Source organism: Desulfovibrio piger ATCC 29098, from assembly GCF_000156375.1.
In the GTDB taxonomy this organism is placed as follows: Bacteria; Desulfobacterota; Desulfovibrionia; order Desulfovibrionales; family Desulfovibrionaceae; genus Desulfovibrio; species Desulfovibrio piger.
The window spans coordinates 51,557-97,229 of sequence record NZ_DS996356.1 but is presented as its reverse complement, the minus strand read 5'-3'; the positions used below and the strand labels follow the sequence as shown (position 1 = coordinate 97,229).

General features: G+C 64.4%; 40 protein-coding genes, 1 tRNA gene and 2 pseudogenes. 26 read left to right on the top strand and 17 right to left on the bottom strand.

The features are described 5' to 3' along the window. Together DESPIG_RS06020 and DESPIG_RS06015 are read left to right on the top strand one after the other, a co-directional pair. Positions 1-260: pseudogene (locus DESPIG_RS06020) on the top strand (pyridoxal 5'-phosphate synthase glutaminase subunit PdxT); the annotation flags it as partial. A gap of 348 nt (positions 261-608) precedes the next feature. Beyond that, the gene (locus DESPIG_RS06015; protein WP_006006258.1) at positions 609-1,574 is read left to right on the top strand and encodes a P1 family peptidase; all 966 of its coding nucleotides are present in this window, start codon (positions 609-611) and stop codon (positions 1,572-1,574) included. Positions 1,575-1,813: 239 nt separating this feature from the next. Here DESPIG_RS06015 and DESPIG_RS06010 read toward each other — a convergent pair whose 3' ends face one another. The 3 genes from DESPIG_RS06010 to hydG all read right to left on the bottom strand — a co-directional run bounded on the left by DESPIG_RS06010 (position 1,814) and on the right by hydG (position 7,719). Next, positions 1,814-3,013 carry an iron-containing alcohol dehydrogenase gene (locus tag DESPIG_RS06010; protein WP_006006251.1) on the bottom strand — a complete coding sequence of 400 codons (1,200 nt, stop codon included), beginning with the start codon at positions 3,011-3,013 and terminating at the stop codon, positions 1,814-1,816. A 134-nt stretch (positions 3,014-3,147) separates the two neighbouring features. Beyond that, entirely contained in the window at positions 3,148-6,177 is a 3,030-nt protein-coding gene (locus DESPIG_RS06005; protein ID WP_040369502.1) for a hypothetical protein, read from the bottom strand. 147 nt (positions 6,178-6,324) lie between these two features. Further along, positions 6,325-7,719 (bottom strand): [FeFe] hydrogenase H-cluster radical SAM maturase HydG, encoded by a 1,395-nt coding sequence (gene hydG / locus DESPIG_RS06000; protein ID WP_006006247.1) that lies wholly within the window; start codon positions 7,717-7,719, stop codon positions 6,325-6,327. 345 nt (positions 7,720-8,064) lie between these two features. Here hydG and DESPIG_RS05995 point away from each other — a divergent pair, with 345 nt between their 5' ends. Further along, positions 8,065-9,150, top strand: coding sequence for a BMP family lipoprotein (locus DESPIG_RS05995; protein ID WP_006006244.1), 1,086 nt, complete (start codon positions 8,065-8,067; stop codon positions 9,148-9,150). Between the two features lie 108 nt (positions 9,151-9,258). On the opposite strand, the gene DESPIG_RS05990 is transcribed toward DESPIG_RS05995, so the two are convergent. The 3 genes from DESPIG_RS05990 to DESPIG_RS05980 all read right to left on the bottom strand — a co-directional run bounded on the left by DESPIG_RS05990 (position 9,259) and on the right by DESPIG_RS05980 (position 11,781). Further along, positions 9,259-9,666: a hypothetical protein gene (locus tag DESPIG_RS05990; protein WP_006006242.1), complete on the bottom strand. Its 408-nt coding sequence runs from the start codon at positions 9,664-9,666 to the stop codon at positions 9,259-9,261. A gap of 90 nt (positions 9,667-9,756) precedes the next feature. After that, on the bottom strand, positions 9,757-11,304 hold the full coding sequence (locus DESPIG_RS05985; RefSeq protein WP_006006239.1) for a hypothetical protein: 1,548 nt from the start codon (positions 11,302-11,304) through the stop codon (positions 9,757-9,759). Between the two features lie 15 nt (positions 11,305-11,319). Then, positions 11,320-11,781 (bottom strand): type III secretion system chaperone, encoded by a 462-nt coding sequence (locus DESPIG_RS05980; protein ID WP_006006237.1) that lies wholly within the window; start codon positions 11,779-11,781, stop codon positions 11,320-11,322. A 252-nt stretch (positions 11,782-12,033) separates the two neighbouring features. On the opposite strand from DESPIG_RS05980, the gene DESPIG_RS05975 reads away from it, so the two are divergent. Beyond that, positions 12,034-13,236 carry an MFS transporter gene (locus DESPIG_RS05975; protein WP_006006234.1) on the top strand — a complete coding sequence of 401 codons (1,203 nt, stop codon included), beginning with the start codon at positions 12,034-12,036 and terminating at the stop codon, positions 13,234-13,236. Positions 13,237-13,519: 283 nt separating this feature from the next. Here the strand turns inward: DESPIG_RS05975 and DESPIG_RS05970 are convergent, their stop codons facing one another. From DESPIG_RS05970 to DESPIG_RS05960, 4 genes are all read right to left on the bottom strand, one after another. After that, positions 13,520-14,605 carry a bifunctional methionine sulfoxide reductase B/A protein gene (locus DESPIG_RS05970; RefSeq protein WP_006006232.1) on the bottom strand — a complete coding sequence of 362 codons (1,086 nt, stop codon included), beginning with the start codon at positions 14,603-14,605 and terminating at the stop codon, positions 13,520-13,522. Positions 14,606-14,816: 211 nt separating this feature from the next. Continuing rightward, positions 14,817-15,110: a hypothetical protein gene (locus tag DESPIG_RS14590; protein ID WP_006006231.1), complete on the bottom strand. Its 294-nt coding sequence runs from the start codon at positions 15,108-15,110 to the stop codon at positions 14,817-14,819. After that, complete coding sequence (gene galE, locus DESPIG_RS05965; protein ID WP_006006230.1) at positions 15,076-15,810, bottom strand: UDP-glucose 4-epimerase GalE; 735 nt, start codon at positions 15,808-15,810, stop codon at positions 15,076-15,078. Before galE ends, DESPIG_RS14590 begins: the two co-directional genes overlap by 35 nt. A 178-nt stretch (positions 15,811-15,988) precedes the next feature. Beyond that, positions 15,989-16,435, bottom strand: a complete 447-nt coding sequence (locus DESPIG_RS05960) for a flavodoxin (protein ID WP_006006229.1) — start codon at positions 16,433-16,435, stop codon at positions 15,989-15,991. On the opposite strand from DESPIG_RS05960, the gene DESPIG_RS13730 reads away from it, so the two are divergent. Next, positions 16,434-16,664, top strand: coding sequence for a hypothetical protein (locus tag DESPIG_RS13730; protein ID WP_147589051.1), 231 nt, complete (start codon positions 16,434-16,436; stop codon positions 16,662-16,664). The two genes, DESPIG_RS05960 and DESPIG_RS13730, sit on opposite strands and share 2 nt — an antisense overlap. A 332-nt stretch (positions 16,665-16,996) precedes the next feature. On the opposite strand, the gene DESPIG_RS05955 is transcribed toward DESPIG_RS13730, so the two are convergent. Next, positions 16,997-18,388, bottom strand: a complete 1,392-nt coding sequence (locus DESPIG_RS05955) for a radical SAM family protein (protein ID WP_040369501.1) — start codon at positions 18,386-18,388, stop codon at positions 16,997-16,999. A 113-nt stretch (positions 18,389-18,501) separates the two neighbouring features. Here DESPIG_RS05955 and DESPIG_RS05950 point away from each other — a divergent pair, with 113 nt between their 5' ends. The 7 genes from DESPIG_RS05950 to DESPIG_RS05920 all read left to right on the top strand — a co-directional run bounded on the left by DESPIG_RS05950 (position 18,502) and on the right by DESPIG_RS05920 (position 26,277). After that, positions 18,502-18,828 carry a hypothetical protein gene (locus tag DESPIG_RS05950; RefSeq protein ID WP_006006225.1) on the top strand — a complete coding sequence of 109 codons (327 nt, stop codon included), beginning with the start codon at positions 18,502-18,504 and terminating at the stop codon, positions 18,826-18,828. A 133-nt stretch (positions 18,829-18,961) separates the two neighbouring features. Continuing rightward, entirely contained in the window at positions 18,962-22,393 is a 3,432-nt protein-coding gene (locus DESPIG_RS05945) for an AsmA family protein (RefSeq protein ID WP_006006224.1), read from the top strand. A gap of 172 nt (positions 22,394-22,565) precedes the next feature. Next, positions 22,566-23,237 carry an adenylate kinase gene (locus tag DESPIG_RS05940; RefSeq protein ID WP_006006223.1) on the top strand — a complete coding sequence of 224 codons (672 nt, stop codon included), beginning with the start codon at positions 22,566-22,568 and terminating at the stop codon, positions 23,235-23,237. Between the two features lie 229 nt (positions 23,238-23,466). Then, positions 23,467-23,790: a hypothetical protein gene (locus DESPIG_RS05935; RefSeq protein WP_006006222.1), complete on the top strand. Its 324-nt coding sequence runs from the start codon at positions 23,467-23,469 to the stop codon at positions 23,788-23,790. A 55-nt stretch (positions 23,791-23,845) separates the two neighbouring features. Next, positions 23,846-24,640, top strand: a complete 795-nt coding sequence (locus DESPIG_RS05930; protein ID WP_006006220.1) for an ABC transporter ATP-binding protein — start codon at positions 23,846-23,848, stop codon at positions 24,638-24,640. Further along, positions 24,637-25,800: a SufB/SufD family protein gene (locus DESPIG_RS05925; RefSeq protein WP_006006218.1), complete on the top strand. Its 1,164-nt coding sequence runs from the start codon at positions 24,637-24,639 to the stop codon at positions 25,798-25,800. Before DESPIG_RS05930 ends, DESPIG_RS05925 begins: the two co-directional genes overlap by 4 nt. Before the next feature lie 401 nt (positions 25,801-26,201). Beyond that, a tRNA-Ile gene (locus DESPIG_RS05920) sits at positions 26,202-26,277 on the top strand. A gap of 88 nt (positions 26,278-26,365) precedes the next feature. On the opposite strand, the gene eutC is transcribed toward DESPIG_RS05920, so the two are convergent. The 6 genes from eutC to DESPIG_RS05890 form a co-directional block, all read right to left on the bottom strand. Next, complete coding sequence (eutC, locus tag DESPIG_RS05915; RefSeq protein WP_006006216.1) at positions 26,366-27,190, bottom strand: ethanolamine ammonia-lyase subunit EutC; 825 nt, start codon at positions 27,188-27,190, stop codon at positions 26,366-26,368. Continuing rightward, positions 27,180-28,550 carry an ethanolamine ammonia-lyase subunit EutB gene (locus DESPIG_RS05910; protein WP_246118358.1) on the bottom strand — a complete coding sequence of 457 codons (1,371 nt, stop codon included), beginning with the start codon at positions 28,548-28,550 and terminating at the stop codon, positions 27,180-27,182. Before DESPIG_RS05910 ends, eutC begins: the two co-directional genes overlap by 11 nt. Before the next feature lie 469 nt (positions 28,551-29,019). Beyond that, a complete protein-coding gene (locus DESPIG_RS05905) occupies positions 29,020-29,319 on the bottom strand; it encodes a hypothetical protein (RefSeq protein ID WP_040369500.1) in 300 nt (99 codons plus the stop codon). Between the two features lie 330 nt (positions 29,320-29,649). Next, positions 29,650-31,143: a fused MFS/spermidine synthase gene (locus tag DESPIG_RS05900; protein ID WP_006006210.1), complete on the bottom strand. Its 1,494-nt coding sequence runs from the start codon at positions 31,141-31,143 to the stop codon at positions 29,650-29,652. Positions 31,144-31,182: 39 nt separating this feature from the next. Beyond that, entirely contained in the window at positions 31,183-31,656 is a 474-nt protein-coding gene (gene tadA, locus DESPIG_RS05895) for a tRNA adenosine(34) deaminase TadA (protein WP_370684896.1), read from the bottom strand. A gap of 35 nt (positions 31,657-31,691) precedes the next feature. Further along, positions 31,692-32,357, bottom strand: a complete 666-nt coding sequence (locus tag DESPIG_RS05890; RefSeq protein ID WP_006006206.1) for an LOG family protein — start codon at positions 32,355-32,357, stop codon at positions 31,692-31,694. Positions 32,358-32,529: 172 nt separating this feature from the next. On the opposite strand from DESPIG_RS05890, the gene DESPIG_RS05885 reads away from it, so the two are divergent. The 14 genes and pseudogenes from DESPIG_RS05885 to DESPIG_RS14060 all read left to right on the top strand — a co-directional run. Beyond that, positions 32,530-34,140, top strand: a complete 1,611-nt coding sequence (locus DESPIG_RS05885; RefSeq protein WP_006006204.1) for an MBL fold metallo-hydrolase RNA specificity domain-containing protein — start codon at positions 32,530-32,532, stop codon at positions 34,138-34,140. Between the two features lie 173 nt (positions 34,141-34,313). Next, positions 34,314-34,865: a 16S rRNA (guanine(966)-N(2))-methyltransferase RsmD gene (rsmD, locus tag DESPIG_RS05880; protein WP_006006202.1), complete on the top strand. Its 552-nt coding sequence runs from the start codon at positions 34,314-34,316 to the stop codon at positions 34,863-34,865. Next, a complete protein-coding gene (coaD, locus tag DESPIG_RS05875) occupies positions 34,850-35,404 on the top strand; it encodes a pantetheine-phosphate adenylyltransferase (RefSeq protein ID WP_006006201.1) in 555 nt (184 codons plus the stop codon). Before rsmD ends, coaD begins: the two co-directional genes overlap by 16 nt. A gap of 1 nt (position 35,405) precedes the next feature. Further along, the gene (gene miaA, locus DESPIG_RS05870; protein WP_006006199.1) at positions 35,406-36,320 is read left to right on the top strand and encodes a tRNA (adenosine(37)-N6)-dimethylallyltransferase MiaA; all 915 of its coding nucleotides are present in this window, start codon (positions 35,406-35,408) and stop codon (positions 36,318-36,320) included. 486 nt (positions 36,321-36,806) lie between these two features. Then, entirely contained in the window at positions 36,807-37,793 is a 987-nt protein-coding gene (locus DESPIG_RS05865; protein ID WP_040369498.1) for a nine-heme cytochrome c, read from the top strand. Between the two features lie 15 nt (positions 37,794-37,808). Further along, positions 37,809-38,930: a sulfate respiration complex iron-sulfur protein HmcB gene (gene hmcB, locus DESPIG_RS05860; RefSeq protein WP_006006192.1), complete on the top strand. Its 1,122-nt coding sequence runs from the start codon at positions 37,809-37,811 to the stop codon at positions 38,928-38,930. Further along, positions 38,931-40,145, top strand: a complete 1,215-nt coding sequence (gene hmcC, locus DESPIG_RS05855) for a sulfate respiration complex protein HmcC (protein WP_006006190.1) — start codon at positions 38,931-38,933, stop codon at positions 40,143-40,145. Between the two features lie 15 nt (positions 40,146-40,160). Continuing rightward, positions 40,161-40,316: a hypothetical protein gene (locus DESPIG_RS14065; protein WP_006006188.1), complete on the top strand. Its 156-nt coding sequence runs from the start codon at positions 40,161-40,163 to the stop codon at positions 40,314-40,316. A gap of 279 nt (positions 40,317-40,595) precedes the next feature. Then, positions 40,596-41,093, top strand: a complete 498-nt coding sequence (hysD, locus tag DESPIG_RS05850; RefSeq protein WP_006006186.1) for a NiFeSe hydrogenase maturation protease — start codon at positions 40,596-40,598, stop codon at positions 41,091-41,093. Positions 41,094-41,109: 16 nt separating this feature from the next. Beyond that, positions 41,110-41,361, top strand: a complete 252-nt coding sequence (locus tag DESPIG_RS05845; protein WP_006006184.1) for a HypC/HybG/HupF family hydrogenase formation chaperone — start codon at positions 41,110-41,112, stop codon at positions 41,359-41,361. A gap of 323 nt (positions 41,362-41,684) precedes the next feature. Continuing rightward, on the top strand, positions 41,685-44,504 hold the full coding sequence (gene ileS, locus DESPIG_RS05840) for an isoleucine--tRNA ligase (RefSeq protein WP_006006180.1): 2,820 nt from the start codon (positions 41,685-41,687) through the stop codon (positions 44,502-44,504). Further along, on the top strand, positions 44,504-45,004 hold the full coding sequence (lspA, locus tag DESPIG_RS05835) for a signal peptidase II (RefSeq protein WP_006006178.1): 501 nt from the start codon (positions 44,504-44,506) through the stop codon (positions 45,002-45,004). The genes ileS and lspA overlap by 1 nt, the downstream gene beginning before the upstream one ends. After that, positions 45,001-45,201 (top strand): PLDc N-terminal domain-containing protein, encoded by a 201-nt coding sequence (locus DESPIG_RS05830; RefSeq protein ID WP_006006176.1) that lies wholly within the window; start codon positions 45,001-45,003, stop codon positions 45,199-45,201. The genes lspA and DESPIG_RS05830 overlap by 4 nt, the downstream gene beginning before the upstream one ends. 19 nt (positions 45,202-45,220) lie before the next feature. Further along, a pseudogene (locus DESPIG_RS14060) lies at positions 45,221-45,673 on the top strand (tol-pal system protein YbgF); the annotation flags it as partial.

Genomic DNA, 45,673 nt, shown 5'->3' with positions numbered 1-45,673 from the left:
CCTTCGGCCGTCAGGTAGACAGCTTCGAGACCGATCTGCACATCGACGGCCTGGCTGGCGAGCCCCTGCGGGCCGTGTTCATCCGCGCGCCGCTCATCAGCCGCGTGGGCGAGGGCGTGCAGGTGCTGGCCCGTCTGGATGCCGACCGCGGTGAACGCATCGTGGCCGTGCGTCAGGGCAATATGCTGGCCACCTCCTTCCACCCCGAACTGACCCCGGATCTGCGCCTGCACCAGTACTTCCTGGACATGCTGGCCTGATCCGCGCCATCTGCTAAAAACAAAGAGCCCCGCGCCGAACTTCCCGTTCGCGCGGGGCTCTGTCTTTGCACGACATCGTGCTGCGGCAACGGCTGTGCCGCGACCTCTTCTCACACGCCCCGCTACCTGCAAGGCTCCCTCCCTGTCCGGCATCCGGGATCGCCCTGTCCATATGCTTCTTTTTCCCCTCTCCCTCTTCCCGTCACAGGACGGACGGGGCCTGTATGCCCCGCAAGAGAGGGCTTTCCTTTTCCCTCCGAACATGGAAGATTCGTCTCACGGTCCCCCTCCTGATCGCGGCCGCATGGCCCACGGGGACAGCCGCCAACCTCCGCCACAGGAGCTCCCATGACCAATACCACTCTGACCGCCATCCCCGGCCTGCTGGCAGGCCACGCCACGGACGACCGCAACCATACCGGCTGCACCGCCATCCTTTGCCCGCAGGGCTTCACGCCGGGCATCGCCGTGCCGGGCTTCGCTCCCGGCTGCCGCGAGACCGAGCTCATGCGGCCCGAATCCCAGGTGGATACCGTGCACGGCCTGTTGCTGGCCGGAGGAAGCGCCTTTGGTCTGGCCGCTGCCGACGGTGTCATGCGATTCTTACGCGAACAGAGGCACGGTTTCGCCATGCCGCACGGCGTCATCCCCATCGTCCCGGGAGCCGTCATCTACGATCTGGACATGAACGCCAGGCCCGGCGTTCTTCCCGATGCGGCCATGGGCTATGCCGCGGCCCGGGCGGCCTCTGCGGCACCGCTGGCCGAAGGCGCTGTGGGGGCCGCCTGCGGGGCCCGTTGCGGCCGTTTGTTCTGTCTTTGCCAGGATGACGCGGGCAAGCCGTTGGATCTTTCGGACAAAAGCGGTCTGGGCAGCCTGTGTCTGGAACGGGAAGGCATACAGGTAGCGGCCCTGGTGGTCCTCAATGCATTGGGCAACGTCTATGATGGCCAGGGGCGTTTCCTGGCCGGCGGGCGCTTCCCCGACGGTACGCCTGTGCCCCATGCGCAGGCCCTGGAAGCCCTGGCCGGAAAGGTCCCCACCGGCAATACCGTGCTCACCGTCGTGGCCACCAATGTCCCCTTGGACAAGACCCAGTGCAGCCGTCTGGCCCGCATGGCCGCCACCGGTCTGGCCCGGCATATCGTCCCCGCGCACATGCTTTTCGACGGCGATATCGTCTTCACGCTGGCCAGCAAGCAGCCCCTGCCGGAAGGGTACGGCCCCTGGAACGAGCTCCTTCTGGGGGCCCTGGCCGCTGATGCCGTGGCCGGGGCCGTTTGCCGCGCCGCCCGGCCGGGGATGTTCGCCTGATGCCGAGGTGATACCGCCGACGCCCCTTCTCCCTGACAAACAGGGACTACCTTCCCTGCCCTCCGCTTTGCGGTACGTCGTGCAGAAAAAAGCTGCAAAGCACAGGGGTCCTGCCAGCGAGACATGACGTTCCGCCCTGTCCGCACGGCTGCCGGCAGGCTGACAACGATCCTGACCAGGAAATACAAAAAGGCCCCCGGTTTCCCGGGGGCCTCCATTATGCAGCTATGCAGCGAGGACTACAGGGCGGCCTTGTAGATGGCGGCCACAGCGGCGTCGCTCATGATGCGCGGGTTGGTCAGACCGCAGGCGTCCTTCTGGGCGTTGGCGGTCATGGTGGGGATGTCCTCTTCCTTCACTTCCTTGCCGTACTTCTTGCCCAGGGCGATCAGGCCTTCCGGGATGCCCACGTCCTTGGACAGGATGCGGATGGCCTTGATGGCTGCCTGCGAAGCGTCGGTCGGGCTCAGGCCGTCCACGCGTTCGCCCAGCAGTTTGGCGATGCGGCCAAAGCGGCGGCGGCTGGAGATCAGGTTGTACTCGCACACATGGGGCAGCAGGATGGCGTTGCATTCGCCGTGCGGCAGGTCATAGAAGCCGCCCAGCTGGTGAGCCATGGCGTGCACGTGACCCAGGCTGGCGTTGTTGAAGGCCATACCGGCCAGGTACTGGGCGTAGCACATACCTTCGCGGGCTTCCATATCCTTGCCGTTGGCAACGGCGCGGCGCAGGTAGCGGTTGATGTATTCCATGGCCTTTTCAGCACAGGCGTCGGTCATGGGAGTGGCGGCGGTGGAAACATAGGCTTCCACGGCGTGGGTCAGGGCGTCCATACCAGTAGCGGCGGTCAGGGACGGAGGCATGCCCATCATCAGGACCGGGTCGTCGATGGCGACGCTGGGGGTGCAGCGCCAGTCAACGATGGCCATCTTCACCTTGCGGGAGGTGTCGGTGATGATGCAGAAACGGGTCATTTCAGAGGCGGTACCAGCGGTGGTGTTCACGGCCACATAGGGCGGGAAGGGCTTGCTGGATTTGTCCACGCCTTCGTAGTCGTGGATCTTGCCGCCGTTGCCGACCACAAAGCCGACGCCCTTGCCGCAGTCATGCGAAGAACCGCCGCCCAGGGTGATCAGGCTGTCGCAACCGTTGCTCTTGTAAGCTTCGGTGGCTTCCTCAACGTTTTTGTCCGTGGGGTTGGGCACGGTCTTGTCGTACACGGCATACTGCATGCCGGCGGCGTCAAGGATATCGGTGATCTGCTTCAGAATGCCCACGGCCACGATGCCCTGGTCGGTGACGATCAACGGCTTCTTGCCGCCGAGGCTCTTCAGGCGATCGGGGATCTGGGTGGAGCAGTTCTGGCCGACCAGAGTCACGGTGGGGATGAAGAAGGACGTGATCTGGCCCATATGCATGCTCTTGACATCCGTGCTCATTGTGCAACTCCTTGGTTTGGGCATCTGAACGGTCTGGATCCCCGTCCGAGCCCGGTTTGGAAACGTTTATGGATGTACTGGAATCAACATACGCGACCAGCCCCGCCATGGCAATAAGATTTTATAAAATAGATTCAACTTTTTTTGTCTTCCCCGAAAAGAACCGGGCAGGCCGGAGCTTCGCGGGGCTTTGAAAGGATGCAGATGCGCGCCATGAGGCGCAGGTACTCCTTGCGCCTGTCAAGGAAGAAAGCCAATGGTTTCGAGAAGTTGCGCCCAAGCAGGCCGTCCACCAGGAACTGGCTCACCTCCCGCTCGCGCATCAGCACCAGCTGGGCGCTGAGCAGCACGGCCCTGTCCGCCTCGGCCATGGAGCGGACCTTGTGCCGGAAGGCCTCCTGGGCGCGCGGCTGGTAGAACCAGAAATACATCAGGTCCAGGGCGCAGATGATGAGGATGCGCTCCAGCCGCTGGGCCTCTTCGCCGCCGCGTCCGCGCAGGCCGCCGGGGCGGGCCAGGCAGATCAGGGCGTCCTCGCGGGGGAAGAGCAGCTCCAGCTGGGTGTAGCAGTCGAAGATGCGCTTGATGGTGCTTTCATAATCCCACCGGCGCATGCGCAGGTTCACCTGGCTGTCGGCGTAACCTTCGATGATGGCGGCTACCGTATCCGAGGCCATCTTGGAGATGACGGCCGCACTGGGCACCAGATACAGATGGGGATCGGCGATGCCCCAGAGCAGCAGCAGGTGGAAGAGGATGAAGTCGTACAAGGACGAGACCGGGATGGCCAGGGCGCTGCGGAACAGGTTGCCGATGGCCGCCTCGCGGGGGAAGCCCCGGTAGACATTGTGCGCGAAGATATAGAAACCATTGACGATGTTCAGCACGGTAAAGACCACCACAGGCTGCTCCGCCACGGTCACGCCAAAGCAGTCCTCCAGCAGCCAGACGCGGATCATCACCTCCAGCAGCAGCACCGAGATGCCCGTGTACATAAGCGAGTCACAGATGCGTTTGACGCTGACGTGTTCCCGCCAGTGGGTCAGGGTGCTGCGCTTGGCACCGCGGGCGGCCATGACCATCTGGACCACGTTGCGCACGCCGGTGATGCCGAACCAGATGAAGGTACCGAACCAGGCCAGGAACCACCAGTCCTGCGTATAGATGAAGGAGACGAAGGCCGGGATGAAGCCCAGCAGCACCTTGAGGCAGTTGCTCAGGGTGCTGTTGAGATACTGGCCGTCGGGCCTGGCTTCCTCCCCCTGCGGCGCATCGGTCAGGCCATTGCCGCGGAACGGGCTCAGGCCGCCAAGATTGACCATGTTGCCCCGGTTGCTGACGCGGCAATCCTCACTGGCCGCCCGCCATACGCGGCGCCGCTCCATGCCCAGATGGTCGCAACCCGGCAAAAAGCGGAAATGGGCCAGCAGGCGCTGCCCGGGCGAGGGGTTCTCCGGCTCGTTATAGCGGATCTGCTCCTCCACCGGCGAGTAGATGGGGATGGCGGACTGCTGGCTGCCCGACTTCTTCATGGACAGCAGGGCCCGGCGCGGCAGCGTCTCCCGGATGGCCAGGCCCATGCCGTACGAACGGGAACGGCTGGCCGAATTGCTGCCCAGGCGCGACTTGAGGGGCTCGTGGCGGTAGGCGGCCCAGAGCTTGGGGATGTCCCGCAGGATGGCATGGAACTTTTCCAGACGCTCGTCGTCACCCGTCATCTCCATCTGGCGGATCATCTGGCGCACCATCTGCTTCATGCGCGGGGCAAGGCCCTGATTGAGCACACGCTGCAACTCGTTGATGGCCGCGATATTGTTGAGGTGCCCTTCCACCCAGCTCTTCATGTTGAAGAGTTCCAGATGGGTGATGCGCCCCTCGCAGTCCCAGAGCAGCTCCACCACGTCCTCCACGCTCAGGCCCTCGGTGCCCAGGATCAGACGGTTGCCCGTGGCAAGGCCGTTGAGATAGGCGGAAAGCTTCTGGGCACTCATGCACATCAGTTCCGGCAGGTTGTCACACGCGCCCGGCTGCTCCGTATTGGGGATGCGCGGGTTGTGGCTCGGGTTCAGCCACAGGGCCTGCACGTCGTCGGGCCCCAGATTGTCCAGACGCTGCAATTCCTCCATGGCCTCGGGATCGTCATGCCGGGCACGCAGGATCTCGGCCCGGGCCCGCAGGCTGGGCTGGATGTGCTTGTGCAGGTATTCGGCCAGGCGCAGCAGGGAGGCATGGCCGCGCCCCACGAAGTCGAGGAATTCCTCCAGGCCCATGGGCGCCACGGAGACGCCCCAGAGCTGTTCCAGACGGGGACGCTCGTCCTCGTTCCAGACTTCCAGGGTGTGCAGGGCCACTTCACGCCGCCAGTGCAGCACTTCGCGCCCCTTTTCCAGCATCTCCCGCATCTGCGGGCTGCGCAAAAAGTCCAGGAAGCCCTTGCCGGAGCTGAAACCGCGCGGCATCCAGACCAGGCTCACGAAGCGGTCGTAGAAAGGCACGCTGAACTCCAGGCCGATGCGCACGGAGATGCCCACGATGCCCGAGGCATGGATGACCTCGGTGGCGGCCTCCAGATCCACGCTGTTGTCGTAGACCACCGTGATGGAACGCAGGCCCTTGATCCAGGCGTCCATGATGAGGTGCGTGGGCGTTTTGCGGCCCTTGGTGTTCACGTCATAGACATGGTCGTCGAAGGCCAGCTGGTTCCAGGCTTCGGGCATCTCGGGCAGATGATAGCGCGCCAGCATGCGGCGCACCACGCGCGGCGTGCCCAGGGCGGTGCTGCGGAAGTCATGGGCCAGCATGAGCTGGCGGGTCTCGTCGCCATGGGCGCGCACCATGTCCTTCATGATCTGCATGAGCGCACGGGCGGTATTGCGGCGCAGGGCCGAATGGGCGCTGGTCAGCACCTCGTCATACAGGGTCTGCAGGGCCAGCAGGCGGTCGCGCGAGCCGCCGACCTCCAGGTTGCGCAGCAGGTTGATGACGGCATAGGCCATGCGGGAAGCCGGAGAGGTGACCAGCTCCTTGATGCCGTGGGGATGCAGTTCGGGATTGAAGAGATTGTCCCGCGAGGGCACGTTGGGCGCTTCAAGGATGCGGTTGACCAGGACGAGGATGTCCCTGTCCTGCCTGTCAAAAAAAATACGGTCGATGAGTCTTGCCACGGCGTCTCCCTTTTCTTTCTGCCTGCTGCCCGGGGCAGGCAAAGCAGGCTAACGGACTATGCCAACAAAAATAAAAAACCGCCACCATCTGCCAGAAGGCAGACGGTGGCGGCGGTTTCGCTGAAGAACGGCCCTGGCCGCTGCCTGTTAGATGAATTCGTCCATACGTCCCGACTTGACCTTCTGCAACAGACGTTCTGCCGCGCCGCGCTCCACGTCGCTCATCTGCGGGAGCTTGCGGGCGATCAGGCGTTCGCCCACCTCACGGGTATAGGGCGTCGCGTAATTGAGCAGGAACTCTTCGAAGGAAGCGATGGAGTTGGGGCTGCACTGGCTGCGCATGCCGCACTCGTGCACCATGCCCATGAAGTCCGCACCGCTGCGGCCCAAGCGGGGACAGGCGGTACAGAACGAAGGCAGGTGTTCGGCTTCTTCCATGAGGAAGCGCACCACTTCGTCCAGATGGGTGTCTTCGCCCAGCGGGAAGGGGATGCCGTCGGGACCGGGCTTGTCGCTCCAGGTCTCGTAAGCGCTGCCCACGCTGCCCGTGAACACCTGGGAGACACCGCTGCTACAGGCGTCACGCCACAGGCCGGAAGGTTCGCGCGTGGTGACGACGATGCCCGCATGGGGCACGGCCAGGCGCATGATGGCCACGCAGCGCAGGAACTCGTCGTCCGAAAGCGGATGCGGGGGCACGAACAGGCTGCCCGGCGCGGGACGCAGACGGAACATGCTGACGGTGTGGCCGCCGGCGCCGAACAGGCGGTTGAGATGGGCCACATGCAGCATGGTGGCCAGCACATCGAACTGCCAGGGCGCAAGGCCCAGCAGCAGGCCGAGGCCCACATCGCGCACACCGGCACCCAACGCCACCTCAGGCGCGTTGAGGCGCTTCTCGTAATGGCTCTTGGGCCCGGCCACATGGGCGGCCTTGTAGTAATCGGGGTGGTAGGTATCCTGATAGATCAGGACGTTGCCCACATCCGCATCCAGCAGCACGCTGTACTGGTCGGCGTTCAGCGGCCCCACGTTGACGTTGACGCGGCGGACTTCGCCGTGACCGTCGAACACGGTGTACATGATGCTGATGGCTTCGGCCAGGTACTCCACATCGGCATTGGGCAGCTGGCCGGAGACCAGCACGATGCGCTTGTGCCCCTGACGGATCAGCTTGCCGGCGGCCTCGCGCATCTCGGGCGAGGTCATGTACTTGCGCTGGATGAGCGTATTGCTCTTGCGGTTGGCGCAGTAGAGGCATTCACTGCCGCAATGGTTCGAGATATGCAGCGGAGCGGTCAGCACGATACGGTCACCATAGGCCTTCTGCTTGACCGCATCCGCCGTTTTCATCATCAGGGCGATGTCTTCGGGATCCGTCACCCGCATGAGAGCCGTCGCTTCCTGAATGGTCAGTGACTTCAGAGCCAGAGATTTGTCCAGAATATCCCGGAGCTCCGCCTTGTCCGGTGCAGCCGTACGACTGAGCGCGTTTTCGATGAACCGGGTGTCAAGCCATGCAGGCAGCTCGTATGCAGACATAACGTATCCTTCCAAGCAATGTCCCAAGGAGTTGCATCCCGCCCCGGCGCAACCCATACGCAGGGACGAAACACGAGTACACGTTTCCTGAGCAGGAGACTTAGCACAAGTTTCACAGCTTGCCTAGTGCTTTTTTTCACAGAAAAATGCTGCACGGGGAGAAAAATGGAATAAAAATAGCAGAAAATCTTTCATATTATTATTTTTATCTTTTAAAAACAACATATTACTAAATACAATTTTTTTACTATGCAAATTGTTCGATTGCTCAATTTTTCTCCGTCAGACTTCCCGGGCGCTTGTGGCCTCTCCAGCCCCCTGCTAGTATGCCGCCGGGAGTCCGACATGAAAAAATGCTTTGATATCACCCGCCTGCTGTGCCTGTCCGTCCTGTTGTCCGTTTTTTGCGTTTCCGCCGCCCTGGCCGCGTCGCCCGGCGATGCCCCGGGCCTGCGCGTGGCCCTGCTGCTGGAAGATGCGGCCCCCGACCGGGGCTGGAACGATCTTTTGCGCCAGGGTCTGGAACAGGCCCAAAAGGAACTGGGCGTGCGCACCGCCGTGGTGGTGGCCCCGCCCCAGGGCAGCAACGGCCTGACGCAGGAGGGCATCTTCCAGGCCGCCGCCCGGCAGGCCGACCTCGTCCTGCTTTCCGGGGCCCGGCTGCACGAGATCCTGCGCAACAATGCCGCCAACTTCCGGCAGACGAAGTTCGGCTGCATCGATACGGGCATCCGTACCGCCAACATCATGTGCGTGACCTTTGCCGACGAACAGGCCGCCTTCCTGGCCGGGGCCCTGCTCTCCCAGCTGCACAAGCACGGCCTGCTGCCCGCCCCCGGGACGCGCGCCAAGGCTGATGAACTGACCCTTGGCTGGCTGGCCGGAGAAGACGACCCGCAGCTGAAATCCATGCTCAACGGTTTCGTGGAAGGCGTCCGGCTGGAAAGCCCGGGCGCGCGCGTCATCAACGGCGTGGCAGGCAGCTACAGCTCTCCCGACAAGGGCCGGGCCAAGGCCGAGGAACTGCTGGGGCTGGACATCAATGCTCTGGCCGTGCTGGCCGGGCGTTCGGGACTGGGCGCCGTGGAAGCGGCCATAGCCCAAGGGCGGCCCCTGGTGGGCGTGGACAAGGACCAGCAATTCCTGGCGCCCAAGCTCATGCTGACCAGCATCGTCAAACGGGCCGACCGTGCCGTGTTCGAGATCGTCAAAGCCACGGCCCAGGAAGCTTTTGCCGGTAACGAGATCATCACCTACGACCTGGCCAACGGCGGCGTGGACATCGTCCCGCCGCAGGTCTGGGCCCGTCATGCCGGCGTACGCCTGCCCGCCGCCATCGAACGCCGCCTTGCCGAGCTGCGTCTGGAACTGACGCGCGGCGGCATCCGCCTGCCCTCCCTGCGCGACAGGACGCTGTGCAACTGCCGCTAGCGGGACGACGCCTCCGTCAAAAAAAGGCAGCCCTCCGGTCACCGGAAAGGCTGCCTTTTTTTGCGGCGCGTAATCACTGTACCGCCCTGCCCGCCATGGCGGCCCGGATCAGAAGCGCAGCGTGAAACGGGGATCGTCCCCCCGCACCTCCACCTTGATGAAATCAGCCTGCTGGCCACGCGCCGGACGGGCATCCCCTTCCAGCTCGAAGACATCCCGAACCACCCAGAAACGGTGCTTCTCGCCCGGCAGCTCCACGGACGCGCCGCCGCCCACTTCCACATGCAGGTAGAACACGGGCTCCCAGGTCTCCAGCGTCACGGTCTGCTTGCTGTGCGGGCCAAAGTTCACCCAGCCTTTCGTGACCCACACACCGTCGGTGCGCAGATAACGCAGGGCCAGGCTGCCGCCCAGGGCCTGGCTGTTGTCGATGTGGATATCCAGGGCCGCGGCCGGTAAGGCCCCGCCCAGCAGCAGGAGCAGGGCCAGCAATCCGCTTGTCAGTATCTTGTGCATCTTCTTCTCCTCAGGCGCCGTGCGCCTTTCTCATGCCGGACATATGCCGTACGGGACCATGTCCGGGATCAGTTCCCCGGCATCCAGCCTCTATGCGGAGGCAGGCGCCGGGGCCGCCAGGGCAAGCTCCATATCCGTATACCGGCACTGCCCGTTGCGATCCACCGTGACGGTCACACTGAACCGGCCCACATGTTCAAGGATCTGCGGATCGTCATCGGGGGTCCTGATGTTGACCTGGACATCCCCATTGGACAAGCGCTGGATGTTCCGCCGGGTGACGCAGTGTTCACCACCAATAAAGGTCCTGCACTGTGCCCCGTTCGAGCCGACGAACATGCCGATGCCGTTGAGTCCGAAGAACTGGCGCATGACGCTTTGCGAGCAAAGGTGGAGCACGGCATCCGCCTGCTGCGTATTCCCGGCACACTCCGCAAGGACCTGCCCGGCGATGCTGTCCACATGCTTTCCGATGTCCGACTTGCCCACCTTCATGCCGGTCCGGACAGGCTCGTTCGTCCCGACCTGCACGCTAGGCTCGATCTTGTAGGAAGTCCGTCCCACATGGGCCGGGAAAGGAACGGAGACAAACTCCCGGGCGGCATCCTTGCGAAAGGCATCGAGACCGGAAAGAGAGGGATAGGGCTCGAAGGAGACCCGGGGAAGATTCAGGAAGTCGGTGAGGCCAAGACAGGAAAGCGTGCCGTCGAACATCCCGATGATCTTGTCGGGCGCCATGCACCCCGTCAACGATTCCGCAAGCCCCAGTGTGTCCGGGCGTTCCTGCAGCCCGAGCGCCTGCACGATCTCCCGGGAAAAAGCCGCCTCCAGCGTCCCGTCCCAGGGCTTCAGGCCCTCGGGCATGGGGCGGCCGAAACAGCCCTGCCAGATGGTCTCCAGGGAAAGCGGGCCTTCCTGGAAGCGGGAGCGGATCGAAGGCAGCCGATGCAAAACAAGGCCCGGCTCCAGGAGCCGTCCCTGACCATAACACTCCCGCACGACAGCTATCTTGTCCTCCACGGAACCGGGCAGGCCCAAAAGGCCGCTGGAGGCGCAGGCCAGCAATTTTTTCAGCACGGTCCGCTCCACCAGGTCGGAAGCCATTTTTTCCGGCGTGCAGTCACGGATCTCCAGTTTTTGATAACAGCTGAAAAAATCTCTGAGGACCTCGTTGCACAGCTCGCCCTTCAGCGGGGCGGGGATGGGGGCCCCCAGTGCCTGTTCGAGAGTGGCGCAATGGCGCTCGAACTCGGCGGGGAAACCGCTGCCGCTATCGAACCGCCCTGTGGCCGTATTGATGCCATGCAGGAAGCAGTCCAGCGACAGCTGCTTGTGGATATTCCTCTCCAACAGGCTTTTGACGTTGCGGACGTTGCCTGCGGTCAGCGGACTGGAAGTAGTGATGGCATTCCGGAGCTCCCGGGTAGCGATATCGGCCACGCCCTGCCCGAATTCATAGGCTATGGAGCGCAGGAAGGTCTGCATGGCCCGCTGGTTCGTGGACTGGAAGGTGATGTGGGAGACGACCTTGGGACTGTTCCCATCCATCGTGACCCGTGCGTTGTCCGGTATGCTCGCATCGTCGGCGATGCGCAGGAAGGAATAGACGGAAGGAGTGTTGCTGACGGTCTTCGGCATGATGGCTCCTGTAGGCTAGACGCGCAGGCCGCTGGTGAGCAGGTCCAAAGGCACTTCGGCGGACGGGGACGCCGCCCCCTCGCCCAGCCGGCGGCATGTCTCTGCCCAGTAGGCCGCGACATGTACGAAATTTTCCAGGATGGTGGCAAAGTCATCCATCAGTTTCGCATCAGCATCCACACAAAGCTGGAGCACGACGAACCTTGCCTCCGTATCCACAGCCAGGGTCATGCCCGATGTTTTGTGGAAAAAATACTGCCCCTGCAACAGGGCGAGGCAAAGCTGTTCCCTGCCGTTCTCGGGGAGAGGGGCGATACCCGTGGCCATGAGGAGTTTTTCCGATACCTCGAAATGATGAAGAAGGATGAGGCGCTCATCCACGGCCAGGCTGATCTGGTCTTCCCCCTCGGCCTGGACGGCATCCGGGCCGAAGCGCTCGTTGAGGTACAGAAAAATGGGAGTCATATGCTTATTCATATCATATCCTTATCCAGAGGGATGATGCCCCGCATCATGCGGACATTTTCCCGATCTGTCCATGCCCTGCCGCGCCTCCGGCCATACAGGCCGGTCTCGCACGCTCCGTAGGGGCCTCTGCCCCGGTCCGGCAGCAAAAAATTTTTTCAGCCCCCCGCCAGCCTCTTTCCAAGGCAGGGCAAAGAGTCTACACGGTGTCTGTGCGCTCAAACAGTCTTGGAGGGCGCCATCCGCTTTCATCGAGGATACGTCATGGAACTGACCATCTCCACTCCCCGCCTGGCCGCGGCCCGCATCCTGCCGCGCACGCCCCGGGCTTTTTATCGTACTGCCATCAATGCCTTTTTCTTCGTCATGGGCATGGTCTTCGCCTCCTGGGCCGTCCGCATCCCGGACATCAAGGCCGCCCTGCAGATGAGCGACGCGGCCCTGGGCAGCGTCCTGCTGGCCGCCCCGCTGGGCGAGATGCTCTCCATCGCCCCCACGGCCTGGCTCATCGGCCGTTTCCGCAGCCGCCGCGTCATCATGCTGGGGCTCATGCTCATGCCCTGTGCCCTGCTCTCCCTGGCCCTGGCCGGCAGCCCGCACTGGCTGGCCGCTGCCCTGCTGGGCTTCGGTTTTGCCAACAACATGCTCAACATCTCCCTCAATGCCCAGGCCGTGGGCGTGGAGACGCTCTACGGCCGCAGCATCATGGCTACCTTCCACGGCATGTGGAGCCTGGGCGGCGTGGCGGGCTGCATCATCGGCTCCATCGTGGCGCCGCTGGGCGTGGCGCCCCTGCCCCACTTTGCCGCCATCCTCGTCATCACGCTGGCGACGCTGGGCTGCCTGCGCACCTGGACCATGCCCCGGGAAGTGCGCATCGGTGCCGCAGCGCCCGAAAGCGGGAAGCGTTCCTTCCGTCCCGACCTCTATCTGACCCTGCTCGGCTGCATCGCCCTGGGCAGCATGGCCACGGAAGGCGCCATGTATGACTGGAGCTCCGTCTATTTCGCCCAGGTGGTCCAGCCGGGCGAGAGCCTCATCCGCGCCGGCTACCTGGCCTGCATGTGCGCCATGGTCACGGGGCGCCTGCTGGCCGACGGTCTGGTGAACCGCTTCGGGGTCACGCCCGTGCTCCAGTTGAGCGGTCTCTGCATCGCCGCCGGTCTGAGCCTGGCCCTGCTCTGGCCCGACCTGCTGCCCGCCACGGCGGGTCTGGCCCTGGTGGGCTTCGGCATGGCCTCCGTGGTGCCGCTCTGCTACAGCCTGACAGGCAAATCCACGCGCGTGCCACCCAGCGTGGCCATCTCGCTGGTCTCGTCCCTCAGTTTCCTGGGCTTTTTGGGCTGCCCGCCCATGGTGGGCTTCCTTTCCCACCAGTTCGACCTGCGCTGGGCCCTGTCGCCCATCGTGGTGGTGGGCGTGGCCATCTTTTGTCTGGCGCCGCTGGTTCGGCGCATCAAGGCCTGAGACAAGGAAAGGACGTTTCCCGGGCAAGGCTCCCTGGGGTTGCGCTACCCGCAGCTTGCACCATGCCAGCGGACACGGGCGCGGCAGGCCAAGGTCTCCGATCCCCGGCAGAGAGGGAGCCGTCCCTGCAAGTCCCCTTTCCCCAACCCCTGAAAAGAGCTCCGGCATCCTTTCAGGAAAAAGACACGAGCCGGTCTCCCGCATCTCCTTGCAAGCATGAAAAAGGCAGGCACACCATCACCGACGTGCCTGCCTTTTGTTTTATGGATACGCGGACATTTCCCTAGCGCGGGCTGCCGTCAGCGCGGCGCTCGAAACGGGGCACGGCCAGATGGCAGCCGCCCCGGCCCGTACGGCGGGCAAAATCCTGATGATAGGCCTCGGCCTCGTAGAAGGCCCCGGCCTTTTCCAGACGGGTCACCACGTCATAGCCCAGACCGCGCAGCTCATCCATGAGCTTTTGGGCCATCCGCTTCTGGGACTCGTCCAGCCAGAAGATGGCGGAACGGTACTGGCTGCCCACGTCCGGCCCCTGCCTGTCCAGCTGGGTGGGATCGTGGATCTCGAAGAAGCGGCGCACGATGGCCTCATAGCTGATCTTTTTGGGATCGAAGCGCACCAGCACGGCCTCGGCATGACTGGTATCGCCCCGGCAGACGTCCTCATAGGAAGGCCTGTCGGTATGGCCGCCCGTATATCCGGAGCGCACGTCCACCACGCCGGGGAGCCTGCTCAGGGCGTCTTCCACGCCCCAGAAACAACCACCCGCCAGCACAGCCACCTGGGTATTGCGCACCAGCTCGTACAGGGCCAGGCCCAGCTTTTCCTTTTCGCTGCCCGCAGGCGCGAAACGCATGGACAGGGAATTGACGCAGTGGCGGGTGTTCTTGGCCGTTAGGCCTTCACCCTCAAAAACATGCCCCAGATGGGCGCCGCAGTGCTCGCAGACGATCTCTACCCGGTGGCCGTCGGCATCGGGCTGGCGACGCACCATGCCCGGCAGGGCATCGTCGAAGGCAGGCCAGCCGCACCCGGAATCGAACTTGTCCGACGAACGGTACAGGGCCACACCGCACTGGCGACACAAATAGGTCCCGGCGGCCGTATTCTTTTCGTATTCACCGGACCACGGGGCTTCCGTGGCCTTGCGGAGGATGATGTCCGCCTCGCGGGGCGTCAGGGGCGGCACCGCGGCATCGCCGCGGGCAATGATCCGGAAACCGCTGTCATTCATGGGGGCTTTCTCCCGTAAGGGGTCAAAGGTCGGGCGGGAAAGTTCCGCAGCCACAGCACCGGTCCCGGCAACGGCCAGGGCCAGCGTCAGGATGAAAAAGGAAAAGGCGCGTCGCGCGCAGGAATAGCCGTACATGGCACCTCCTTATCAATATAAGTTATCAATCTTAAGATAGCGGTGCCTTCGAAGAAAAGCAAGCCCGGATACGGCATAAAAAAAGGGAGGCCCACACCTCCCTTGCACAAAACGATATCTTTTCCCGATAGATCAGCCTGCGCCTTCCGCCCTTCGCTGCGGATCCTCCGCAGCAGGAACGAACATGGCCGACGTCCCCGACAACACGGCCTTACTGCCGCTCGCCGTAGCCGTGGGGGTGTTCCCGATGCCAGCGCCAGGCCGATTCGATGATGGCTTCCACGCCCAGTCGGGGCTGCCAGCCCAGCACCTGCTGCGCCTTGCGGGCCGAAGCCACCAGACGGGCCGGATCGCCCGCGCGCCGCTGTCCCATGACCACGGGGATATCGCGACCGGTCACCTTGCGGGCGCAGTCCACGATCTGGCGCACGGAAAAGCCCTGCCCGTTGCCCAGGTTGCAGATAAGGTCATCACCACCGCGCTGCAGATGGTCCAGGGCCTTCACATGGGGCGTCCACCAGGTCGGTGACGGCGATGTAGTCACGGATGCAGGTCCCGTCGGGCGTGGCGTAATCGTCACCGAAGATGGTGATATGCGGTCGCTGGCCCAGCGGCACTTGCAGCACCAGGGGGATGAGATGGCTCTCGGGGCTGTGGTCCTCACCGATGCTGCCGTCGGCCAGGGCCCCGGCCACATTGAAATAGCGCAAGGAAACGTAGCGGATGCCATGGGCCGCCGAGACCCAGCGCATCATGGCTTCCATCATCAGTTTGCTGTGCCCGTAGGGATTGGTGGGCCGGGTGGGGGCATCCTCGCTGATGGGCACACTGTCGGGCTCGCCGTAGACAGCGGCCGAGGACGAAAAGACGATGCGGCCCACGCCATGGCGGACCATGGCTTCCAGCAGGCTCTGCATGCCGCCCACGTTATTGTTGAAATACTTGAGAGGGTTGACCATGCTCTCGCCCACCTGGGAATCGGCGGCGAAGTGCATGACACCGTCGATGCGGAAGCGGCGGAAGATATCGTCCAGACAGGCGGCATCGCGGATGTCGCCCTGCACGAAGGCAGCCTTGCCCGCCACGGCGGCGGCATGGCCCGTCTGGAGATTGTCCACCACCACGACTTCCTGACCTGCCGCTGCCAGGGCATGGACCGCGTGGGAACCGATATAGCCCGCACCGCCGCAAACAAGGATCGCCATACAGACCTCCACAACAAAGATGATGATGGCGGCACGCTACAATGTTTGTCCGCGGCTGGCAAGGCCCGGGATACGAAACCACAGAAGACGGGAGCGGATAAAAAAAGCGCGGAGTCCATGGCCAGACTCCGCGCAAGGCACAGGACGCACCCCGGCGAAGGCCGGGGTCCCTTTGCGGCTACAATGCTGCCAGAACAGCGGCCGCAAATTCCTGCACGGCGTCAGGGGCATCGCTGACCGTACCGTCCACTTTCAGCCCTTCAGCCACGATCTGCGCACCCAGGTCTTTGCCCCTGGCCTCGATGGCGTCCACCGCACCGCAAAAATGCGTGTAGGAACTGTCGCCGGAAGCAAAGGCCGCCAGTTTGACGCCCGAAAGGCCCATGGCTTCCATGTTTTCATAAAGAGGGATGAAATCGTCCTGCAGCTCCAGATCGTCATCGCCCCAGGCGGAGCAGCCCAGCAGCACGGCATCATAGCCTTCGGCCAGACCGACGGCGTCCACGTCGGCGGCGTTCTTCAGCGTGACGTCATGGCCTGCGGCGGCGATGATCTCTTCCAGTTTCTGGGCGATGCCCTCGGTATTGCCGGTGCTGGAACCAAAAACGATCAGGACTTTGCTCATGACAACTCCCTGGCGGCATGGCCACCGTTGGATGTTAGAAAAAGAAATTCAATTTCAAAAAGAAGATATAAAAGAACAGGACGCGCGTCAAGCACAAGACATGCCTTTGTTGAAAAATATCCGCATCCAGCTAAAAACATTCCTTTTCCTCAAAAGATCCCGCCCGGGACAAATACGTCGGCCTACCGGTGACGGCTTGTTCCCAGTATGGACATCCCCGCCTATCTGACCGCGTGCCCTTCCCCTCCCGGATGCACCTTCCTTCTGAAGGGAGCATCGGCCGCCATGCCGACCGCCTGTTTATGTAGCCTGCCGTGGCCCGGCAGCGGTCGTGCCGCCACGGTTCCGTGGCCATCCGCCCCTCTTGCCGACCCGGAAAGCGCTGGGCGGCCCCCCCTTTCCCGGTCATGGGACAAAAACTCTTCCCGCAAGCCGAAGGCGGAGACCTGCCGTCCACTCCGGAAAAAAGTTTTACGGGGAGAGGGGGCCCGGGGGAGGGGGACGCTTTTTCAAAAGCGCCCTCCTCCCCCGGAAAACCACCCAAGCTCCCCTTTCAAAAAACTAGGCTTCCTCTCCTGCATCCCCGGCGCCATCTTCCTGGGCGGGCCCGGCCAGGGGCGCATCGGCCACGGGGAGGTCAGGCATCTGCCACTGCCCGGGCAGGGGCGCCGTGAGCTCGGCCTTCTCGCCCACATAGGGGTTGAAGTAGCCGAAACGCAGCCAGGGACAGAGCTTTTTCAGGCGCTTCATGAACAGGCTGAGGCCCATGATGGGCCCGTGGTCGATGCCGCGCATGAGGCCCAGATACCATTCGGGGTCGATGTTGAGGTTACGCCACTGAATCATGCTCACGCCGTTCTCGCCCACCAGGCGGGCCAGGGCTTCCAGTTCGCCTTCACTGTCGGTGACACCGGGGAAGAAGAGCAGGTTCAGCGAGACCCAAAGGCCGTTCTGCCGGGCCACGGCGATGGAGCGGCGCACATCGTCGAAGCTGTAGCCGTGGGGCCGGTAATAGCGCTCGTAGACTTCGGGCCGGGCGCTGTTGAGGCTGACGCGGATGCTGGAAAGGCCCGCTTTGGCCAGACGCTCCACGGCCTCGGTGCGGGAGGCGTTGGTATTGCAGTTGACCGTACCCACACCGCCCTGACTACGGAACAGGCGCACGCTCTCCACCAGCAGGTCGGGATTCATGAGGGGGTCGCCCTCACAGCCCTGCCCGAAGGAATAGATGGGCGTCTTCGTCTCGCGGCCGGCATGGAAGCTCATGACCTCCACCAGTTCTTCGGGAGTGGGCGTGAAGGTCAGGCGGCACTGGGGCGTCACGTTGATGGGCGAATCCTTGTCCTGCTCGGAGATGCAGCCCACACAGCGGGCATTACAGGTACGCGAGCTGGGCAGGGGCGCCTCGAAGCGGCCCAGGGCGAAGTTGCGGGCCGCCGGACAGTCGTACTTCATGACGCAGTCTTCGAGGATGTGGCCCACCAGCCGGTTTTTGGGGAACTGGCGCAGCAGGGCGCGCACGTTCTTTTCGATGCGGGAACGCGGAATGTGGCGGAACTCCTGACGCTGGTCGGCATCCACCTTGCGGGCGCAGATGTAGAAGCGCCCCTTGGCAAAGCCCACGGCGCCATAGGCGAACAGGGGCAGCAGGGGGGCGTCGGCATCGCTGGTGTAGGCCGGATGGGCGGAGAGCGTGTGGGCCGGAGCGGCAAAGGCGGCCACGGCCAGATCTTCGGTGCACTCTATCTCGCCGGTCTCGGGGTTCAGGCCCACGGCCCGGCGTCCGGGCAGGAGGAAGAGCTCGCTCTCCTCGGGCAGGGGCATGAGTTCGTCAGGACGGGGCGTGCCCCATTCCTCGCCGCGCCGGCAGACCATGAGCAGGTCGGGATCATCATAGATGTTGCCCTGGGCATCGGCCATGACCATATGCGGTTCGATTTTTGCTGTTGCCATTTTCCTTCCTTGCGGCATCTTGCCCTGCCGCGTCCGAATGTATATAAGCGGAGCTGCGGCCAGCCCCGGAAACATGGGCACGACGGCCGCCAGAATATCCGCGAGGCCGCCCCATGTTTTCCCTGATGCTCTTTATTTTTCTTTGTTTTCTCGGCATGCTTGCCGTACAGTTCTACATGCTGCGCAGCCAGGAACGCCTGAACCGCGCCCTGCGCGACGAGCACGCCCAGATGCGCGTGCTGCTGCGCGCCATGGAAGCCCGCCTGGATGCCCTGGGCTGCCCTGCCCCCAAACTGGCCGAAACGGCCGCGCAGGCCACGCCTGCGGCACAGGATCCCCTGCTGCATCTGAGTTTCGATGCGCCTGCGGCCAAAAAGGCCGCGCCCCGCACGCCGGTGGTCGATCCGGGCCTTGACCTGCACATGGATAGCGGCCGTTAGGCCTGTCGCCCTTTTTTGCCCGGAAGCGGGCGTTCCCCTCCGGCGGGGCTTTTGCCGTGCCTTCAGCGCACGCCGCAACAGCGCCTCGTCAACCTAGCCTTGCCCCTTTTCATCGTCAAGCAGCCTTCCTCCCATGCCCGAACCATCCCGCCGCCTGCGTCTTTTCCTCCGCTGTCTGGCAGCCCTGCTGCTGGGCATCCTTGTGCTGGCCGGCGCGGCCATGGTCTATGTGCAACACAATTCCGTCGCCATCACCCATGCCCTGCTGGAGGACTTTACCGAACGCACGGGGCTCGACCTGCATGTCAGATCCATCGGGCTCTCCTGGCTGCCTCCGGCCGTCCAGGCCGACGACGTGCGCATCCGCAGCAAGGAGCTGGACATCGCCGTGCGCACGGCCCGCCTGCGTCCCCGTCTGACGGCCCTGCTGCAGGGACGGCTGGAGCTGGAATACGTGGCCCTGCAAAATCCCGTGCTCTCCGGAACCCTGCCGCTGCCCACGCTGGACCTGCGGCAGCTGACCTCCGCCCCCGGGGGCGGCGGCAGCGATGCGGGGGGCCTGGCCCGGCTGGAAAGCCTGCTGCCCGGCACCCTCCAGATAGAGATAGACCAGGGCAATTTCTCCTTCCAGGCCCGGGACGCCTCTTCCCTGCGCGCGGGCAACCTTTCCTGCGTGCTGCATCTGCGCGGCCTCCAGGACGTGCGCGGCAAGCTGCAGGCGGGCCTGATCCGCAACCTTGCCGCCGGGGACGAGACGCCCGTGCTCGACCTGGAGAACCTGCTTCTGGAAGGCCGCAGCCGTCCGCTCCATTTTTTGAGCGATACGCCCCGCCTGCGCCTGCGTGCCCTGCTGCACCTGCCGCCCCATCTGCCCCGCATACGCACGAACCTCGATTTCACGGCCACGGCCGCGGGCTGGCAGCTAGACCATGATATCCAGGGCGACCTGATGCAGGACGACGAGCCCATCCCCTTTGCCGTGGCCGGTCGCCTGCTGCAGGACAGGAACGCGCCCCAGGCCTCGGTGCGGCGCATGCTGCGCGAGGTCTTCCTGCCCGATCCGCAGGAGCTGGCCGCCACCGGGAAGGAACGCCCGGCAACGCCTCCCGCCCCGGCCGATCCCAAAGTCCCGGCCGTCGATGCCGCCGCAAACGACGCCCCCGCAGCCCAGGTGGCCCCCCAGCCCGGCCTGCCCGCAGTGGGGGGGACACGTCCGCCCGTGCGTCTGGAACGCATCCGTCTGGAACTGGGCGAAGACAGCGCCACCCTCGACGGCAACCTGATCCTCGACAAACAGCGGGGCCCCGTCCTCAACGGCAGCCTGCAGGCCCACCGTCTGAGCCTGACCCGCTGGCTGGGCTTTGCCCGCGGGCTGGCCCCGGGCCTGCAGATGGCCCTGGACAACATCACGGACAGCCTGCTGGAATTCGAGCTGGATGCGGAAGGCCTGCGCGTGCCCTATATCGTGGCCCATGCCTCGGGTTCCCGTTTTACCGGTTCCGGCGGTGTGGCCCGCTGGGCCGAACCTGTGGTGGCCCTGGACCTGACCGCCCCGGAAGTGGAGCTGGGCCGGGCCATCCCGGAAGCCGTGGGCACCCTGCCCCTGCAGGTCTATTTCCCGCACGGTCCCCTGACCAGCCTGCGGGCCTCGCGTTCCACGCCGCTGCCGCCGCCCGATCCCGCCACGGATCTGCACATCGGCTATGACATCCGCCTCAATGCCCGCACCGTGCACTACGGCCCGGTGACCATCAGCGGCGCGGCCGTTGTCATCGAACCCGGCACGCCGGACAAGGCCGGCAACGGCACGGCCGTGATCCGCGCCACGGGCGACTTTTATGAAGGCCGCATCAAGGGCCGCTGTGCCATCGGCGGCCCCTCGGACATGCCCACCTTCGATATCGATCTTCGCCTGGACAAGGTCCACGGCAGCAAGCTGGTCAAGGATTTCGACCTCATCCCCGTACGGCGCGGCATGCTGTCCGCCCAGGCGGCCATCAACAGCCGGGGCAGCGACCTGGACGTGTTTTTGAAGAGCATGCGCGGCACGGTCACGGCCGACGGCAGCAAGGGCCTGCTGCCCGCAGGCGGCAAGAAGAGCCTGCCCTTCGACAAGCTCGCGCTGCGCCTTGACCTGCAAAGCGCCCGCCGCGACCTGCGCCCCACTCCGGCCCGGGCCGGTTTCGAAGGCCGCTGGACGGCCTCGCTGGAGGGCGAGGGCCTTTCCCTGACCCAGAAGCTGGACGGTCTCGTCTGGTTCGGCGGCAAAGAGTTCGTGGCCTGGCAGGATCTGCCCGGCTCCCTGCGCCTGCACCTGCCGCCCCTTGAAAAGGATCTGCTGCCCCAGGGCATGGATCTGGATGCCGACGGCGTGTTCAGCTGCGCGGGCCCTGCCGGGCTGAAGCTGAAAAAGGCCACGCTCTCGGCGCTGGGCCTGCAGCTCAAGGGCGATCTGGAAGCCGCCAACGGCCGCAACGGCCTGACCTGGGGCGGGACCGTGGATCTTGCCGTCCGCGACCTGAAGCACAGCCTCCGACAGATCCGGGGCAGTGCGCCCGCCTCCCTGCCCGCCTCCCTTAACAGCCTGCGCCTCAAGAGCACGGCCTCCGGTACCCCGGACAGCCTGCGCCTCAAGGATCTGCGTTGCAGCCTGGGCTGGCAGCAGGTGGACGGCGAGGCCGCCGTGACCTGGAGCGGCACGCCGCAACTGGACCTGCGCCTGCACGCCGCGGAATTCGATCTGGACCGCCTGCTGGCAGAGATGTTCCCCGACCAGGCCCGCAGCAAGGGACGGAGCAAGGCCCCGGGCGCCCCCTGGGACCTGCGCTTCATGAAGTCCTTCGATGCCCAGGGCAGCCTGAACGTGGACAGGGTGCGCTTCATGCGCCTGCGCATGCAACAGATGACCACCCGCTTCAGCCTCAAGGGCGGTCACCTTTCCGTGCCTGCGCTGGAAGGCAACTTTTACAATTCGCGCCTGCGTGCCTCGGGCGATTTCCGCTTCGACAAGGGCCTGAGCTACACCACCAAGGTCCGGGCCCTGAACATCAACCTCGACGCCGCCAGCAACGACCGCAACGACAAACGCGCCGTGCGGGGCCTGGCCTCGGTGGAATCGGAGATGAGCGCCCACCTGACCGGTGACGGCCAGATGCCCGCGGCCCTTTCCGGCACCTGGGGCGTGGCCATCATCAACGGCAGCTACCAGAACCGCGACAAGGCCGGGCGGCCCGGCGGCAAGCCCACCCGCTTCCAGCGCCTCAGCGCCTCGGGCAACATGCAGGGCGGTGTGGCCCGCAGCAGCAACATCTTTTATCAGGATGCCGAGATGCGCGTGCGCGGCGGCGGCCGCATCGACTTCAACAACGAAGATCTGGACTGCAACCTCTTCGTCAAGACCGACCGCATGCAGGAATTCCCCGTGCGCGTGACCGGCAAGCTCCATGATCCCAAGACTTCGGTCAGCGCGGGGACGGCCATCCTCTACGCCGTCACCAGCCTGACCCACGGCATCTTCGAGCTGCTGGGCGGAGTCATGGAGGGCACCTGGAACCTGTTCCGCTGATCCCGCGCCCGGGACTGTCCCATCACGGTCCCGGCAAGGCCTTCCCCTGCGGGAAAAGGCCTTGCACTTTCCCCGCCCCCGTTGACAGAACCGCCTGCAAAGGGTAGACAGGCTCTATCTGTTCTTTTTTGCACAAACCCAACAACGGTCCGTCTCAATAAGGAGAAGCGCCATGAATATCCTCATCTTTGGTCCCAACGGCAGCGGCAAGGGCACCCAGGGCAACCTGGTCAAAGCTAAGTACAATCTTGCTCACATCGAATCCGGCGCCATCTTCCGTGAACACATCGGCGGCGGCACCGAGCTGGGCAAGAAGGCCAAGGAATACATCGATCGCGGCGACCTGGTGCCCGACGACATCACCATCCCCATGGTGCTGGAGACCCTGAAGACCAAGGGCAAGGACGGCTGGCTGCTGGACGGCTTCCCCCGCAACATGGTGCAGGCCCAGAAACTGTGGGAAGCCCTGCAGGCCGAAGGTCTGAAACTGGACTACGTCATCGAGATCCTGCTGCCCCGCGAGATCGCCAAGAACCGCATCATGGGCCGTCGCCTGTGCAAGGAAAACAACAACCATCCCAACAACATCTTCATCGACGCCATCAAGCCCAACGGTGACAAGTGCCGCGTCTGTGGCGGTGAGCTCTCCACCCGTTCCGACGACCAGGACGAAGCCGCCATCAACAAGCGTCACGACATCTACTACAACACCGAGAACGGCACCCTGGCCGCGGCCTACTTCTTCAAGAACCTGGCCGCCGAAGGCAAGACCAAATACATCGAACTGAACGGTGAAGGCACCATCGACTCCATCAAGGAGACCCTGATCTCCCAGCTGAGCTAGTCTGAGCACGCCTTTCCAGGCCGGGGCCCTGCCCCGGCCTTTTTTTTGCCCGAAATCCCGGAGCCCGGCCGGGAGCGGTCTTGCCTTTTGCCGCCGCGACCCCATCTTTACAGCGGGGGAAAGGTCCGCCGGCCCGCAGCGAGCACGCGTTCCGAAACAGGGGCCCTACTGGACATGCCTGTCCAAGTTTGCCACTATGCCCCCAACTTCACAGCGAGGTATCAATATCATGCAAGTCTGCATCGCGATCATGCACGGCAATCCCGTCATGCTGGAACTGCGGGAAGGCGTCCCCTACATCAACGACGAGCCCCAGCCCATCAAGCACCTGACCGAAGATGACCTCGTGGCCTTCCACGAAGCCGTCAGCGCCATCCCCGATGACGGCGACCCCGGCAATGTCGCCCTTGTCAACGCCAAGCGCGCCGCGTTCATCGTGGACCTGCTGGGCCATGCCGTGGGCGACGAATGCGTCTCCTACCTGACGCACGTGCTGGACCATGTGCACTACGACGTCATGGAATATCTGGGCGAAACCGACCCCCAGGACTAGAAAGCCTGCCGGGCTCCCGCACGGGAGAGGACTTCCGGCATAATTGAGGGAAACAATGCTTGAGATCCAAGACCTGCACGTTTCCGTCCACGGCACGCCGGTGCTCAAGGGCATCGACCTGAAGGTGGAAGCGGGCGAAACCTTTATCCTGTTCGGCCCCAACGGCTCCGGCAAGACCACCCTGCTCATGACGCTGATGGGCTTTTCCGGTTACGAGGTGACCCGGGGCAAGATCATCTTCAAGGGCCACGACATCACCTACGCGCCCATGTACGAGCGCGCCCGCCTGGGCATCGGCATGTCCTTCCAGCGCCCGCCCACCATCCACGGCCTGCCCACGGGCAAGATGGTGGAACTGTGCGGCCGCGGCCGCAAGATGGACATCCCCGCCATGGCCAAGCGCGTGCATTTCGATACCTTCCTGGACCGCGACGTCAACGCCGGCTTCTCCGGCGGCGAGATCAAGCGTTCCGAGCTGCTGCAGCTCATGGCCCAGCAGCCCAACCTGCTGCTCTTCGACGAGCCGGAATCCGGCGTGGACCTGGAAAACATGGCCCTGGTGGGCAAGACCGTGCGCAAGCTGCTGGACGGCGTGCCCGACTGCTGTAGCGCCACCCTGCGCGAGCAGGGTCGCCAGCGTTCCACCAGCGGGCTCATCATCACCCACACCGGCCATATCCTTGAATACGTCAACGCCGACCGCGGACAGGTCATGTATCACGGCAAGCTCTGCTGTGAAGCGCGCCCGCGCGTCATCCTCGACCATATCGCCCAGCACGGCTACCAGGAATGCCTGCGCTGCCTGGCCGGCGACATGTACGGCAAAATCGCGGAGGCTCCCCTGGTATGAGCAGCATCGACCTTTCCCGTTTCAACTTCAGCGGCGGCGAGAATGCCGCCCCCATCGAAGATCTGACCCGTCTGCCCCAGGAAGACCAGCAGCGCCTGGTCCTGGCCGGTATCGACGTGCACGACAACAAGGTCAGCGGCGCCTTCATGCAGCTCAACCATGCCGACGTGCACTGCACCACCCGGCAGGAAGGCCTGGACCTCATGGACATCCGCGCGGCCCTCAAAAAGTTCGACGGCCTGCCGCAGTACTACTGGAAGCTGCTCGATCCCAACAAGGACGAGATCACCCGCATGGCCTACGAGCACCTCAACGGCGGCTACTTCGTGCGTGCCCGCAAGGGCGTGAAGATCAGCCAGCCCGTGCAGTCCTGCATGTTCATCAAGGGCAATGCCGCCGGACAGGCCGTGCACAACATCGTGGTGGTGGAAGAAGGCGCCGAGCTCAACATCCTGGGCGGCTGCGCCACCTCCCAGCACAGCAATGACGCCGCGCATCTGGGCATCACCGAATACTATGTGGAAAAGGGCGGCAAGCTCACCTTCACCATGATCCACAACTGGGGCGACTCCACCACCGTGCGGCCGCGCTCGGCGGGCGTGGTGGAAGCCGGGGGCGTGTTCCAGAACAACTACATCCTGCTCAAGAGCGTGGGCAGCCTGGAATCCTATCCCCGCATCGACCTCAACGGCGAAGGTGCCGTGGCCACCTTCAACTCGGTCATCGTGACGCCCACGGGCTCCTATGTGGACAGCGGCAGCGCCATCCACCTCAACGCGCCCCACACCCGCGGCGAGATCATCTCCCGTACCCTGACCACCGGCGGCACCATCATCAACCGCGGTTTCATCGGCGCCTCGGCCACCCCGGTCAAGGGCCATCTGGAGTGCAAGGGCCTCATCGTGGGCGGCGGCCGCGTGCATGCCATCCCCGAACTGGACAGCTGCCGCGACGGCGTGGAACTTTCCCACGAAGCCGCCGTGGGCAAGATCGCCCAGGAAGAAATCGAATACCTCATGGCCCGTGGCCTGGACGAGGACGAAGCTACCTCCACCATCGTGCGCGGCTTCCTCAACGTGGACATCATGGGTCTGCCCGCGCCCCTGAAGAAGGCCATGGACAAACAGATCAGCAAGCTCAACGCCGGCGGCGCCATGTAGCGCTCCGCTGCGATACCTGCCTGTTTACGGGGCTGTCCGCATGTACGGACAGCCCCGCTTTTTTTGTGCGCCTGCTTCCTGAGAACGGCGCAGCTTCCGGTGATCGTGCATGGCTCGCGCAGGAGCCCGGGAGCCTCGTTTTCCCTGCGGCATCATCCGCAGCCTGGTCTTCCACCGTACAGGAACCAACCGTCCGGGCTTCCCCGGCAACGACCAGCCCCGCTCCATCCGGGGCCCCAGCTCCTCTCCGATTGCTCCTGATGCGGGCAAGCTTCGCCCCCTTCTTCCCCGATGCCCCTTTCCCTGCCGAAAGCGCTCCGGCCGGGAGGCCAAGGGCCGGGCCCGCCCCCGGAAGGACTTGACCACGACGCAGCCTTCCGGCTATAGTTCGCTTCCTTCGTGGGCCTATAGCTCAGTTGGTAGAGCCTCCGGCTCATAACCGGCAGGTCCCAGGTTCGAGTCCTGGTGGGCCCACCAATATTTGAAAGGCAGGTTCCCTTTGCGGAAACCTGCCTTTTCTTTTCAAAAGGCATCCCGGCATCCGGCCGGGGCATCCCTGTCTTCCCTATCCCAATGCCCGCGTCTCCGCGAACGGCAGATAGCCGGGCGGCACGTCGTCCTTGAGGTCCACACCGGACAGACGCCGGACAAGGGCATTCTCCACCAGATAGCAGAGCTTGCGCACGGCTTCTTCCACGGGCAGGCCTGCGGCGCGCACGTTGGAGATGCAGTTGCGGGCCTCGTCGGTCAGGCCGGGCGTGGGCGCGTGGGTCATGTAGACGCCCAGCGAATCGGGCGAACTGAGGCCGGGGCGTTCGCCCACCAGCACGACCACCAGCCGCGCATTGAGCAGGGCCGCCACATCGTCGCCCACGGCCACGCGGCCGAACTTCACCAGAGCCACCGGCGCGGCACTGAGCCCGGCAGCGGCCGCTTCTTCCAAAAAACGGGACGCGAAGGGCACGGCGTTCTCGTGCACGGCCCGTGCGGACAGGCCATCGCAGATGACCACGCTCACGTCCGGTGCGCTGCCGGGATGCGCGTCCATCCAGGCATCCAGCAGCTGCCGTGAGGCCACGGAAAGACGGCGTCCCTTGTCCGGCCGGGTCAGATATTCGTTCCTGTCCGCCACGGCGCTGCTCAGGGAAAGACATTCCAGACCGTGGGCGGCCAGACCGACGCGCACCTGCTCTTCATCCAGCGGCGTCATGACGGCATCCCGGGCGCGGGCATGGGCCAGACGGAATTCCAGCCAGCGCTTCACGGGCAGGCTCACCCCGCAATGCCCCAGGCCGATGCGCGCATCGGTGAAGCGGCGCAGCTCTTCCCAGGGGTCCGGCGTCACGATGGCGGGCGCGGCGCCCGCGAACGCATCCTGCTTAGTTGCCATGACCGCCCTCCTCCAGTTCTCGGCCCAGAGCGGCCATGCCCCGGCGCTCACCGGGCGGCAGCAGCTCGCCCGTGGCGGACAGGATGCCCATGCGCTCCAGCCACGCTTCGAATTCCGGTGCGGGCCGCTTGCCCAGCACCCGCCGCAGCCAGGCCACATCGTGGAAGGACGTGGACTGGTAGCCCAGCATGATGTCATCGGCACCGGGGATACCCATGACGAAATTGCAGCCCGCCACGCCCAGCAGGGTCAGGAGCATGTCCATGTCGTCCTGGTCAGCTTCGGCATGGTTGGTGTAGCAGACGTCCTCGCCCATGGGCAGGCCCAGCAGCTTGCCGCAGCAATGATCCTCCAGACCGGCTCGGATGATCTGCTTGCCGTTGAACAGGTATTCCGGCCCGATGAAGCCCACCACCGTATTGACCAGCAGGGGCCGGTAGCGCCGGGCCACGGCATAGGCGCGGCATTCCAGGGTCTGCTGGTCCACGCCGAAGTGGGCCCCGGCGGAAAGCGCGCTGCCCTGCCCGGTCTCGAAATAAATGACGTTGTCCCCCACCGTGCCGCGCTTCAGGGAAAGGGTGGCGTCCCAGGCCTCGTCCAGCAGGGACAGGGAGATGCCGAAACTGGCATTGGCCTTTTCCGTACCGGCGATGGACTGGAAACAAAGGTCCACGGGCACGCCGCGCCGGATCATCTCCAGGGTATTGGTGACGTGGGTCAGCACGCAGCTTTGGGTGGGGATGTCGTAACGGGCGATGACATCGTCCAGCAGGCGGAGCAGGCGCCCGATGGCGGGCAGGCTGTCCGAAGCCGGGTTGATGCCGATGACCGCGTCACCGGAGCCGTATTGCAGGCCGTCGATGACGGAGGCCAGCACGCCGCGCGCGTCATCGGTGGGATGGTTGGGCTGCAGGCGCGAGGAAAAACGCCCCGGCAGGCCGATGGTATCACGAAAGCGCGTCACCACGCTGCACTTGGAGGCCACCAGCACCAGATCCTGGATGCGCATGAGCTTGCTGGCCGCGGCCACCATCTCCGGGGTCAGGCCCGGCGCCAGGGCCGTCAGGGTCGCCGTGTCCGCGGCAGGGGTCAGCAGCCAGTCGCGCAGCTGGCCCACCGTGAAGGAGCTGACAAGCGCGAAGGCCTGCGCATCGTGACTGTCCATGATGAGCCGGGTGACTTCGTCCGTCTCGTACGGCACCACGCATTCCGACAGGAAACGCTTCAGGGGCACATCGGCCAGGGCCATCTGAGCCCGGATGCGCTCTTCCTCATTCTCGGCCGCGATACCGGCCAGCACGTCCCCCGAACGCAGGGGAGAAGCCTTGGCCAGCAGTTCACGCAAGGAACATTTTTCCACAGGATTTTCCAGAAGTTGAAGATTGCCCAACGCCACCGCCGCCTCTCGTGACCGCAGCCGGGCCCTGCGGCGGCACCTCAGCCTGATACCCCCTTTGTATAGCCGCAGCCGCCTGTCCCGACAAGGCGGACACGGCCGAAAGACGGGACAGGTGCGCGAGGACGGCACACGGCCAGCCCTCATCCTCCCCTGTCGCCGTGACAGTGTATCAAACTGTACACTCCGGGCCCGGGGCATTGCCTTGCCCGGCCAAAGGGCTATACTTCCTCCATGTTTTCCTGACCGGCGGCATGCTGCGGCACTTCCTTTCCGCCCCGCGAGGACGGGACTGCTCCCCCGCATCCCGTCCCATCAAGGACCGCCCTTTCCGACGGTCCTTTTTTCATCCCCATGGACACGAAAAGGGCGCTGCGTATGCAGCGCCCTTTTTCCTCAAACAGCACCTCTGGGAAGGCACAGACTGTCCCGGCTACTTTTCCTGCTCGGCCTCCCCGATCCAGGTCTGCAGGGCGTCCACGATCTTGCGGGCCTGATCGGCGCTGGAGATGGTGAACTTGCTCTGCTGCCGGTATTCGCCGCCCATCTTCTTGTAGCGACGGATCACATATTTGTCGGGGCCGTAGGACGAGGTCTGCGGCTTCCACTCCTGATAGCGGAAAAGGATAGTTGTCCAGGCGCCCTTGCTCAGGACGATCTTGCCCAGTTCCTTGAGGATGATCTGTCCGTTCTCCTCATATTCCACTGTGAGATCATCGATGGATTCGCTCAAAACTGCCTTCCTTGCGAACGCGCACCCGGGACGTGCACGGTTGAAGTAAAGAGTCTGCACGGGCCGCCAGGGCCGTGCCATCCCTCTCATGGCGCACAATCTACGCATTTCGGGGCCAAACGGCAAGCCTGCCCTCCCCCGTGGCATGCCTGCGGCCCGTGACAGGCCACGATGCCCTCGGCACCGCGCGGCGGGGAAGTCTGCCCCGAGCCCTGCCCTCCCGAAAAAACGAACGGGCCCGCCCGCCTCGCCCAGGCGGCGGGAAGGACGAGGCCTGCCACAACAGGCCTGCGGCAGGAAAGGTCAGGGACATGGTGCGATCCGTCCGGCTCAGGGACGGCGCAGCAGCGAAAGGGCAAAACGTTCCACCGGGGCGAAGTCGTCGCGCAGGGGCTCTGCGGCCGGCAGTGAGGGGCGGTAACGGCAGGCCAGCATGGCCGCCATCTCCGGCGAATGGCCTGGACCGTCACGCAGGACCGTGGCGGTGGCGGCATCGCTGAACGCCAGCACCATCAGGTTCTGCAACTGGCCGGGATGCCGGGGGTCGGTGACGCAAAAGACCTCCACCCGGGCGAAATGCCGTTGCAGCCCGGCATGGATGGCCCGCAACAGGCGGCCGTCCTCGCCTTCCACAGCGGCGATGACGTTCATGGCCAGCACGCCGCCGGGGCGCAGGGCCCGGCGCATGGCGGCGAAGGCCTCCTGCGTGCCCAGATGGAAGGGGATGGAATAGCAGGAGTTGAACACATCCACCAGCAGGATGTCATACTGTTCCTGCCGGCGGTTGAGGAAGGTCCGGGCATCGGCGTGGATCAGGCGCAGGCGCGGGTCGTCCCCGGGCAGGAAGAACCAGCGCCGGGCCACGGCGGTCATGCCGGGATCCAGTTCCACCACGGTCAGGCGCAGACCGGCGGCGTCCAGCCCGCTCTTGCCGGACAGCAGCCACTTAGGCACGGAGCCGCCGCCCCCGCCCAGCATGAGGATGTCCCGGGCCTGCGGACGGGCCAGCACGGCCAGGGCATAAAAGCGGGTGTAGTCGAAGTAGAGCTCGTCAGGATCGTCCAGATACATGCCGGACTGGCTGTAGTCGGGATCCGTGGACAGGATGCGCACCGGCCTGCCCCTGTCGCGGCTCTCATGGATCAGCATGCAGTTGTAGGGGCTCTCCACCATCAGGGGCCCGTCCGCCGAGCGGAACTGCCGGTCCCAGACGGCCAGCAGGAGCAGCACCAGCAGCAGGCCCAAGCGCCACCAGGGACGGGAGGGCTGGGCCGGCAGCGAGAGCAGCATCAGGCCCAGGGCCACGCCCCAAAGGATGGTGCCGCTGGCAAAAAAGGAGATGAGGACGAAGCCCCCCAGAAAGGTGCCCACGATGCTGCCCGCCGTGGACAGGGCGTACAGCCGCCCCACCGTGGCGCCGGAAGTGGCCACGTCCCGGATGCGCAGCCGGATGATGTAGGGGCTGATCATGCCGCAGCACAGGGCGGGCAGGGCCAGGATGCCCAGGGCGCAGGCCACGGCGGCCAGATGGATGTCCGTGATGGCGACGCTCAGCGTCTCCCCCACCAGACGGTGCGTCCCGGCGGCCAGAGCGCTGCCCAAGGCGGCGCCCGTCAGGATGAAGGCCAGCCCCCGCCGGGAAAGGTGCCTGTCGGCCAGGCGGCCCCCCAGCCAGGCCCCCACGGCCAGACAGGCCAGGACCACGCCGATGAGGCTGGTCCAGACCACGGCCGAGGTGCCCACATGCGGGGCCAGCACGCGTGCGCCCACCATCTCCAGCACCATGACAAGGGCGCCGCAACAAAAAGCGATGATCTCCAGCATCGTCGTCCCGTACGCGGGCGTACCCGCAAAAAAGCGGGATCAGTCCCGCCGTCCGGCAAAGAAATCCTGCAACAGGTCCACGCTTTCCCGGGCCAGTACGCCGCCCATATGCCAGACCCGGTGATTGAAAAAGGGCTGGTCCAGCGTCTCGGTGCAGGAAGTCACGGCACCGGCCAGCCTGTCGGCCGCGCCGTAGACCACCCCGGCAAGCCGGGCATGGACCAAGGCCGCGGCACACATGGCGCAAGGCTCCAGGGTCACCACCAGCACCCCGCCGCCCAGGCGGTAATTGCCGCTGGCGGCCCCGGCGGCCCGCAGGGCCAGGATCTCGGCATGGGCCGTGGGATCGTGCAGGGCCACGGGCCGGTTGTGGGCGCGGGCCAGCAGACGGCCATCCGCCGCCACCAGCACCGCGCCCACGGGTACTTCATCCTCGCGGGCGGCCTGCCGCGCCTCGTCCAGGGCCAGACGCATGAGGGATTCCCAGCTCCAGCCCGGCGGCGCGGAAGGCACGGGCCCGCCGCAGGGGCGTACCAGCGCCCCGTTGTTTACAGGATCACGATCTTGCACAGATGCTCCACCACCTGCTCGGGCGTGTCGCACACCGTGACGAGCTTGTCGATCTCCTCCCTGTTGATGAAACCGCCGTTGGCCATGCTCGTGCGCAGCCACTCCAGCAGGCCCGCCCAGTAGGAGGAATTATAAAGGATGATGGGGAAGGGACGGATGCGTCCGGTCTGGGCCAGCACGAAGGCCTCGGACAGTTCGTCGATGGTCCCCATGCCGCCGGGCATGACCACATAGGCCATGGCGTACTTCACGAACATGAACTTGCGGGTGAAGAAATAGCGGAAATTGCAGCGCGTCTTCACATACTGGTTGCAGCCCTGTTCGTGGGGCAGCTCGATGTGCAGGCCCACGGAAACGCCGCCCGCCTCGGCAGCGCCCTTGTTGGCCGCTTCCATGACGCCGGGGCCGCCGCCGGTGATGACGCCGAAGCCCTTTTCCACCAGCATCCGGGCCAGGCGCTCGGCATCCCGGTATTCGGGCGTATCGGAAGTGGAGCGGGCCGAGCCGAAGATGGACACGCAATTGGTGTCCAGCTTGTTCAGCGTATCCAGGGCCTGGACCATTTCGGCCATGATGCGGATGGTTCGCCAGGACTCCGTGGTCATGGCGTTGAGATCGTCGATGACGTTCTGCCGGATCTCCATGAAAGCCTCCTTGTTGCGAGGATCGCAGGAAAGAAGAATGAACCTCCATCCTAAACCGCCCGGAACAGCCCGTCAAAGGTTTATGGGGCCTTGCGCTTCCGGGGCGGGAAGCGCATAGTGAAGAATCCCCCGCTTGCATCCGGCAAGCAGAACATCACCCCGGAGCATCCCAATGAAAGTCCAGTTTCTTGGCGCTGCCCAGACCGTTACCGGCTCCTGTTATATGATAGAGGCCTGCGGCAAGCGTTTCTGTGTCGACTGCGGCATGCATCAGGGCAACAAGGCCATCGAGGAGCGCAACCGCAATCCCCGTCCCTACGCCCCTGGCAATATCGACTTCATCCTCGTGACCCACGCGCACATCGACCATTCCGGTCTGCTGCCCCTCATGGTGCGCGAAGGGTTCAGCAAACCCATCTATTGCACCAAGGCCACCAGTGAGCTGCTGGACATCATGCTGCAGGACAGCGCCCACATCCAGGAGATGGAAGCCCAGTGGGAAGCCAAAAAGTACAGCCGCCGCGGCCTCAAGAACCCGCCCGAGGCCCTGTACACCACCGAGGACGCCCTCAAGACCGCCGAGCTCCTGCATCCCGTGGCCTACCATGAGGATTTCGAGCCCGCCCCGGGCATCAAGGTCACCTATTATGATGCGGGGCACATCCTCGGTTCCGGCTCCCTGCGGCTGGAAGTGACCGAAGACGACAAGACCACCAGCATCATCTTCTCGGGCGATATCGGCCGTCCCCAGGCCCTCATCGTGCGCGATCCCGAAAGCCCGCCCAAGGCGGACTACATCTTCATGGAATCCACCTACGGCGACCGCAACCACAAGAACGAGGACATCAGCGACCAGGAACTGGCCGACGCCATCGCCTACAGCTACAGCAAGGGCGAAAAGGTCATCATCCCCGCCTTTGCCGTGGAACGCACGCAGGAGATCCTTTATTGCCTGCACGTCCTCCAGAGCAAGGGCAAGCTGCCCGCCGACATGCCCGTCTTCGTGGACAGCCCCCTGGCCATCCGCGCCACCGAGGTCTTCCGCCGCAACCGCGAGCTCTTTGACGAGGACGCGCAAAAGATGCTGCACCAGGGCGACGACCCCTTCGAGCTGCCCAACCTGCGCTACACCCTGGATGCCGCGGAATCCCAGAGCATCAACGACTACAAGGGCCCGGCCATCATCATCTCGGCCAGCGGCATGTGCAACGCGGGCCGCGTGCGGCATCACCTCAAGCACAACATCTGGAAGCCCGGGGCCAGCATCGTCTTCGTGGGCTACCAGGCCGTGGGCACCCCCGGCCGCAAGATCGTGGAAAAAGCCAGCAAGATCACGCTGTTCGGTGAAGATATGGACATCGCCGCCCGTATCTACACCATCAACGGCTTCTCCGCCCATGCCGGACAGGACCAGCTGCTCTCCTGGCTGGAGCCCCTGGTCCACGACAAGGCCAACGTGGTCCTGGTCCACGGCGAAGAAAAAGCCCAGACCACCCTTTCCTGCCTGATCAAGGAAAAGTTCGGTGTGACCCCCCTGGTGCCCGGCTACATGGAAGAGATGATCCTTGAAGGTCATCAGGTGGCCCAGACCGTCCAGCACGAGGCCCTGGCCCATCCCCGCATCAACTGGGGCTTCCTCACCGACGAAGTGGAACGCAAGTGGGGCATGTTCAAGGACAAGCTGGCCGACGTGGAGCAGAGCCCCTGGGTCCAGCAGACCGAACTGCAGGACGCCCTGGCCAAGATGGACTACGCCCTGACCCGTCTCCTTTCCCGCATGTGACCGTCTTACGGGGCGCGGCCTTGGGGCCGCGCCCTTCCGCGCTTTGCGGGATGCCCCGGCCGCCCATTGACGGAAGGGGCGCCCCACAGGTAAAAGTCTTTTCCCTGCCCTGAGGGCACCCTTTGTACAGCCAACCGCCGTTCATCCACGGCACAGAAAATACAGGAAAAACCATGCGCATCATTTCCGGCAGACTGGGCGGCAGACGCATCAAGACCGTGGAGGGCGAAGGCTACCGCCCGGCCATGGGCAAAACGCGCGAATCCCTGTTCTCCATGCTCACCTCGCGGGGCGTGGTCTGGGAGGGGGCGCGCGTGCTCGACCTTTTCGCCGGCAGCGGCAGCCTGGCCTTCGAGGCCGTGAGCCGCGGCGCGGAGCTGGCCGTGCTGGTGGAGAACTCCGCCGTGGCCGCCCGCTGCCTGGCCGACAACATCCGCCAGCTGGGCGTGGAGGACTGCGTGCGCCTGATCCGCGACGACGTGCGCAAGACCCTCAACAATACGCCCATGGGCTGTTTCGACCTGGTCTTCCTGGATCCGCCCTACCGCAAGAACCTGCTCAACTCCACGCTGCAGGGCCTGCTCAAACGCAACTGGCTGGCGCCCGGCGCCCTCATCTGCGCCGAGATCGAAAAAGACGCCGCCGTGGCCGCTCCCGACAGTCTGGAACTGCTGGTGGAACGCCATTTTGGTCAAACCCGCATACTGATATGGACACTCGCATGAAACTGGCACTCTATCCCGGCACCTTCGATCCCCTGACCAACGGGCACCTGGCCCTCATCCGCCGCGGCCTGGCCGTCTTCGACCAGATCGTGGTGGCCGTGGCCGACAATACGCCCAAGTTCCCCCTCTTCTCCCAGGAAGAGCGCGTGGCCATGGCCCGCGAGGCCGTGGGCGACGACGACCGCATCCTGGTGGAACCCTTCACCGGCCTGACCGTGGAATATGCGGCCAAACGCGGGGCCTGTGCCATCCTGCGCGGCCTGCGCGCCGTCTCGGACTTCGAATACGAATTCCAGCTGGCCCTCATGAACCGCCGCCTGCAGCGCGACATCCAGACCGTGTTCCTGATGACCGACTACCAGTGGCTGTTCATCAGCTCCACCATCGTCAAGGCCGCGGCCAGCCACGGCGCCGACATCGTGGGCCTGGTGCCCGAGAACGTGCGCCTGCGCCTGATGGAAAAATACCAGCGCGGCGAAGTGCGCCAGGCCACTCCCTGCCTGTCCGCTCCCTACGGCGGCTTCCGCGTCAACAAATAAGATGGCCGCGCCCCTGCCCGTCATCTGTCTGGCCGGCCCCACGGGCTGCGGCAAGACCGCCGCGGCCCTGGCCCTGGCCGAAGCCCTGAAGGGAGAGGTCATCAACGCCGACTCCCGCCAGGTCTACAGCGACTTCCCACTCATCACGGCCCAGCCCTCGCCCGAAGAGCGGGCCTGCTGCCCGCACCACCTGTACGGCTTTTTGCCCACGGAACAGAAGATCAGCGCCGGCCGCTGGGCCGACCAGGCCGTGGCCGAAGCAAAGGCCGTGCTGGCCCGGGGCCATGTGCCCCTGCTGGTGGGCGGTACCGGTCTGTATTTCCAGGGCCTGCTGCACGGCATCGCCGAGATACCGGCCATCGATCCGGCCATCACCGCCGCCCTCACGGCCCGGCTGGCCGAGGAAGGCCCGGCGGCCCTCCATGCCGAACTGGCCGCCAGCGATCCCGCCTATGCGGCCCGCATCCATCCCAATGACCGCCAGCGCATCGTGCGTGCCCTGGAAGTGCTGGCCGGCACCGGGCACACCTTCAGCTGGTGGCACGAGCACGGCATGCCCGAACCGCCCTGCGCCGGGCCGCTGCTGGTGCTGGACATGGAACTGGATGCCCTGACGCCCCGCCTGGCCCGCCGTATCGACCTGATGCTGGAACAGGGGGCCCTGGACGAGGCCCGCGCCGCCCGGCAGCGCTGCGACGATGCCGCGGCCCCCGGCTGGTCCGGCATCGGCTGCGCCGAAGTGCTGGCCCATCTGCGCGGCGAACTTTCCCTGGAGGAATGCCGCCGCCTCTGGCTGCACAACACCCGCGCCTATGCCAAACGCCAGCGCACCTGGTTCCGGGCCCGCGGCGAGGCCCGTTTCTTCGCCCCGCAGGATCTGGACGGGCTGCTGGCGGCCGCCCGGCAGGCCTGCTGAACCGGGCAGGCGCACACGCGGCCCTGCTCCGCGACCGGCAGACGACCCACGGCATCATGCCCGGCACGGCCACGGCATGGTGCTTTTTTTCTGTCCGTACGGCACTCCTTTCCCCACAGGGACCGCGGCCCGGGCCCCGGAGCCTCCCCTTTTTGGCGCGTGTCACAGAAGATTTCTCAAAATATTTCTTGACATCCTGCCCGCTCCCCCATCCCCGCCGGCACCTCCTCCTTTGCCTGATCCGTTCCCGAAACAGGGCCAGCCGCAAGGATTTTTCCCGCTGCGGCCCCCTTTTTCTCCGCTCCGGATGCCCCAATACCACCGTACAAGTAAGCTTTTCAGCCCGCGACCTCCCCTTGACGTGGCCTTGTGCCTGCGGTAACTTGCCACACATTATTGGTGTGTTTGGCTCATGAGAGCCGGAGGACGCCCGCGGCTCCACGCTGCGGGAGAATGGGGAAAAGTCTGTTTCAAAAGGACGAGCACATGAGGAACGGTAAAGCACTGCTTTTGGCGGCGGTGATTGCCTTGGCCGGCGTGGCCTGTCTGATGCTTCCCGAAGCCAACCGCGCTGTGGCGGTGGGTCTGGAAGAATCCGACGCGGAAATGCCTAATGCCACGGTTCTCTTTCCGGTCAGCGAAAAGCCCAATCCCAAGGGCGCCAGCATGACGCCGGTGACATTCAACCATCAGGCTCACGTCGACAAGATCGACGATTGCGCGGCCTGCCATCACACGGGCGACATGGTGGCCTGTAGCACCTGTCATACCGTGGAAGGCAAAGCCGAGGGCAACTTCATCAACCTTGAGCGCGCCATGCACGCCACCAAGATCGCCCCGCGCAAGGATGGCGTCACGCCCAAGAGCTGTGTGAGCTGCCACGAAGAACAGTACAAGGAACGCCGCGAATGCGCCGGCTGCCACGAGATCGTCACTCCCAAGCGTGACGACAAGTGGTGTGGCGTCTGCCACGTGGTCACCTCCAAGATGACCCCCGAACAGTACCAGCTGGGCGTGGCCGGCAAGCTGTCCGCCGAGGACCGCGTCGCCCTGGCCGAAGCCACCATCGCCGAACGCAAGCCCGTGGACTACCTGGCCCCCGAAGCCTGCCCCTACAAGGTGGAGATCGGCAGCCTGTCCGACAAGTTCGAGCCCAACCTCTTCAACCATCGTCGTCACGTCTCTTCGCTCATGAAGCGCATTGAAGGCGACAATCTGGCCAAGGCGTTCCACAGCGAACCCGAGATCCTGTGCGCCACCTGCCACCATCGCAGCCCCCTGTCGGCCACTCCGCCCAAGTGCGGCAGCTGCCACTCCGCCAAGATCGATCCCCGCGTGCCCGAGCGTCCCACGCTGAAGGCCGCGTATCATCTGCAGTGCATGGGTTGCCATGACGGCATGGACGTTGCCCGTCCCCTCGATACGTCCTGCGCGTCCTGCCACAAGCCGCGTGCGACCGAGAACGCCAACTAGCTGGAGAGTACGATTATGAATCGTAGAAAATTTCTGACCATCCTGGGCAGCGCTGGCGTCGCTTCCGCATTGGGCACGGCACAAGTGGCCAAGGCCGGCGGCACCCATATGTTCCCTTACTATGAAGACAGCTACGGCGTCCTGCACGATACCACCCGCTGCATCGGCTGCCGCAGCTGCGAAGAGGCTTGCAACAAGGTCAACAACCTGCCCAAGCCCGAAAAGCCCTTCACCGACCTTTCCGTCTGTGACAAGCATCGTCGCACCTCCGCCGATGCCTGGACGGTGGTCAACAAATACGAAGTGGGCGGCAAGCCCGTGTTCCGCAAGCTGCAGTGCTTCCACTGCAACGACCCGGCCTGTGCCTCCGCCTGTTTCGCCAAATGCTTCCAGAAGCAGCCCGACGGCAGCGTGACCTACGACGGTACCCAGTGCGTGGGTTGCCGTTACTGCATGATCGCCTGTCCCTTCTATGTGCCCGGCTTCGAATACGACGAGGCCTGGGACCCGTTGGTCCAGAAGTGCACCTTCTGCGAACCCCGCCTGAAGGAAGGCAAGCTGCCCGGCTGTGTGGAAGCCTGCCCCATGGACGCCCTGACCTTCGGTCGCCGTTCCGACCTCATCAAGATCGCCCGCAAGCGCATCGCCGAGAACCCCGGCAAGTATGTGGACTACATCTATGGTGAATGGGACGCCGGCGGTACCGCCTGGATGGTCCTGGCTCCCAAGCCCACCCCGTCGGCCATCAAGGCCGCCGGTACGGCCGACGCCGGCCATACCTTCAAGGAACTGGGCCTGGACACCCACCTGGGCAACCGTCCCATGGGTGAACTGACCTACGGCGCCCTGGGTGCCGTGCCCATGATCATCGCCTTCTGGCCCATCCTCTTCGGTGGCGCCTACGGCATGACCAAGCGTCGTGAGGCCATGAGCAAGGCCGCCCAGGAAAAGACCGTCCAGACCGCCAAGGAAGATGTGACGGCCGCCATGGACGCCGCTGTGCGCAGCATCGAGCAGAATCAGGGTCCTGTGGCCGCCGATGAGGCCCGCAAGGCCATGATCCAGGCCCTCAAGGCCCGTGAAGCTCAAAACGGCTGCGACGGCTGCTGCGGCTGCAAGCACGGGGAGGATAAGTAAATGTCCCAGCACCAAATCGTGATCCCCACCAAGGACAAACTGTTCAACCTTGGTGAGTTTTCCCTGCGTCGCCCCGGCAACATGATCACCGCGGTCATCCTGGTCGTGGGCTTCGTACTGACCTTCATCCGCTTCACCCAGGGTATCGGCTCCATCACCAACCTGTCCGATACCATGCCCTGGGGCATGTGGATCGGCTTCGACCTGCTCTGCGGCGTGTGTCTGGCCGCCGGTGGTTACTTCACCACCGTGGCCTGCTACGTCATGGGCATGAAGCACTTCCATTCGGCCGTGCGCCCCGCCGTGACCACCGCCTTCCTGGGCTACGCCTTCGTGGTGTTCGCCCTGCTGTATGACCTTGGTCACCCGCTGCGTCTGCCCTACATGTTCTTCTTCCCCGGCACCACCTCCGTTCTGTTCGAAGTGGGTCTGTGCGTGGCTACCTACCTGACCGTGCTGTTCATCGAATTCTCGGTGGCTCCCATGGAATGGCTGTCCTGCAAGTTCCCCTTCCTCAAGAAGTGGCGCAAGGTCGTGGTGCGCTGCACCATCATCCTGACCATCTTCGGCGTGTGCCTGTCCACCCTGCACCAGTCCTCGCTGGGCGCCCTCTACCTGATCGCCCCCGGCAAGCTGCATCCGCTGTGGTACTCCCCCTTCATGCCCATGTTCTTCTTCGTCAGCTCCATGGCTGCCGGTTGCTCCATGGTCATCTTTGAAGGCATGTGGGCCCACAAGGGCGTGCACCACTACATGGACGAGACCCACCTGCGCGAAGCTGACGAAGTGGTCTTCAGCTTCTCCAAGGCCGGTGCCTTCATCCTCTTCGGCTACTTCATGCTGAAGCTCATCGACATGCTGGTCCAGGCCAACCTGCCTTACCTCTGCACCGGTTACGGTCTGTGGTGGCTGGTGGAAATGCTGTTCTTCGTGCTGACGCCCGCTCTGCTGTATGCCAAGGGCTCTCGCGACCGCAACATCAAGCTCTGCCGCTTCGCTTCCGCCAACGCCGTGCTGGGTATCGTCCTGAACCGTTTCAACGTGTCCATGATCGCCTTCAACTATGCCCTGCCCGCTGACGAGCGCTACTTCCCCAGCATCTGGGAAGTGTGCATCTCCATCTTCGTGGTGACCCTGATCGTGACCGTGTACCGCTTCATCGTCTATCACATGCCGGTGCTGTACGAACACCCCGACTTCAAGGACGCCCACTAGGACAGGAGGAAAATCATGGAATTCCATACCTTTTACGACTACTTCCTCTACACCAAGAACTGGGCCTACGTCATGATGTTCGTGACCCTGCCCGTCTACGTCCTCTACTGGAACACCGTGCTGTTCCCCAAGAAGGGCCCCTGGCTCTTCGGTGACGACGACGAGCATTAGGCCTACGCAGACCACACAAACCGAAAGGGCGGGGGTGACCCCGCCCTTTTTTCGTGCCCGTGCTCCGGCCCTCTTCCCGCCGGCATACCTGCCCGCCGCGTTTCCTTCCCTTCCCCGCCCTCCCCTTGCGGCTGCTCCTCCGGGCTGTTATGCTGTCGCCTGTCCGTGATCCGTCCCTGCCGGAGCATCCGCGCCTGCACGGCCGGTGCCATGCGGCACAGGGCACGGCGGACACCACATCCCGCCCCCAGCGGGCGCAACTCCTGTACCGAGGATAGTATGGACAAAGTGCTTGTCATGGGTATCGGCAACCTGCTCCTCACCGACGACGGTGTCGGCGTCCACGCCGCCCAGACCCTGGCCGGGGAATCCTGGCCCGAAAACGTCACCATCATGGAAGCGGGCACCTTCACCCAGGATGTCTTCTATCTGTTCAAGGGCTTTGCCCATGTGCTCATCCTGGACATCGTCCACGGCCATGCCGGGCCCGGCACGGTCTATCATCTGACCGAGAACCAGCTGGTGGACAACGAGAAGCAGCGCCTCTCCATCCACGACATCGACCTGCTGGATTCCCTGCGCATGGCCGAGATGCTCCACGGCTCCCGCCCCAACCTCACCGTCATGGGCATGGAGCCCGCGGACTACACCTCCTGGAGCATGGAACTTTCGCCCGTCGTGCAGGAGCGCTTCCCCGCCTATCTGGACGAGGTCCGCAAGGAGATCCTGCGCCTGTCCCGCCAATACGCCGGGAACGATCCCGACAGTACCTGTTAACCATCGAGGAAGAGTCATGTGTCTTGCCATTCCGGCCCAGGTGGTCGAACTCCAGGAACAGGGCATGGCCCGCGTGCGTGTGGGCGAAAGCCAGACCTATCTTACCGCTTCCATGCTCCTGCTGCCCGAGCCGCCCAAGGTCGGTGATTATGTCATCGTCCATGCGGGCTTCGCCCTGCACAGCCTTACCCCCGAGCAGGCCCAGGAGAGCCTGGCGGCCCTGCGCGAGGTGGCCGAGGCCATCGAAGGGCAGAAACCCCTGTTCTGATCCGCAACGACAGCAAAGGGCTTTCCCCCGGGAAAGCCCTTTTCGTCATCCGGCAAAGAGGGATGCTCTGCCGTCGATACACCGTACGGCCTGCGCCCTCCCCGCCTCCGCCGCCCTTTCCGGCAGGCCGTCCATGCCGCCTGCGGGGCCTTTGGCCCACCCGGAAAAGCCCGCTCCCGCATGCGCCGGTCAGCCCTCGTGCCGGCGGCCGCTTTTTCCGGCGGAAAAGCGCGTCATAGCGGCCTTTCCTACTGCCCTTTCCTTGACTTTACAAACGTATTTGCCGAAACTTAGGCGCTTTTTACATTGCCTGAGGAGCCAGCATGAGCGACTATAAAAAAACCCTGAATTTGCCCAAGACCGCCTTCCCCATGAAGGCCAATCTTGCCCAGCGCGAGCCCCAGCAGCTCAAGCAGTGGGAAGAAACCAAAGCCTGTGAAGCCATGATCGAGAACTGCACCGACAAGGGTGCGTTCGTCCTGCATGACGGCCCGCCGTATGCCAACGGTCATATCCACATGGGCACGGCCCTGAACAAGATCCTGAAGGACATCGTGGTCAAGTCGCGCAACATGCAGGGCTACCGCGCCCACTATGTGCCCGGCTGGGACTGCCACGGCCTGCCCATCGAGCACAAGGTGGAACAGGAACTGAAGGAAAAGAAAAAGACCCTGCCCGCCCACGTGGTGCGCAAGATGTGCCGCGACTACGCCGGCAAGTGGATCGACATCCAGCGCAAGGAGTTCAAGCGCCTGGGCGTGCTGGGCAACTGGGACGATCCCTACAAGAGCATGAACCCCGCCTATGAGGCCGCCACGGCCCACGAACTGGCCAAGTTCGTGGACAAGGGCGGCGTGGTGCGCGCCAAGAAGCCCATCTACTGGTGCTGCTCCTGCCATACGGCCCTGGCCGAAGCCGAAGTGGAATACGGCGACCACACCTCGCCCTCCATCTTCGTGCGCTTCGCCCTCAACGACGCGGCCCTGGCCCAGCGCATCCCCGGCGCCGATCCTTCCCGCGCCTATGTGGTCATCTGGACCACCACGCCCTGGACCCTGCCGGACAACATGGCCGTCTGCCTGCACCCCGAATTCACCTACGTGCTGGTGGAGACCGGCGGCTGCCAGTACCTGCTGGCCGAAGAGCTGCTGGAAGGCTGCGCCAAGTCCTTCGGCTGGGAAGACGTGACCGTGGTGGGCCGCGCCACCGGTCAGGAACTGGAAGGCCTCATCGCCCGCCATCCCTTCTATGACCGCCAGTCCCCCCTGATCCTGGGCCGCCACGTGACCCTGGATGCCGGTACCGGCTGCGTCCACACCGCTCCCGGCCACGGCCGCGAGGACTACGAAGTGGGCCTGGCCTACAAGCTGGACGTTTACTCGCCCCTGGACGATGCAGGCCGATTCCTGCCGTCCGTGGAATTTTTCGCCGGTCTCAACGTCTTTGAAGCCAACCCCAAGGTCATCGAAAAGCTGACCGAAGTGGGCGCCCTGCTCAAGACCGCCAAGATCAGCCACTCCTACCCGCACTGCTGGCGCTGCAAGCAGCCGGTCATCTTCCGTGCCACCACCCAGTGGTTCATCAGCATGGAAAAGAACGACCTGCGCAAGAAGGCCCTCAACGCCATCGACACCAAGGTGCAGTGGATCCCCGCCTGGGGCCGCGACCGCATCTACAACATGATCGAGTCCCGTCCCGACTGGTGCATCTCGCGCCAGCGTCAGTGGGGCGTGCCCATCATGGCCCTGCTCTGCAAGGACTGCGGCGAAGCCTGGAACGACGCCAAGTGGATGCACGAGATGGCCGACCGCTTCGCCAAGCACCCCACGGGCTGCGACTACTGGTATGAAGCGCCCCTGGAAGAGATCGTGCCCGAAGGCCTCAAGTGTCCCCACTGCGGTGGCCAGCACTGGGAAAAGGAAGACGACATCCTCGACGTGTGGTTCGACTCCGGTACCAGCTTCGCCGCCGTGCTGGAGACCCGCCCCGAGCTCTCCGCGCCTGCCGACCTGTATCTGGAAGGCTCGGACCAGCACCGCGGCTGGTTCCACAGCTCCCTGCTGGTGGCCGAAGGCACCCGCAACGATCCGCCCTACAAGGCCGTGCTGACCCACGGCTATGTGGTGGACGGCGACGGCCGCAAGATGTCCAAGTCCATCGGCAACGTCATCGCCCCGCAGGAACTCATCGACAAGTACGGCGCCGAGATCGTGCGCCTGTGGGTCTCCTCGGTGGAATACCGCGAAGACATCCGCATCTCGGAACAGATCCTGGGCCGTCTGGTGGATGCCTACCGCCGTATCCGCAATACCTGCCGCTTCATCCTGGGCACCATCAACGACCTGACCCGCGCCGATCTGCTGCCCCTGGACCAGCTGCTGCCTCTGGACCGCTACGCGCTCCATGCCGCCGCCCAGGTGCATGACCGCGTGCAGGATGCCTACATGACCTACGACTTCCACAAGGTCTACCACACCCTGCACAACTACTGCGTGACCGACCTCTCGGCCGTGTATCTGGACATCCTCAAGGACCGTCTGTATTCCTCCGCTCCCGCCAGCAAGGAACGCCGCTCGGCCCAGACCGCCCTGTACCACCTGCTCTGCATGCTGGTGCGCGACATGGCGCCGGTGCTGTCCTTCACCGCCGAAGAGATCTTCCACCACCTGCCCAACGACCTGCGCGACGACGTGCCCACGGTCTTCGCCCTGCCGCCCGTGGACAGCAAGCCCTATCTGCTGGAAGACGGCGTGCGCGACGACTGGAACGTGCTGCTGGCCGTGCGCGGTGCCGTGACCCGCGCCATCGAGCCCCTGCGTCGCGACAGCGTGGTGGGCCATTCGCTGGATACCAGCGTGACCCTGTATGTGGCCGACGAACTGCGTGAACGCCTGGAAGGCCTGCACACCGACCTGCGCGCCTTCTTCATCGTCTCGCAGCTGCACCTGGCGCCCCTGGCCGATGCTCCGGCCGACGCCATGCAGGACGCCGAAGTGGCCGGTCTGGCCGTGGGCGTGGCCAAGGCCGCCGGTGAAAAGTGCGAACGCTGCTGGATCTACAGCACCGAACTGGGCAGCGATCCCGCGCATCCCACCCTCTGCCCCCGCTGTGCCAAGGTCATGGCGGAACTGCCCGAGGCGTAATGCGCAAATACAAGATACTGGGCGGCTACGGCCTGCTGGCGCTGGTGCTTGACCAGCTGACCAAGTGGTGGGCCGTGGCCGCCATCGATCCCCTGCAGCCCGTGACGGTCATCCCCGGCCTGCTGGATCTGGTGCTGGTCCACAACCGGGGCGCGGCCTTCGGCTTTTTGAACCGTTCCGACATCCAGTGGCAGTTCTGGCTGTTCCTGGGCGCCACCGTGGTGGCCGCCGTGGCCATCGTGGCCCTGCTGCGCAGCTCCCGCTTCAATGCCTGGCTCAGCGCCGGGCTGGGGCTGGTGCTGGGGGGCGCGCTGGGCAATCTGGTGGACCGCGTCCGCTTCCGGGCGGTCATCGACTTCGTGGATGTCTATGTGGGGCAGTGGCACTGGCCCGCCTTCAATGTGGCGGACATGGCCATCTGCATCGGTGCCTTCCTGGCCTGCATCGTCATCTGGCGTACGCCGGAAGCCCCGGAAAAGAGCAAGGAGAAAAAATCATGACCTTTGCCTGGTGGCACGTCCTGGTGGCCCTGATCCCCATCCTGCCCAACCTCTGGAGCATCTGGCATATCTGGAACCACCGCTTCTCATCCTTCCAGCAAAAGGCCATCTGGCTGGTCATCGCAGTTTTCCTGCCTGTGCTGGGGGGCCTGATCTATATTTTCGCCGGGCGCAAACACGCCGGTGAAAAACTTTAAAACGGGAGACCAAGACTCTATGAACGGCAAACGTCTTCTTCCTTTGTGTGGCCTGATCTGCGCCACCGCCATGCTGGGCGCTTGCGTGGGTCAGAGCAGCAGCAGTGCTGCCAACGAAAGCATGTATCTTGAGCAGCGCGTGCAGGAGCACGACACCCTGCTGCGCCAGATGCAGCCTGCCCAGGCCGAAGTCTGGAACCAGGTGCAGGCCATGCGCCAGGAACTGAACACCCTCAAGGGCCTGGTGGACGACCTGAAGAACGTGGGCGGTGCCGCTGCCCTGGCCGAACGCGTGCGTGCCCATGATGCCGCCCTGCGCCAGGTGGAGACCAGCATGGCCCTCAACCTCAACCTGGGCGAGCCCATGGCCGCCGGTGGCGCCGCGCCTGCCCATGCCGCCGCGCCCCAGGCCAATGCGCCCCTGTTCCAGCCGCAGCAGAATCCCTATGCCGCGCCCGCCGCTGGTGCCGCT

Coding starts and splice junctions, on each gene's coding strand:
- DESPIG_RS05935 (WP_006006222.1), top strand. CDS start 23,467: ATGCAAGTCTGCATCGCGATCATGCACGGCAATCCCGTCATGCTGGAA.
- DESPIG_RS05865 (WP_040369498.1), top strand. CDS start 36,807: ATGAGGAACGGTAAAGCACTGCTTTTGGCGGCGGTGATTGCCTTGGCC.
- DESPIG_RS05980 (WP_006006237.1), bottom strand. CDS start 11,781: ATGAATAAGCATATGACTCCCATTTTTCTGTACCTCAACGAGCGCTTC.
- DESPIG_RS05955 (WP_040369501.1), bottom strand. CDS start 18,388: ATGGCAACAGCAAAAATCGAACCGCATATGGTCATGGCCGATGCCCAG.
- DESPIG_RS05950 (WP_006006225.1), top strand. CDS start 18,502: ATGTTTTCCCTGATGCTCTTTATTTTTCTTTGTTTTCTCGGCATGCTT.
- DESPIG_RS13730 (WP_147589051.1), top strand. CDS start 16,434: ATGACAACTCCCTGGCGGCATGGCCACCGTTGGATGTTAGAAAAAGAA.
- DESPIG_RS05930 (WP_006006220.1), top strand. CDS start 23,846: ATGCTTGAGATCCAAGACCTGCACGTTTCCGTCCACGGCACGCCGGTG.
- DESPIG_RS05995 (WP_006006244.1), top strand. CDS start 8,065: ATGAAAAAATGCTTTGATATCACCCGCCTGCTGTGCCTGTCCGTCCTG.
- DESPIG_RS05900 (WP_006006210.1), bottom strand. CDS start 31,143: ATGCTGGAGATCATCGCTTTTTGTTGCGGCGCCCTTGTCATGGTGCTG.
- DESPIG_RS06010 (WP_006006251.1), bottom strand. CDS start 3,013: ATGAGCACGGATGTCAAGAGCATGCATATGGGCCAGATCACGTCCTTC.
- DESPIG_RS06015 (WP_006006258.1), top strand. CDS start 609: ATGACCAATACCACTCTGACCGCCATCCCCGGCCTGCTGGCAGGCCAC.
- lspA (WP_006006178.1), top strand. CDS start 44,504: ATGCGCAAATACAAGATACTGGGCGGCTACGGCCTGCTGGCGCTGGTG.
- DESPIG_RS05970 (WP_006006232.1), bottom strand. CDS start 14,605: ATGTACGGCTATTCCTGCGCGCGACGCGCCTTTTCCTTTTTCATCCTG.
- rsmD (WP_006006202.1), top strand. CDS start 34,314: ATGCGCATCATTTCCGGCAGACTGGGCGGCAGACGCATCAAGACCGTG.
- DESPIG_RS05845 (WP_006006184.1), top strand. CDS start 41,110: ATGTGTCTTGCCATTCCGGCCCAGGTGGTCGAACTCCAGGAACAGGGC.
- hydG (WP_006006247.1), bottom strand. CDS start 7,719: ATGTCTGCATACGAGCTGCCTGCATGGCTTGACACCCGGTTCATCGAA.
- miaA (WP_006006199.1), top strand. CDS start 35,406: ATGGCCGCGCCCCTGCCCGTCATCTGTCTGGCCGGCCCCACGGGCTGC.
- eutC (WP_006006216.1), bottom strand. CDS start 27,190: ATGGCAACTAAGCAGGATGCGTTCGCGGGCGCCGCGCCCGCCATCGTG.
- DESPIG_RS05945 (WP_006006224.1), top strand. CDS start 18,962: ATGCCCGAACCATCCCGCCGCCTGCGTCTTTTCCTCCGCTGTCTGGCA.
- DESPIG_RS05990 (WP_006006242.1), bottom strand. CDS start 9,666: ATGCACAAGATACTGACAAGCGGATTGCTGGCCCTGCTCCTGCTGCTG.
- DESPIG_RS05830 (WP_006006176.1), top strand. CDS start 45,001: ATGACCTTTGCCTGGTGGCACGTCCTGGTGGCCCTGATCCCCATCCTG.
- galE (WP_006006230.1), bottom strand. CDS start 15,810: ATGGCGATCCTTGTTTGCGGCGGTGCGGGCTATATCGGTTCCCACGCG.
- hmcB (WP_006006192.1), top strand. CDS start 37,809: ATGAATCGTAGAAAATTTCTGACCATCCTGGGCAGCGCTGGCGTCGCT.
- DESPIG_RS05960 (WP_006006229.1), bottom strand. CDS start 16,435: ATGAGCAAAGTCCTGATCGTTTTTGGTTCCAGCACCGGCAATACCGAG.
- DESPIG_RS05890 (WP_006006206.1), bottom strand. CDS start 32,357: ATGGAGATCCGGCAGAACGTCATCGACGATCTCAACGCCATGACCACG.
- DESPIG_RS05975 (WP_006006234.1), top strand. CDS start 12,034: ATGGAACTGACCATCTCCACTCCCCGCCTGGCCGCGGCCCGCATCCTG.
- hmcC (WP_006006190.1), top strand. CDS start 38,931: ATGTCCCAGCACCAAATCGTGATCCCCACCAAGGACAAACTGTTCAAC.
- DESPIG_RS05985 (WP_006006239.1), bottom strand. CDS start 11,304: ATGCCGAAGACCGTCAGCAACACTCCTTCCGTCTATTCCTTCCTGCGC.
- hysD (WP_006006186.1), top strand. CDS start 40,596: ATGGACAAAGTGCTTGTCATGGGTATCGGCAACCTGCTCCTCACCGAC.
- DESPIG_RS14065 (WP_006006188.1), top strand. CDS start 40,161: ATGGAATTCCATACCTTTTACGACTACTTCCTCTACACCAAGAACTGG.
- coaD (WP_006006201.1), top strand. CDS start 34,850: ATGGACACTCGCATGAAACTGGCACTCTATCCCGGCACCTTCGATCCC.
- DESPIG_RS05925 (WP_006006218.1), top strand. CDS start 24,637: ATGAGCAGCATCGACCTTTCCCGTTTCAACTTCAGCGGCGGCGAGAAT.
- DESPIG_RS05940 (WP_006006223.1), top strand. CDS start 22,566: ATGAATATCCTCATCTTTGGTCCCAACGGCAGCGGCAAGGGCACCCAG.
- DESPIG_RS05885 (WP_006006204.1), top strand. CDS start 32,530: ATGAAAGTCCAGTTTCTTGGCGCTGCCCAGACCGTTACCGGCTCCTGT.
- ileS (WP_006006180.1), top strand. CDS start 41,685: ATGAGCGACTATAAAAAAACCCTGAATTTGCCCAAGACCGCCTTCCCC.